At 72.3% G+C, this 57,671-nt stretch carries 42 protein-coding genes and 3 pseudogenes (2 of these 45 only partly in view); 13 read left to right on the top strand and 32 right to left on the bottom strand.

The features are described from left to right. A protein-coding gene (locus ACE1OC_RS10475; protein WP_407836798.1) for an NADP-dependent oxidoreductase crosses the window boundary here: on the top strand, positions 1-548 show its 3' portion. Its footprint begins 379 nt before the window's first position; only the last 548 of its 927 coding nucleotides appear in the window; its start codon lies beyond the left edge, outside the window; its stop codon occupies positions 546-548. A gap of 21 nt (positions 549-569) precedes the next feature. Here the strand turns inward: ACE1OC_RS10475 and ACE1OC_RS10480 are convergent, their stop codons facing one another. The 9 genes and pseudogenes from ACE1OC_RS10480 to ACE1OC_RS10520 form a co-directional block, all read right to left on the bottom strand. Further along, positions 570-767, bottom strand: coding sequence for a hypothetical protein (locus ACE1OC_RS10480; protein WP_407841853.1), 198 nt, complete (start codon positions 765-767; stop codon positions 570-572). 66 nt (positions 768-833) lie between these two features. Then, positions 834-1,085: pseudogene (locus ACE1OC_RS10485) on the bottom strand (4Fe-4S dicluster domain-containing protein); the annotation flags it as partial. A gap of 716 nt (positions 1,086-1,801) precedes the next feature. Continuing rightward, positions 1,802-2,431: pseudogene (locus tag ACE1OC_RS10490) on the bottom strand (FAD-dependent oxidoreductase); the annotation flags it as partial. Next, complete coding sequence (locus ACE1OC_RS10495; RefSeq protein WP_407836799.1) at positions 2,428-3,792, bottom strand: LLM class flavin-dependent oxidoreductase; 1,365 nt, start codon at positions 3,790-3,792, stop codon at positions 2,428-2,430. The gene ACE1OC_RS10495 and the pseudogene ACE1OC_RS10490, both read right to left, overlap by 4 nt. A gap of 148 nt (positions 3,793-3,940) precedes the next feature. Beyond that, positions 3,941-4,834 carry an ABC transporter permease gene (locus tag ACE1OC_RS10500; protein ID WP_407836800.1) on the bottom strand — a complete coding sequence of 298 codons (894 nt, stop codon included), beginning with the start codon at positions 4,832-4,834 and terminating at the stop codon, positions 3,941-3,943. Continuing rightward, a complete protein-coding gene (locus ACE1OC_RS10505; protein ID WP_407836801.1) occupies positions 4,831-5,646 on the bottom strand; it encodes an ABC transporter ATP-binding protein in 816 nt (271 codons plus the stop codon). Before ACE1OC_RS10505 ends, ACE1OC_RS10500 begins: the two co-directional genes overlap by 4 nt. Positions 5,647-5,653: 7 nt before the next feature. Then, the gene (locus ACE1OC_RS10510; RefSeq protein WP_407836802.1) at positions 5,654-6,685 is read right to left on the bottom strand and encodes an ABC transporter substrate-binding protein; all 1,032 of its coding nucleotides are present in this window, start codon (positions 6,683-6,685) and stop codon (positions 5,654-5,656) included. Positions 6,686-6,777: 92 nt separating this feature from the next. Beyond that, entirely contained in the window at positions 6,778-7,335 is a 558-nt protein-coding gene (gene ssuE / locus ACE1OC_RS10515; protein ID WP_407836803.1) for an NADPH-dependent FMN reductase, read from the bottom strand. 60 nt (positions 7,336-7,395) lie between these two features. Continuing rightward, a complete protein-coding gene (locus ACE1OC_RS10520; RefSeq protein ID WP_407836804.1) occupies positions 7,396-8,334 on the bottom strand; it encodes a TauD/TfdA dioxygenase family protein in 939 nt (312 codons plus the stop codon). 786 nt (positions 8,335-9,120) lie between these two features. Here ACE1OC_RS10520 and ACE1OC_RS10525 point away from each other — a divergent pair. The 4 genes from ACE1OC_RS10525 (at position 9,121) to meaB (ending at position 15,462) form a co-directional block, all read left to right on the top strand. After that, entirely contained in the window at positions 9,121-10,350 is a 1,230-nt protein-coding gene (locus ACE1OC_RS10525; protein WP_407836805.1) for an ROK family transcriptional regulator, read from the top strand. 62 nt (positions 10,351-10,412) lie between these two features. Then, entirely contained in the window at positions 10,413-12,272 is a 1,860-nt protein-coding gene (locus ACE1OC_RS10530; RefSeq protein ID WP_407836806.1) for a methylmalonyl-CoA mutase family protein, read from the top strand. Then, a complete protein-coding gene (gene scpA / locus ACE1OC_RS10535) occupies positions 12,269-14,473 on the top strand; it encodes a methylmalonyl-CoA mutase (protein WP_407836807.1) in 2,205 nt (734 codons plus the stop codon). The genes ACE1OC_RS10530 and scpA overlap by 4 nt, the downstream gene beginning before the upstream one ends. 5 nt (positions 14,474-14,478) lie before the next feature. Then, positions 14,479-15,462 carry a methylmalonyl Co-A mutase-associated GTPase MeaB gene (meaB, locus tag ACE1OC_RS10540; RefSeq protein ID WP_407836808.1) on the top strand — a complete coding sequence of 328 codons (984 nt, stop codon included), beginning with the start codon at positions 14,479-14,481 and terminating at the stop codon, positions 15,460-15,462. A 169-nt stretch (positions 15,463-15,631) separates the two neighbouring features. Here the strand turns inward: meaB and ACE1OC_RS10545 are convergent, their stop codons facing one another. Further along, entirely contained in the window at positions 15,632-16,642 is a 1,011-nt protein-coding gene (locus tag ACE1OC_RS10545) for an asparaginase (RefSeq protein WP_407836809.1), read from the bottom strand. A gap of 136 nt (positions 16,643-16,778) precedes the next feature. Here ACE1OC_RS10545 and ACE1OC_RS10550 point away from each other — a divergent pair, with 136 nt between their 5' ends. Then, positions 16,779-17,228: an Lrp/AsnC family transcriptional regulator gene (locus tag ACE1OC_RS10550; protein ID WP_250742902.1), complete on the top strand. Its 450-nt coding sequence runs from the start codon at positions 16,779-16,781 to the stop codon at positions 17,226-17,228. A 9-nt stretch (positions 17,229-17,237) separates the two neighbouring features. On the opposite strand, the gene ACE1OC_RS10555 is transcribed toward ACE1OC_RS10550, so the two are convergent. Next, on the bottom strand, positions 17,238-18,833 hold the full coding sequence (locus ACE1OC_RS10555; RefSeq protein WP_407836810.1) for an NnrS multi-domain protein: 1,596 nt from the start codon (positions 18,831-18,833) through the stop codon (positions 17,238-17,240). 140 nt (positions 18,834-18,973) lie between these two features. Here ACE1OC_RS10555 and ACE1OC_RS10560 point away from each other — a divergent pair, with 140 nt between their 5' ends. From ACE1OC_RS10560 to ACE1OC_RS10575, 4 genes are all read left to right on the top strand, one after another. Continuing rightward, entirely contained in the window at positions 18,974-20,557 is a 1,584-nt protein-coding gene (locus ACE1OC_RS10560; RefSeq protein ID WP_407836811.1) for an amidohydrolase, read from the top strand. Continuing rightward, positions 20,554-20,784 carry a hypothetical protein gene (locus ACE1OC_RS10565; protein ID WP_407836812.1) on the top strand — a complete coding sequence of 77 codons (231 nt, stop codon included), beginning with the start codon at positions 20,554-20,556 and terminating at the stop codon, positions 20,782-20,784. The genes ACE1OC_RS10560 and ACE1OC_RS10565 overlap by 4 nt, the downstream gene beginning before the upstream one ends. Next, a complete protein-coding gene (locus ACE1OC_RS10570; RefSeq protein ID WP_407836813.1) occupies positions 20,781-21,509 on the top strand; it encodes a 4'-phosphopantetheinyl transferase family protein in 729 nt (242 codons plus the stop codon). The genes ACE1OC_RS10565 and ACE1OC_RS10570 overlap by 4 nt, the downstream gene beginning before the upstream one ends. Before the next feature lie 82 nt (positions 21,510-21,591). After that, on the top strand, positions 21,592-22,119 hold the full coding sequence (locus tag ACE1OC_RS10575) for a GNAT family N-acetyltransferase (RefSeq protein ID WP_407836814.1): 528 nt from the start codon (positions 21,592-21,594) through the stop codon (positions 22,117-22,119). 95 nt (positions 22,120-22,214) lie between these two features. On the opposite strand, the gene ACE1OC_RS10580 is transcribed toward ACE1OC_RS10575, so the two are convergent. The 6 genes from ACE1OC_RS10580 to ACE1OC_RS10605 all read right to left on the bottom strand — a co-directional run bounded on the left by ACE1OC_RS10580 (position 22,215) and on the right by ACE1OC_RS10605 (position 27,807). Further along, complete coding sequence (locus ACE1OC_RS10580) at positions 22,215-23,348, bottom strand: acetylornithine transaminase (RefSeq protein ID WP_407841525.1); 1,134 nt, start codon at positions 23,346-23,348, stop codon at positions 22,215-22,217. A 47-nt stretch (positions 23,349-23,395) separates the two neighbouring features. Then, positions 23,396-24,385, bottom strand: a complete 990-nt coding sequence (gene argB / locus ACE1OC_RS10585) for an acetylglutamate kinase (protein ID WP_407836815.1) — start codon at positions 24,383-24,385, stop codon at positions 23,396-23,398. A 35-nt stretch (positions 24,386-24,420) separates the two neighbouring features. Next, a complete protein-coding gene (gene argJ / locus ACE1OC_RS10590; RefSeq protein ID WP_407836816.1) occupies positions 24,421-25,572 on the bottom strand; it encodes a bifunctional glutamate N-acetyltransferase/amino-acid acetyltransferase ArgJ in 1,152 nt (383 codons plus the stop codon). Beyond that, positions 25,569-26,606, bottom strand: a complete 1,038-nt coding sequence (argC, locus tag ACE1OC_RS10595) for an N-acetyl-gamma-glutamyl-phosphate reductase (protein WP_407836817.1) — start codon at positions 26,604-26,606, stop codon at positions 25,569-25,571. The genes argJ and argC overlap by 4 nt, the downstream gene beginning before the upstream one ends. Before the next feature lie 98 nt (positions 26,607-26,704). After that, a complete protein-coding gene (locus tag ACE1OC_RS10600) occupies positions 26,705-27,373 on the bottom strand; it encodes an isochorismatase family protein (protein ID WP_407836818.1) in 669 nt (222 codons plus the stop codon). Between the two features lie 221 nt (positions 27,374-27,594). Beyond that, the gene (locus ACE1OC_RS10605) at positions 27,595-27,807 is read right to left on the bottom strand and encodes an MbtH family protein (protein WP_389689455.1); all 213 of its coding nucleotides are present in this window, start codon (positions 27,805-27,807) and stop codon (positions 27,595-27,597) included. Between the two features lie 186 nt (positions 27,808-27,993). Between ACE1OC_RS10605 and ACE1OC_RS10610 the strand changes: the two genes are divergently transcribed. Beyond that, the gene (locus ACE1OC_RS10610) at positions 27,994-29,109 is read left to right on the top strand and encodes an alpha/beta hydrolase-fold protein (RefSeq protein WP_407836819.1); all 1,116 of its coding nucleotides are present in this window, start codon (positions 27,994-27,996) and stop codon (positions 29,107-29,109) included. 78 nt (positions 29,110-29,187) lie between these two features. Here the strand turns inward: ACE1OC_RS10610 and ACE1OC_RS10615 are convergent, their stop codons facing one another. From ACE1OC_RS10615 to ACE1OC_RS10650, 8 genes are all read right to left on the bottom strand, one after another. Further along, a complete protein-coding gene (locus ACE1OC_RS10615; RefSeq protein WP_407836820.1) occupies positions 29,188-30,891 on the bottom strand; it encodes an ABC transporter ATP-binding protein in 1,704 nt (567 codons plus the stop codon). Further along, positions 30,878-41,824, bottom strand: a complete 10,947-nt coding sequence (locus tag ACE1OC_RS10620; RefSeq protein WP_407836821.1) for a non-ribosomal peptide synthetase — start codon at positions 41,822-41,824, stop codon at positions 30,878-30,880. The genes ACE1OC_RS10615 and ACE1OC_RS10620 overlap by 14 nt, the downstream gene beginning before the upstream one ends. Positions 41,825-41,881: 57 nt before the next feature. Beyond that, on the bottom strand, positions 41,882-43,669 hold the full coding sequence (locus ACE1OC_RS10625; RefSeq protein WP_407836822.1) for an ABC transporter ATP-binding protein: 1,788 nt from the start codon (positions 43,667-43,669) through the stop codon (positions 41,882-41,884). Positions 43,670-43,671: 2 nt separating this feature from the next. Next, on the bottom strand, positions 43,672-44,742 hold the full coding sequence (locus ACE1OC_RS10630) for an iron-siderophore ABC transporter substrate-binding protein (protein ID WP_407836823.1): 1,071 nt from the start codon (positions 44,740-44,742) through the stop codon (positions 43,672-43,674). Positions 44,743-44,844: 102 nt separating this feature from the next. Next, positions 44,845-45,705: an ABC transporter ATP-binding protein gene (locus ACE1OC_RS10635; RefSeq protein ID WP_407836824.1), complete on the bottom strand. Its 861-nt coding sequence runs from the start codon at positions 45,703-45,705 to the stop codon at positions 44,845-44,847. 40 nt (positions 45,706-45,745) lie between these two features. Further along, entirely contained in the window at positions 45,746-46,831 is a 1,086-nt protein-coding gene (locus tag ACE1OC_RS10640; RefSeq protein WP_407836825.1) for a FecCD family ABC transporter permease, read from the bottom strand. Then, the gene (locus ACE1OC_RS10645) at positions 46,828-47,916 is read right to left on the bottom strand and encodes a FecCD family ABC transporter permease (protein ID WP_407836826.1); all 1,089 of its coding nucleotides are present in this window, start codon (positions 47,914-47,916) and stop codon (positions 46,828-46,830) included. Before ACE1OC_RS10645 ends, ACE1OC_RS10640 begins: the two co-directional genes overlap by 4 nt. Before the next feature lie 106 nt (positions 47,917-48,022). After that, positions 48,023-49,390 (bottom strand): lysine N(6)-hydroxylase/L-ornithine N(5)-oxygenase family protein, encoded by a 1,368-nt coding sequence (locus ACE1OC_RS10650; RefSeq protein ID WP_407836827.1) that lies wholly within the window; start codon positions 49,388-49,390, stop codon positions 48,023-48,025. Positions 49,391-49,652: 262 nt separating this feature from the next. Here ACE1OC_RS10650 and ACE1OC_RS10655 point away from each other — a divergent pair, with 262 nt between their 5' ends. After that, positions 49,653-50,600 carry a methionyl-tRNA formyltransferase gene (locus ACE1OC_RS10655; RefSeq protein ID WP_407836828.1) on the top strand — a complete coding sequence of 316 codons (948 nt, stop codon included), beginning with the start codon at positions 49,653-49,655 and terminating at the stop codon, positions 50,598-50,600. A 122-nt stretch (positions 50,601-50,722) separates the two neighbouring features. Here the strand turns inward: ACE1OC_RS10655 and ACE1OC_RS10660 are convergent, their stop codons facing one another. Further along, positions 50,723-52,345 carry a hypothetical protein gene (locus ACE1OC_RS10660; RefSeq protein ID WP_407836829.1) on the bottom strand — a complete coding sequence of 541 codons (1,623 nt, stop codon included), beginning with the start codon at positions 52,343-52,345 and terminating at the stop codon, positions 50,723-50,725. Between the two features lie 249 nt (positions 52,346-52,594). On the opposite strand from ACE1OC_RS10660, the gene ACE1OC_RS10665 reads away from it, so the two are divergent. Further along, entirely contained in the window at positions 52,595-53,134 is a 540-nt protein-coding gene (locus tag ACE1OC_RS10665; protein ID WP_407836830.1) for an RBBP9/YdeN family alpha/beta hydrolase, read from the top strand. A 72-nt stretch (positions 53,135-53,206) separates the two neighbouring features. Here ACE1OC_RS10665 and ACE1OC_RS10670 read toward each other — a convergent pair whose 3' ends face one another. From ACE1OC_RS10670 to ACE1OC_RS10695, 6 genes and pseudogenes are all read right to left on the bottom strand, one after another. Beyond that, positions 53,207-53,950: a hypothetical protein gene (locus tag ACE1OC_RS10670; protein WP_407836831.1), complete on the bottom strand. Its 744-nt coding sequence runs from the start codon at positions 53,948-53,950 to the stop codon at positions 53,207-53,209. Positions 53,951-53,967: 17 nt separating this feature from the next. After that, entirely contained in the window at positions 53,968-54,279 is a 312-nt protein-coding gene (locus ACE1OC_RS10675) for a phosphopantetheine-binding protein (protein WP_407841526.1), read from the bottom strand. Beyond that, positions 54,268-55,116, bottom strand: a pseudogene (gene ddaH, locus ACE1OC_RS10680) (dimethylargininase); the annotation flags it as partial. The pseudogene ddaH and the gene ACE1OC_RS10675, both read right to left, overlap by 12 nt. A 125-nt stretch (positions 55,117-55,241) precedes the next feature. Then, positions 55,242-56,795 carry an AMP-binding protein gene (locus ACE1OC_RS10685; RefSeq protein ID WP_407836832.1) on the bottom strand — a complete coding sequence of 518 codons (1,554 nt, stop codon included), beginning with the start codon at positions 56,793-56,795 and terminating at the stop codon, positions 55,242-55,244. A 16-nt stretch (positions 56,796-56,811) separates the two neighbouring features. Then, positions 56,812-57,468, bottom strand: coding sequence for an FMN-binding negative transcriptional regulator (locus ACE1OC_RS10690; RefSeq protein WP_407836833.1), 657 nt, complete (start codon positions 57,466-57,468; stop codon positions 56,812-56,814). Positions 57,469-57,470: 2 nt separating this feature from the next. Then, on the bottom strand, positions 57,471-57,671 hold the final stretch of the coding sequence (locus ACE1OC_RS10695) for a lysine N(6)-hydroxylase/L-ornithine N(5)-oxygenase family protein (protein WP_407836834.1). The gene runs 1,092 nt beyond the window's last position; only the last 201 of its 1,293 coding nucleotides appear in the window; its start codon lies beyond the right edge, outside the window; the stop codon is at positions 57,471-57,473.

Below are 57,671 nucleotides of genomic sequence, written 5' to 3' on the forward strand. Positions count from 1 at the left end.
TCCCGCTGGCCGGGCTCACCGCCTACCAGTCGCTCACCCGCGTGGGGCTCAAGGCCGGCGAGACCGTGCTCATCCACTCCGCCGCCGGCGGCACCGGCTCCTTCGGCGTGCAGATCGCCGTCGCGCTCGGCCTGCGCGTCATCGGCACGGCCGGCGCGCACAACCACGACTACCTGCGCTCGCTGGGCGCCGAGCCGGTCCTGTACGGCGAGGGCTTCGCCGACCGGGTCCGCGAGCTGGCGCCCGAAGGGGTGGACGCCGCCCTGGACTTCTTCGGCGACGACGTGATCCCGACGCTCCGGTCCCTGGTCAAGCCGGGTCAGGGCCACCGGTTGGTGTCCATCGCCGATCACACCGCGGCCGCCCAGGGCGCGCACCAGCTGTGGGTCCGCCCGGACACCGCCGACCTGACCTTCCTGGGCCGGCTCGCGGACGAGGGCAAGCTGACGGTCAACGTGGAGCACGCCCTGCCGCTCGCCGAGGCGGCGAAGGCCTGGGAGCTGAGCGCCACGGGCCGCACCCGCGGCAAGATCGTCCTCACCGTCTGACCTGGGGCACGGCCCCCTCGCTCAGGAGGTGATCGGCGGCGCCGTCCCGCCGCCGCCCGCCGGGCCGAGCGAGGGGCCGACCGCCCGCAGGGCGCCCGGGGTGCGCCCCTCGCCCCAGCCGATCTCCCGCCGGTAGCTGCCGAGCAGGCCGCGGCCGACGAGCCCGGCCTCGTCCCGTACGGCCGGGTCCTCGGGCACCGGCCGGGTCAGCGGGGACACGAACAGCGCGTCCACCGGGCAGTTGGCCTCGCACAGGAAGCAGGTCTGGCAGTCCTCCTGCCGGGCCAGCAGCGGGATGCCCTCCGGTCCCCGCTCGAAGACGTCGGTCGGGCAGACCTCCACGCACTTGTCGCAGGCGATGCACCGCTCGGCCGAAACCAGTTCGAGTATGCGACCAGCTCCGCCGGCCGCGTCCAGACCCGGTCGAGCCCGCCCGTCACGATGCGGTGGTGCTGCGCCGGGTCCTGCCCCGGGTGGTCGAGCCGGCGGGCCATCCCGCGGCTCTCCGTACGGGCCAGCGCGGACGCGTGCGCCCACACCTCGTCAAGGGAACCGAGGGCGCCTCCGAGGACGGAGCCGCGCCGCAGGTAGTTCTTGTCGTACGGCAGCACTTCCTCCTGGACGAGCCGTACGAGTTCCCGTGCCTCGCCGGCCCCGGCCGCGGACCCGGCGTCCCCGGTCGGCCGCAGGCCCGCACCGCCCGCCCCGGTGACCGGCCGGAAGGCGGCCCGGCCCGAGCCCAGGGAGCGGGCGTACCGGGCCGCGCCGGCCCCCGCCCAACTGCCCGAGGACATCGCCCAGGCGGCGTTGTGGCTGCCGCCTCCGGTGAAGCCCCCGCAGATCTCCTCCCGGGTGGCCGCGTCCCCGGCGGCGTACAGCCCGGGGACCGTGGTGGAGCAGTCCTCCCCGGCGATCCGGATCCCGCCGGTGCCGCGGACGGTGCCCTCGGCCAGCAGCGTGACGGAGAACCGGTCGGTGAAGGGGTCGATGCCGAGCCGGTCGAAGGTGAGGAAGAAGTTCGGCTGCGCGAGCCGCATCGCGGCCTGCGCGGTGGCGTCGGCCCGGTCGAGGCGGGCGTAGACCCGGGCTCCGGTGAGGAGTTCGCGGGCGATGGCGGAGCGGCCGCCGAGGCTGGCGGCGCCCTCCAGGACCTCGCCGTCCTCCCGGTAGAAGGAGGCGAAGGAGTAGAAGGCCGTCTTGGTGACGGAGGTGCCCTCGGGGGCGATCCCGTAGGAGTTGGAGAACTCCATGCCGGACAGCTCGGCCCCCGCCTCGGCGGCGAACAGCGCGCCGTCCCCGGTGTTGGTGTTGGTGCCGAGCGCGCCGCTGAGGAAGGCGCAGCCCCCGGTGGCCAGGACGACGGCGCCCGCCCGGACCCGGTAGGGCTCGCCGGCCTGGCGGCGGTAGCCGGCCGAGCCCGCGGCGGCGCCGTCCGCGTCGGTCAGCAGCTCGGTGACCGGGCTGTGGTCGAGGATCCGGACCCCGGCGCGGCGGATCCGGATGCGCATCCGCCGCATGTACTCGGGCCCCTGGAGGCCGTTGCGCAGCGGCCGGCCGTCGGGGCCGGTCGGGAAGGGATAACGCCCTTCGTCCGCCAGCTCGTTCATCCGGTCGTACGTCTCGTCGAGGACCCGGGACATCCACCGCCGGTCGGCGAGGTACCCGCCGAGCCCCTCGCGGCTCGCCATCGCGGCCTCACGGGCCGCGGGCTCCGGCGGGACGTACCAGACGCCGGTGCCGCCGGCGGCGGTCGCCCCGCTGGTGCCGCAGTAGCCCTTGTCCGCGAGGACCACGCAGGCCCCGGCCCCGGCCGCCTTGAGGGCGGCCCAGGCGGCGGCGGGGCCCCCGCCGACCACGAGCACGTCGGCCACGTGCTCGCTCACGCGTCGGCTCCGTGCCCGGCCGCTGCGGCTTCCGCGGCCGCGGTGTAGCGGTTGGCGGGGCGCGCCAGGCCGTAGTTCTCGCGCAGGGTCCGGCCGGTGTACTCGGTGCGGAAGAGGCCGCGGCGCTGCAGGATCGGCACGACCTGGTCGACGAAGTCGGTCAGCCCGGTGGGGAGCACGGGAGCCATGATGTTGAAGCCGTCGGCGGCCCCCTGGGTGAACCACTCCTCCAGCTGGTCGGCGATCTGCTCGGGCGTCCCCGCGAAGACGCGGTGGCCGCGGCCCGCGCCCAGGCGGGCGATCAGCTCGCGCAGGGTCAGGCCCCCCTCGCGGCGGGCGAGCTCCGCGACGAGCGTGAAGCGGCTCTTGTTGCCGTTGATGTCCCGCTCCTCGGGCAGGTCGGGCAGCCCGCCGTCGAGCGGCAGCCCGCTGAGGTCCACGCCCAGCATGTTGGAGAGCTGCGCGAGGCCGTACTCCGGGATCTGCAGCTCGGTGAGCTCCTGCTCCAGGGCCCTGGCCTCGGCCTCGGTGGAACCGATGACGGGGGCGATGCCGGGCAGGACGAGCAGCTCGTCCTCGGAGCGGCCGTACTTGGCGAGGCGGGACTTGAGGTCCTTGTAGAAGGTCTGCCCGTCGGCCAGGGTCTGCTGGGCGGTGAAGACGGCCTCGGCGTACTGGGCGGCGAACTCCTTGCCGTCCTCGGAGGACCCGGCCTGCACGAGCAGGGGGTGGCCCTGCGGGGTGCGGGGCACGTTGAGCGGTCCGGCGACGCCGAAGTACTCGCCGCGGTGCGCGGCGGGGTGGAGCTTGTCGGTGTCGGCGTAGACGCCGCGCTCCTTGTCGAGGACGATCGCGTCGTCCTCCCAGCTGTCCCAGAGCTTGGTGGCCACGTCGAGGAACTCCCGGGCCCGCTCGTAGCGGAGGTTGTGCTCCAGGTGCTCGTCGCGGTTGAAGTTGCGGGCCTCGTCGACGCTGCCGGAGGTGACGATGTTCCAGCCGGCGCGGCCGCCGCTGATGTGGTCGAGGGAGGCGAACTTCCGGGCCAGGTTGTAGGGCTCGTTGAAGGTGGTGGAGACGGTGGCGATGAGCCCGATGTGCTCGGTGACGGCGGCGATCGCGGAGAGCAGGGTGAGCGGCTCGAAGCCGCCGACGGCGTTGTATCGGGCCTTGCCCCAGAGGGCGACCCCGTCGGCGAAGAAGATCGAGTCGAGCAGGCCGCGCTCGGCGGTGCGGGCCAGTTCCTGGAAGTACCGCAGATCGGTGATCCGCTCGGGGCTGCTGGAGGGGTGGCGCCAGGCGGCGTCGTGATGCCCGGCGTTCATGAGGAAGGCGTTGAGGTGGAGGGTCCGGGGTGCGGTCATTTCTTGTCCTCGGATAAGAGCCGGGTGGGGGCCCCGCGGGGCGGGAGCCGGGAACGGGGGGAGCGGGGACCACGCGTGGCGGGGCCGGAAACGGGGGGACGGGGCCGAAACGGCCCGGGGCCCCGGGTGGTCAGGGGTGGCCCGGGGGTCAGGACGGGACGCGCCAGGTGCTCAGGCGGCGTTCTATCGTGACGAGGAGCTGGTTGAAGGCGAGGCCGATCGCGGAGATCGTGACGATGCCCGCGTACATCTGCGGGATCGCGAAGTTGAACTGCGCGGCGTTGATCAGGTAGCCGAGGCCCGCCTTCGCGCCGATCATCTCGGCCGCGACCAAGACCAGGATGGAGACGGCCCCCGCGAGCCGGATGCCGGTGAAGATGACCGGCACCGACGCCGGCAGGATCACCTTCTGGAACAGCTTGGGCGTGGACAGGTCCATCGAGCGCGCCAGTTTCACCAGGGTCGGATCCGCGTTGCCCACGGCGCTGATGGTGTTGAGCAGGATCGGCCAGACGCAGGCGTAGACGACGATCGAGACCTTCGAGGTCTCGCCGATGCCCAGCAGCAGGACGAACACCGGCAGCAGCGCGAGCGCCGCCGTGTTGCGGAACACCTCCAGCAGCGGCCCGAGCAGCGCCGCCACCGGCCGGTACCAGCCGATCAGCAGCCCGAGCGGGACCGCGACGGCCACCGCGATGCCGAATCCGCCGAAGGAGCGGGCCAGGCTCGCCTTGCTGTGCTCGGCGAGCTGCCCGTTGCCCAGCAGCTCCCACCAGGCCTTGGCGACCTCGCTCACCGGCGGCAGGAACGTCGCGTCGACCAGCCCCAGCCGCGGCGCCGCCTCCCACAGGGCCAGCAGCGCGAGGATCGCCGCCGAGCGCAGCGCCACCGCCCGCAGCCCCCGCAGGGCGCGCAGCGCCAACGCCGTGGCCGGTGCCCGTACGGAGGCCGGCGCGGGGGTCCGTACCGCCTCGGGCGCGAGGGTCCGTACCGCCGTCGCCTCCACCGCCTCCTGCACCGCCGCTTCCACCGTGGTGCTCATACGGCGACCTCCTCCTTCTCCAGTTGCTGGGCTCGGGCCACCTCGTCGTGGAGCAGGGTCCAGATCTCGTGGCGGTAGCGGGCGAACTCCGGGCTGGAGCGCAGGTCTTCACCGGTGGCCCCGGTGGCCCGGTCGCCGAACGACACGGGGACGACCTGCTTGACCCGGCCGGGGCGGGAGGTGATGACGGCCACCCGCTGCCCGAGGTAGACGGCCTCTTCGATGCCGTGCGTGATGAACACGATCGTCTTGCCGGTGCTCTGCCAGATCCGCCGCAGTTCGTCCTGGAGGGACTCGCGGGTCTGCGCGTCGAGCGCCGCGAACGGCTCGTCCATCAGCAGCACGTCCGGGTCGTACGCGAGCGAGCGCGCGATGGCGACCCGCTGGCGCATGCCGCCGGACAGTTCGTGCGGGTGCCGGTCCTCGAACCCGGTGAGGCCGACGAGGTCCAGGAACTCCCTTGCCTTCGCCGCTCGTTGGCGGCGCGGGACGCCGGTGGCCTCCAGACCGAACTCGATGTTGCCCAGCGCCGTGCGCCACGGCAGCAGCGCGTACTGCTGGAAGACGATGCCCCGGTCGAGCCCGGGCCCGGTGACCGGCTTGCCGTCGAGCAGGATCCGGCCGGAGCTGGGCGGGGTCAGGCCGCCGAGCAGGTCCAGGAGGGTGGACTTGCCGCAGCCGCTGGGGCCCACGACGACCACGAACTCCCCCGACCCGATCTCCAGGTCGATGCCGTCGAGGGCGGTGAACTCCTTCTTCTTGTCCTTCGTCGGGAAGGTCTTCGTCACGGAGTCGAACACGATCTTCGCCATGGTGCCGTCAGCCCTTCCCGGACGCGTTGAACTCGTTGGTGTAGAGGTCGGCCGCCTTGAGCTGGCCCTTCTTGATCTCCCCGCGCTCGCCCAGCCAGTCGATCCACAGCTGGAACTCCTTGTCGGCGATCCGGCCGCCGGGCTCGGCGACCCCGTAGGAGCGCCAGTACTGCAGGGTCGAGGTGTCCTCGTTGCGGCCGCGCTTCTTTACGATCTCCGTCATCCGCGCGATGACCTCCTCGCGCGGGGTGGCGCGGGACCAGTCGATGGCCTTGCCCACGCCCGTGGTGAAGGTGCGGACGGTGTCCGGGTTCTCCTTGACGAACTTCTTCGTCATCACGTACGAGCCCGCGCTGAACGCGCCGAGCAGTTCGAAGTCCTTGAACAGCGGCCGGATGCCGCCCGCGCCCAAGGCCTTGTCGCGCAGCACGCCGCTGAGGACGCCGACCTCGATCTGCTTCTGTCTCAGGGCCTGTTCGGTGTTGACGGGGGGTACGACGAGCGATTCGACCTTGGCCGCGTCGGCCTTGGGGACTCCGTTGCGCTCCAGGTAGATGTCGAGCAGGGCCTGGGCGTGTGCGCCCAGGGTGTTCATGCCGACCTTCTTGCCGATCAGATCGCGGGCGGACCGGATCGGGCTGTCCTCCAGGACGTAGTAGCCGAGGTACGTGTCCTTGTCGGAGCCGTAGTAGGAGGTGACGGCCTGGATCTGGGCCTTGCTGGACGCCAGTTTGACGATCGCGCCGTTGAAGGCGCCGCCGAAGTGGGTCTGGCCGGTGGCCGCGGACTGGATGTCCTGGGGGCCGCTGATGGTGTTGCCGACCCATTCCAGGGCCAGGTCGCCGAGGTAGCCGAGGTCGGCGGCGAGCTCGGGGAGCGTGACCGCGCCGACGGCGCCCTGGTACTTCAGGGTGGTGACCTGCTCGCCCCGGGAGCCGGAGGCGGTCGCCGTCCCGCAGCTCACCGCGGCCGCCGAGATGCCGAGCAGGGTGAGGAACTGGCGTCGGGAGGTACGGGTGGTGGTGAAGGCTGCGGACATGGCGATTCCTTGTCGATCCGGGTCGGGCGAGTCAGGCGGGGCGAGCAGGTCGGGCGGGGCGAGCAGGTCGGGCGGGTGATTCCGTACGGAGATCAGCGCGCGGTGGCGAGCGCGGCGGCCTGGGCGGCGCGCAGGGCCTCGGCGAACTCGTCGACGGCCTGGTACAGGTCCAGCTCCGCCTCGGGCCGCAGCCGGTCCGGGCCGGCCCCGCGCTCGACGGAGGAGTCGAGGACGAAGCGGCCGGCGGTGACGTGCCGGGCGCCGAGCGCGGCGAGGACCGGGCGCAGGGCGTAGTCGATGGTCAGGACATGGGCGAGGCTGCCGCCCGTGGCCAGCGGGAAGACCGTCTTCCCGGCCAGTCCGTCCTGCGGGAGCAGGTCGAGGAAGGCCTTGAGGAGACCGGTGTACGAGGCCTTGTAGACGGGCGTCGCGATGACGATCCCGTCGGCTTCGGCGACGGCTTCCAGGGCCCGGCGGATCTCCGGCTCGCCGCGGCGGGCGGCGAGCAGGTCGGCGGCGGGGAGCTCCCGGACGGCGAGCTGTGCGGTCTCGAACCCGGCGTGGTTCAGGCGGCGCAGCACGTGGTCGGCGACCACCTCGGTACGGGAGTGGAGGGACGGACTGCCGGTGAGGGCGAGCAGCTTGGGCACGGAGCGCTCCTTGGCTGACGGGGAGGGTGGGGCGGGACGGGTCATGCGGGAGCGGTCGGCTCAGGCTCCGGAGGTGGAGGCTCCGGAGGCGATGCCGAAGGCCGGGTCCGGCACGGACTCCGGGCTGATCAGACGGGACGGGACCCCGTCGGGCCCGACCGGGACGTCGCCGTCGACGGTCACGCGGCGCAGGGTGCGCTCGTTGTCGTCGGAGTCGTCGACGCCGTAGTGCTGGGTGGCTCGGTTGTCCCAGATCGCGACGTCACCGGTCTGCCACTGCCAGCGGACGGTGTTCTCGGGGAGCTCGATGTGGGCCTGGAAGAGGTCCTGGAGGAGGCGCGAGTCGCGGCCGGTGAGCCCGTTGATCCGCTGGACGAAGTTGCCGAGCAGCAGGGTGCGTTCGCCGGTCTCGGGGTGGACCCGGACCACCGGGTGCTCGGTGAGGAACTTGGTCGAGGTGAACACCTCGCGGTACTGGGCGAGCGCCTCGGGCAGGGCGTCGGGCCTCAGGGCCGCGTAGTCGTACTCGTTGGAGTGCACGGCGCGCAGGCTGTCGGCGAGGACGCGGAGCGGCTCGGGCAGGCCGGCGTAGGCGGTGGCGGTGTTGGCCCACAGGGTGTTGCCGCCGTACGGCGGGATGGTGACGGCCCGCAGGATGGAGAAGGCGGGGTAGGCGGGGACGAAGGTGACGTCCGTGTGCCACTGGTTGGCGCGGGCTCCGTGGTGGGAGTCGATGCCGAGCGCGTAACGCCCGTCGGCGGAGGGCACGGTGGGGTGCGCGACGGGCGCGCCGAGCAGCTCGGCGAAGGCCTCGTGGCCGTCCTCGTCGAGGTGGTCCTGCCCCCGGAAGAAGACGACCTTGTGGGCGAGCAGTGCGGACCTGATCCCGGCGACGGCGTCGGCGTCGAGGTCGCCGCCGAGGCGGACTCCGCCGATCTCGGCGCCTATGCGGCCGCCGATCTTGGTGACGGTGAGGTCGGTGCGGGTGGCAGTGGACATGGGAGGCTCCTTATTTATTTCCGCAGAGGAAGAAATGAGGGAAAGCGAGGGCGGAGGGGTCCGGCGGGGGAAACGGAGGCGTCGGGGCGGGGAAGAGGACCGGCTGCGGACGGGGCGGTCTGCGACGTTCGGCGGACGGAGGGCGGCCGGTGACGGGATGCGGCGGGTAGCCGACAGCCGGCGACGGAGATCAACGGGCGAGCGGACGGACCGCGCTCGGTGAGACCTGTCCGAACCGCGGGGCCCCGTGCACGCCCCGGACGACGGGGCACGAACGCCCGCGCCCCCGGAACGCGGCGACGCAAGGATTCAGGGGCACTGACGCTCGGGGCCGCTCACGCCCGGGCCGCTCACGCCCGGGGACGCTCACGCCCAGGAGCAGCGACGCCCAGGGACAGGCACACCCGGAAGCAGTGAGGCTCAGGGCCGGCGGCGCTCAGGAACAGCGCGGGGCCGTACAGCGACGGCCCTGACACTCGCCCGGCGCGGTACAGAGGCCGGGGGTGTGGAGCCGCGGGGCGAGGAACTCGGTCGCGGTCATGTCCCGGAGACTGCCAGCGCCCCCACCCCCGGTCAACCCCACCGAGCACCCCGCGCCATCACCCCCGACCCCCGACACACACCCCCAGTGACCTGCGCTTTAACCGTTTCCCGCCACTCCGGGAGCGGCCGAAACCCATGGCCTGATTTCACGCCCCCGCAACGCACCCGCCACGCACCACCACATCCCGCCCCACCTCGGCCCACCTCGGCCCGCCCCGTCCCCGCCGAGCGCGGCGACACGGCATGATCGGGACCACGCCCCACCCCCCGAGGAGCCCGCCCGTGCCCCCCACCCCCGGTGACAGCCGGGCCGCCGCCAACGCCGCCTCCGTGCTCCGCGCCGTCCTGACCCACGGCCCCCTCGCGCGGAGCGACATCCCGAAGCTCTGCGGTCTCAGCCCTGCCGCCGTGTCCCGGCAGACCACGGCCCTGCTCCGCGCCGGCCTGCTGCACGAGCGCCCCGAGACGGAGCCGCACGCCGCAGCGACCGGCCCCGGCCGCCCCCGCATCCCCCTCGACCTGCACACCGGCCCCCTCGGCGGCCCCCTCGCCGCCGGCCTGCACATCGGCGTGCCCGCCTCCACCTTCAGCCTCGTGGACCTGCGCGGCCGCGTCCTGGCCCGCCGGGCCTTCCCGCACGCGGGCCGCTCCCCCGGCAGCCTCCCCGCCGACATCGCCGCCGAACTCGGCCGGTTCCTCGACGCCTCCAACCCCGCCGGCCGCCCCCTGCTCGGCGTCGGCGCGGCCCTCGGGGGCTGGGTCCGCCCCGCCGACGGCACCGTGGTCCGCCACGACGCCCTCGGCTGGCGCGACCTCCCCCTCGCCGCCGAGCTCTCCGACCGCCTCGGCCTGCCCGTCTCCGTGGACAACCACGCCCGCGCCGTCGCCCACGCCGAGATCCTCTTCGGCCGCCCGGAGGCCCGCTCCAGCCTCCTCCACCTCTTCATCGGCAACGTCGTCGACGCCGCCTTCGGCATCGAGGGCACCGTGCACCAGGGCCCGGAAGCCGCCGCCGGGGACGTCGCGCACCTCCCGGTGCCCGGGTCGCGGACCCCCTGCGCGTGCGGTCGTACGGGCTGCCTCCAGGCGACCGCCTCCGACGGGGTCCTCGGCGCCGAGGCCGTGCGCCGGGGCATCGTCCCGGAACCTGCCGACAACGCCGTAAACCTCCTGGTCGACGCCGCCGCCACCGGCGACCCCCGTGCCGACCGGCTGCTGCGCGAACGCGCCCGTACCGTGGGCCGGGCCGCCGCACTGCTCCTCGACGTGTTCAACCCGGCCGTCATGGTGGTCGCCGAGCTGGCCAGCATCCTCCACGACGGCTACCTCGACGAGATCCGCGCCGCGGCCGGCGACCAGGACCGTTACGGGCGGCGGATCGTCGCCCCGCAGGCGGGTCCCGCCGTACTCCCGGTAGCCTCCGCGACCGTCCTCCTCGCCCCGCTCTTTCGTGACCCCTCCCGACTCACATGAGAGGGCGAGATCACATCCGGTGGTTATAGGTCGTTCACAAGGACCCCCCTAACATTCGAGCCATGACGGTCCTGCCTGATGACGGGCTCTCCTTGGCCGCCGAATTCCCTGACGCGACGCATGAGCAGTGGCAGCGCCTGGTAGAGGGCGTGCTGCGCAAGTCGGGCAAGGAAGTTTCCGGCGAGGCAGCGGAAGACGCGTTGTCCACGAAACTCGAGGACGGGCTCACCACCCGCCCGCTGTACACCGCGCCCGAAACCGCGCCCGACACCGGCTTCCCGGGGTTTGCGCCCTTCGTACGGGGCGGCCGCCCCGAGGGCGGCGCCGCCTCGGGCTGGGACGTGCGCCAGCGGATCGCGGGCACCGACCCCGTACGGGTGAACGACGCGGCCCTGGCCGACCTGGAGAACGGCACCACCTCGCTGTGGCTGGCCGTCGGCGACGCCGGCCTCCCCGCGGAGGGCCTGGGCCGTGCGCTGGAGGGGGTCTACCTCGACCTGGCGCCCGTCTCCCTGGACCCCGGAGCCCAATTCACCGAGGCTGCACAGGCGTTCCTCACCCTGTGTGCCGAGCGCAAGATGCACCCGGAAGCCATCCACGCGAGTCTCGGCGCCGACCCTCTGGGCCACGAGGCCCGTACAGGCGAGGCGCTCAGCCTCGCAGAAGCCGTCGAGCTGGCCCAGGTGACGGCCGCCGGCTATCCCCACGTACGCGCCCTGACCGTCGACGCCCTGCCCTACCACGAGGCCGGCGGCAGCGCCGCCGAGGAGCTGGGGCTCTCCCTGGCCACCGGGGTCGCCTACCTGCGCGCCCTCACCGAAGCGGGCCTGACGGCCGAAGCGGCCTTCGGCGAGTTGGAGTTCCGCTACGCCGCCACCGCCGACCAGTTCCTCACCATCGCCAAGCTGCGGGCCGCCCGCCGGCTGTGGGCGCGGATCGCCGAGGCCTGCGGGGCTCCGGAGGCCGGCGCCCAGCGCCAGCACGCCGTGACCTCGCCGGTGATGATGACCCGCCGCGACCCGTGGGTGAACATGCTGCGCACCACCGTCGCCTGCATGGCGGCGGGCGTGGGCGGCGCCGACGCGGTCACCGTGCTCCCGTTCGACCAGGAGCTCGGTCTGCCCGACGCGTTCGCCCGCCGCATCTCCCGCAACACCTCCACCATCCTGCTGGAGGAGTCCCACCTGGCCCGCGTGATCGACCCGGCCGGCGGCTCGTACTACGTCGAGCAGCTCACCGACGAACTCGCACACGCCGCCTGGGAGTTCTTCCGAGGCGTCGAGAAGGCGGGCGGCCAGGCCGCCGCCCTGCGTTCCGGGCTGGTCGCCGACCGCCTCGCCGAAACCTGGGCCGCACGCTCGAAGAAGCTGGCCACCCGGCGCGAACCCGTCACCGGAGTCAGCGAGTTCCCGCACCTCTCCGAGAAGCCGGTCGTACGGGAACCCGCGCCGGCCCCGCTCACCGGCGGACTGCCGCGCGTGCGGCGCGACGAGGCGTACGAGGCCCTGCGCGCGCGCAGCGACGTACACCTGGCGGCGACGGGAGCCCGGCCCACCGTCTTCCTGGCGGCCCTGGGCCCGGCGGCCGCGCACACCGCCCGCGCCACCTTCGCCTCGAACCTGTTCCAGGCGGGCGGCATCACCCCGGTCCACGACCCGGTGCCGGTGACCCCGGAGACGGCGGCGGCGGCCTACGCGGCGAGCGGCGCCGACGGCATGGCCGTGCTGTGCTCCAGCGACGCGCTGTACGAGGAGCAGGCCGAGGCGGTGGCCGCGGCCCTGCGCTCGGCCGGCGCGACGACCCTGTTCCTCGCGGGCAAGCCCGGTACCGCCGCGACGGCCGTGGACGAGTACGTCTTCGCCGGCTGCGACGCGGTCGCCGTGCTGTCCTCCGTACTCGACCGGATGGGAGTCGCGCAGTGAGCACCCCCCGCATCCCCGATTTCTCCGAACTCCCGCTGGACGGTGCGGCCCCGGCGGCCGGTTCCGAGGACCAGTGGCGCACGGCGGTCAAGGAGTCCACCGGGACCACCCCCGCCGACCTGCTGTGGGAGACCCCCGAGGGGATCGGCGTACAGCCCCTGTACACGGGCCGCGACCTGGAGGGCCTGGACTTCCTCCACACCTACCCGGGTGTGGCCCCGTACCTGCGCGGCCCGTACCCGACGATGTACGTCAACCAGCCCTGGACGATCCGGCAGTACGCGGGCTTCTCCACGGCCGAGGAGTCCAACGCCTTCTACCGGCGCAACCTCGCGGCCGGCCAGAAGGGGCTGTCGATCGCCTTCGACCTGCCCACGCACCGCGGCTACGACAGCGACCACCCGCGGGTGACGGGCGACGTCGGCATGGCGGGCGTGGCGATCGACTCGATCTACGACATGCGCCAGCTCTTCGACGGCATCCCGCTGGACAAGATGACGGTGTCGATGACGATGAACGGCGCCGTGCTGCCGGTCCTCGCCCTCTACATCGTGGCGGCGGAGGAGCAGGGCGTCTCGCCCGACAAGCTCGCCGGGACCATCCAGAACGACATCCTCAAAGAGTTCATGGTCCGCAACACCTACATCTATCCGCCGAAGCCCTCGATGCGGATCATCTCCGACATCTTCGCCTTCACCTCGCAGAAGATGCCCCGCTACAACTCCATCTCGATCTCCGGTTACCACATCCAGGAGGCCGGAGCCACGGCCGACCTGGAGCTGGCGTACACCCTCGCGGACGGCGTGGAGTACCTGCGGGCGGGCCAGGCCGTCGGCCTGGACGTGGACGCCTTCGCACCGCGCCTGTCCTTCTTCTGGGCGATCGGCATGAACTTCTTCATGGAGGTGGCGAAGCTGCGCGCGGCCCGCCTCCTGTGGGCGCGCCTGGTCAAGCAGTTCGACCCGAAGAACGCCAAGTCCCTTTCCCTGCGCACCCATTCGCAGACCTCGGGCTGGTCCCTCACGGCGCAGGACGTCTTCAACAACGTCACGCGCACCTGCATCGAGGCGATGGCGGCGACCCAGGGCCACACCCAGTCGCTGCACACCAACGCCCTGGACGAGGCCCTCGCCCTCCCCACCGACTTCTCTGCGCGCATCGCCCGCAACACCCAGCTCCTCCTCCAGCAGGAGTCGGGCACCTGCCGGTCCATCGACCCGTGGGGCGGCAGCGCGTACGTCGAGAAGCTGACGTACGACCTGGCGCGCCGGGCCTGGCAGCACATCCAGGAGGTCGAGGCGGCCGGCGGCATGGCGCAGGCCATCGACGCGGGCATCCCCAAGCTCCGCGTGGAGGAGGCGGCGGCCCGCACGCAGGCCCGCATCGACTCGGGCCGGCAGCCGGTGATCGGCGTCAACAAGTACCGGGTCGAGACCGACGAGCAGATCGACGTACTCAAGGTCGACAACTCCTCCGTGCGCACCCAGCAGATCGAGAAGCTGCGGCGACTGAGGGCGGAGCGCGACGAGGCGGTCACCCAGGACACCCTGCGGGCGCTGACCAACGCGGCCGAGCGCGGGGACGGCAACCTCCTCGCCCTGGCGGTGGACGCGGCGCACGCGAAGGCCACGGTGGGCGAGATCTCGGACGCCCTGGAGAAGGTGTACGGGCGGCACGCGAGCCAGATCCGTACGATCTCGGGTGTGTACCGAACCGAAGCAGGCGAGTCCCCGTCCCTGGAGCGCACCCGCGCGCTCGTCGACCGGTTCGAGGAGGCGGAGGGCCGCCGGCCGCGCATCCTGGTCTGCAAGATGGGCCAGGACGGGCACGACCGCGGCCAGAAGGTGATCGCGACCGCCTTCGCCGACCTGGGCTTCGACGTGGACGTCGGCCCGCTGTTCCAGACCCCGGAGGAAGTGGCCCGCCAGGCCGTGGAGGCCGACGTGCACGTGGTCGGCGTCTCCTCGTTGGCCGCCGGTCACCTGACCCTCGTACCGGCGCTGCGCGAGGCCCTCGCGGCGGAGGGCCGTGAGGACATCATGATCGTCGTGGGCGGGGTCATCCCTCCCGCGGACGTCCCGACCCTCCTGGAGATGGGGGCGACGGCGGTGTTCCCGCCCGGCACGGTCATCCCGGACGCGGCGCACGACCTGGTGACGCGGCTCGCCGCGGACCTGGGCCACGAGCCGCACGAGCTGTAGGCGCCGTGCCCCGGATCGACATCACCGCCTACACGAAGGGCGTACTCGACGGGAAGCGCGCGTTCGTCGCGCGCGCGATCACCCTCGTCGAGTCCACCCTGCCCGCGCACCGGGCCCTGGCCCAGAGCCTGTTGACGGAACTCCTGCCCCACTCGGGGCGGGCTCGCCGCATCGGCATCAGCGGGGTTCCGGGTGTCGGGAAGTCCACCTTCATCGACGCGTTCGGCACCCTGCTGACGGGGCTGGGCCACCGGGTGGCGGTCCTGGCCGTCGACCCGTCCTCCACCCGTACGGGCGGCTCCATCCTGGGCGACAAGACCCGCATGGAACGCCTCTCCGTGGACCCCGCGGCCTTCGTCCGCCCGTCCCCCTCGGCGGGGACGCTGGGCGGGGTGGCGAAGGCCACCCGGGAATCGATCATCGTGATGGAGGCGGCGGGCTACGACGTGGTCCTCGTCGAGACGGTGGGCGTGGGCCAGTCGGAGACGACGGTCGCCGGGATGGTCGACTCCTTCCTGCTCCTCTCCCTCGCCCGCACGGGCGACGGGCTCCAGGGCATCAAGAAGGGCGTCCTGGAGCTGGCCGACGTCCTCGCCGTCAACAAGGCGGACGGCCCGCACGAGCGCGACGCGAAGTCCGCGGCGCGCGAACTGTCGAGCGCGCTGCGCCTGATGCACCCGGCCGACGCCGCGTGGACCCCGCCGGTCCTGACCTGCAGCGCCCGGGAATCCACGGGCCTGGAGGAGGTCTGGAACCGCCTGGAACAGCACCGCGTGCTCCTGGAAGCGGGCGGCCGCCTGGCGTCGAAGCGGGCGGCCCAGCAGGTGGAGTGGACCTGGTCGATGGTCCACGACGAACTCCTGGAACGCCTCCGCTCGAACACGGCGGTACGGGACCTGGCCCCCACCCTGGAATCAGAGGTCCGGGCGGGCACCCTGACCCCGACCCTGGCAGCGGACCGCCTCCTGGCGGCGTTCACCGACTCCTGAGATCCAGCCTCACCGGCGCTTACTTCCAGCCCCGCCGGCGCTTACTTCCAGCCCCGCCGGCGTTTGAGGCGCGGGGTCCGGGGCGGAGCCCCGGGAAACGGCGAAAGGGCGGGGCGGGGAGCAAGCCCGCGCAACGGCGCTCCCGGCCCCGCCGGGCTCAGGCTCGGGGTCAGGCGGGAACCAGCACGGACCCGCCACTGGCCAGCACCCGCCGCAGCACCCGCCCCCGCTCCTCCGCATCCCCCTCGGAGAGCAACGCCGCCAGCACGGCAACCCGCGCCTGCGGCGCCCGCAGCGTCCCCGTCGGCACGGCCCCGGCCGCGACCAGGTCCACCGCACCCCCGTGGGTGTAGATCTCCGTCACCGGCCCGGCCGCGACCCGCGTGGTCAACGCCACCATCACGCCGTCCGCGACGGCCGCCTTCACCGCGTCGACGACCTCCGGCGTCGCGTTGCCCGCGCCCGTCCCGACCAGCACGATCCCGCGCGCCCCCGCCGCCACCGCGGCGTTCAGCAGCACCGCGTCACCGCTCACGTGGTGCACGACGACGTCCACCCGCGGCGGCCCTTCCGGCGCCTCCGGCATCGCGGGCAACGGCAGCGGCTCCGGCCGCACCGGCGTCCGCAGCACGGTGACCTTGCCGAAACCGACCTTCCCCAGCAGTTCCTTCGACGGGTCGGCGAAGGCGTCGAGCGCCACCGCCTGCGCCTTCACGGTCCCGCGGGCCGCGTGCACCCGGCCCGCGAACGTGATCAGGACGCCGAGCCCGCGCGTCTTCGACGCGGTCAGCAGGGCATCGTAGAGATTGCCGGGACCGTCCCCGTCCGCCGCCCCCATGGGCCGCTGCGAACCGGTGAACACCACGGAACGCGCGTCATGGTGGTGCAGGTCCAGCAGGAACGCCGACTCCTCCAGCGTGTCGGTGCCGTGCGTGACGACGACCCCGTCCACACCCGGGTCGGCGAGCACCTCGTGCACGGTCCGCAGCAGGGTCAGCTGGTGCGCGGTGGTCAGCCGCGGGCTGTTGACGCTGAACAGGTCAACGACCTCGACGCTCACGCCCTCCGGCAGCGGCGCGGTGGCCATGACCTCGGCCCCGTCCGCATCGGCCGCGAAACCGGAACCCTGCCAGCGGCTGGCTATCGTCCCGCCCGTACTGATCACGACGATGCGTCCCATGACCCCGACCCTTCCCTCACACAGCCCGAAACGGCCCGCACAGATTTTCTACAAACGGCAATGGTAGGCCGATCTACGCGCAATACGATTGCGATTTCACCCAGCCCCGCAACAAAACCTGAGCGATAATTGCGCCATGGACGCGATCGACAAAGAAATCTTGCGCGAGCTCCAGGCCGACGGCCGGCTCAGCAACCAGGAGCTCGCCCAGCGCGTGGGCCTCACCCCCTCCCCCTGCATGCGCCGGGTCCGCCAGCTCGAAGAGGAAGGGATCATCCAGGGCTACCGCGCGGTGATCTCCCCCGAAGCCGTGGGCCGCGGCTTCGAGGTCCTGGTCTCCGTGGAGGTCCGCCGCGACCGCGAGGCCGTCGAAGCCTTCGAAGCGGCCCTCCAGGACATCCCCGACGTCATCGAGGCCTACCGCCTCTTCGGCAGCCCCGGCTGCCTCCTGCGCATCGCGGTGGCGGACCTCCGCGCGTACGAACGCCTCTGGATCGAACAGCTGACGGCCCTCTCGGGCGTCACGGAGGTCAACTCCCAGATCATCATGAAACGCATCAAGGAACCGACGGGCCTGCCGGTCTGACGATCGGGATCAGTCGCCCTTCGGCAGGCTCTCGTACGAGAAGGCGCACCGGACGGTCCCGTCGGCCACCGGTACGAGGCGCACCTGCTCGGCCGGCATCTGCAGCGACTTCCCTGTGGGCTCGTCCCACAGGGAGACCGCCCCGCCCGCCTCACCGAAGGAGACGTACGGGCGCTCCGGACGGAGGACGCCGCCCCGGGTGCCGAGCTTCGTCGCGGGGACGGTGGGCTCGACGCAGGTCCACTCCGGCTCCACCCCGAAGTAGGAGGGCAGCCCTGCCTTCCGGACCGCCGCCGCGCGGAAGTCCCCCACTGCGGCGCCCACCGAGTCCAGCACCCCCGCGACGCACAGCACCACCACGGTCGCCTGAGCGCCGACGTACAAGGGGACCCTGAACCGGTCGACGGGGCTGACGCCCGGAACGTGCACATGCTTCGCGATGCCCCACAGGGCCGGTACGAACAGGACGGAGCTCAGCAGGATCGTGAGCTTCACCGCCGATACGGCCTGCCAGATCGCCGGCACGTCGAGGTCTGCGGGCATCAGGTCGAGGCTGTCCGCGTACATCGCGTGGAGCACCGATCCGGAGGACACCACGAGGGACGCCACGGCCGCGAAGACCAGAGGCACCGCCCAGGTGAGCCACTCGCCCCAGGTCCACTGCCGGACCAGGAGCCAGATGCCTCCGGCCGTCGCCAGTACGGCGAAGACCAACAACATCCCCCGCGGGGTCCAGTCCCTGCTGCCCCCGCTGTCCGTGCCGAGGAAGACGACAAGGCTGGACGCCGCCGCCAGACTCCACACGACGAGGCCCCCCGCGCGGGCTTCGGACACGAAGAAGCCTCGCGCCAGTCGGGCGCCCGCGAGGAAGCACAGCACCGCCGCCCCGGCCCACACCCACGTCCACACTCCGCTCTGCTCCCGGGCGACCACCGCACAGAAGCCCATCCCAAGGAGCCGGGCACCGAGACGGTACGCCCTGCGGCGGGCATCGTCCTCGCGGTGGGGCACGATGTGGCCGGCCGTCCCGCGGGAGGCCACCCGTACGTCGGTGGCGGACGCGGGAGCGGACGCGCCGGGCAGGCCCATGCGCGAGAGCCGACGGGCCTCCGACGCCGTACCCGTCACCACCGTGCCGGTGTCGTGGTACCCGCGCCGCTCCGTGAAGCGTGCGCGTGCCACCGCCGCCGCGCGCCGCAGCTTCGCCATCGGCGTCAGAGGCCTCGGAGCAGGCACCCGAGGCGGCCGGTGGGCCGTGGTGTGCGCCCACCAGGTGGTCAGGCTCTCCCTGTCACGGTCCATCGGCTCGCAGTGCCGGGCGTACAGCTCCAGCCGCTTCACCCGCGCCAGGCGCTCCACCTGCCAGACCGCGGCCCGGCCCGTGCGCCGGTTGCGGGCTCCGAAGAACCGCACTTCGACGGAGTACATCCTGGCCGAGGGATCGGCCCGCAGCACGCCCCCGGACAACCCCTCGCCCCGCGCGAACGAGGTGACGACCGGCCAGTCCCGTTCACCGAAGGCCCGTTCCGCCTCGTCCCAGTCGCGCTGCCCGCCCCGCACCTCGACCAGTACCAGTACCCGCTGGTCGTATCGCTTCCCCTGCACCGGCCCCCCTCTCGCCCACCACACATTGACCGACCGTCGAATTTACGGTTAGGGTCACCTAAGTCGAATAGGGCGCGACCCTGGCCCCCCGCCCCGTCCCGTCTCCATGCGCGCCGCCTCCAGGGGGAGTTGTACTACCCATGCTGAGTTCGAGGCTGACGAACGCGAACATCATCACCATGGACCCGGACCGTCCCTTCGCCCGTGAGCTGGGGATCTGGCGGGGTCGGATCGTGGGGCTCGATGAGGACGTGGCCTCGTTGCCCGCCCGGGAGGTCGTCGATCTGCAGGGCGCCACCGTGCTGCCCGGGTTCATCGACAGTCATGTGCACCTGGCCTGGACCGGGCTGAAGCAGAGCACCCCGAGCGTCGCCCCGTGCGAGCGGGTCGAGGACGTGCTGGCGGTGGTGGCGGAGGCGGTCTCCCGCTCGGCGGGCGGGGAGGGTGCCTGGGTCGACGTGATGGGTTACGACCAGCGGGCCTTGGGGCGACATCTGACCGCCGCCGAGCTGGATACGGTCAGTCGTGGGCGCAAGGTGTTCCTCATGCACGACTCCGGCCACGGGTGCGTCGTCAACAGTGCGGTGCTGGGGCTGCTGCCCGCCGAAGTCCCGCACCAGGACGGCTTCCTCGCCGAGGCCGCCATGACCGCCGCGCGGCGGCTGCGGCTGCCGTACGGGCAGGCCGAGATCGCCGACGCCGTCGAGCGCGCGGCCCGGACCTGCCTCGCCGAGGGCGTGACCGCCGTCGCCGAGGCGGGCATCGGGGGCGGGCTGCTCGGTCACAGCCCGGTGGAACTCGGCGCCTACCAGCTGCTGCGGGACCAGGGAAGGCTGCCGCTGCGGGTCCAGCTCATGCCGGCCGGCGATACGTTGCGGCCGCGCGAGGCACACCGGGAGGACGGCTTCCCCCGCGCCCTGGACCTGGGCATGCGCACCGGATTCGGTGACGACTGGCTGTCGCTGGGCGCGCTCAAGATCTATACCGACGGCGGCATGATGGCCCGTACCGCCGCGCTCACGGCCCCGTACGCGGGCACCGACCACACCGGCCAGCTCCAGGACGACCCCGAGCGCCTCACCCGGCTGATCGTGGACGGTCACCTCGCCGGCTGGCAGCTCGCCGTCCACGCCATCGGGGACCGCGCCGCCGACCTCGCGCTCGACGCGCTGGAGCAGGCACAGCGGCTGCTGCCCCGCCCGGACGCGCGGCACCGGATCGAGCACGCCGGACTGATCCGCCCCGACCAGCTCCCGCGCTTCGCGCGCCTGGGCGTCAGCGCGGTCGTCCAGCCGACCTTCCTCCACTCCTTCGGGGACGACTACGCGGACGTGATGGGTGAGGAGCGGGCCCCCTGGATGTACCGGGGGCGCGGGTTCCTGGACCACGGGGTGACCCTCGTGGGGAGTTCGGACCGGCCCGTCACCGACGGGGCCCCGCTCCGGGCGATCCAGTTCATGGTCGAGCGCGCCTCCGCCTCCGGGCGGCCGATCGGGCCGGACGAGGCGATCACCGTCGAGGAGGCGCTGCGCGCCTACACGGTCGCCGGTGCGTACGCCTGCCGGTGGGACGACAGCGCCGGCAGCCTCGCCCCGGGGAAGCGCGCCGACCTGGTCGTCCTGGGTGACGACCCGCGGTACGTCGATCCCTCCCGGATCGGCGCCATCGAGGTCGTGGCGACATGTGTCGACGGATACGAAGCTACGGACGAAGGAAAGCTGTGAGCAGTCAGGTGAACGTCCTGGAACGGTTCTCCCCCCTGTGGGAGGCGCCCGAGATGCCGCCGCGCTGGGTGATCTGGCACGCGGGCGCGGGCGACTCCTTCGTCTTCGACCGGGAGTTCAACATGCCCGTGGACGTGGACGACGCGCTCCTCGGGGAAGTCCTGTGCCGGATGCGCGAGGCCGGGGTCCCCGAGGGCGTCGACTACCCCGGCCGCCCGTGCGGATGACGGCCGCACCCGCTCCGGCCCCGGCCACCCGTACGGACGACCCTGCGCAGCCCTGGCTCAGCTCGCCCGCGCCGGGGCTGTGGGCGGTGCGCGTGAGCCTGTACGCGGAGCGGGCGCGGGAGTTGGAGGGGACGCTCGACGATGCCGAGCGGGCCCGGCTCCAGGGGTTCAGGCGTGCCGCCGACCGTGACCAGTACCGGGTCGCGCACGTCGCGCTGCGACAGTTGCTGGGCGACCGGCTCGGCCGGGACCCGGCGCAGGTGCGCTTCTTCCGCGAGCCCTGCCCCGGCTGCGGCGCACCGCACGGCCGGCCGGCCGTGACCGACGCACCGCTGCACTTCTCGCTGTCCCACGCGGGGGACGCCGTACTGGTGGCCTTCGCGGACGGTCCGGTCGGCGTCGACGTCGAGCGGCGGCCTGCCCCCGAGCTGGCGGCCCAGGTCTCCTCCGAACTGGCGGAGGTCCTCCATCCCGCCGAGCGCGCCGAGCTGTCGGCGCTGCCGGCCGGCGAGCGCCCCGCCGCGGTGGCCCGCTGCTGGTCCCGGAAGGAGGCCTACCTCAAGGGAGTCGGCATCGGCCTCGGCGGAAACCCGACCCTGACCTACGTGGGCACCGGCGCCACCGCCTCGGCTCCGCCGGGTTGGACCGTCACCGACGTGCCCGTCTTTCCCGGCTACGTGGCCGCACGCGCCGTCCGTACGCGCCGACTTGGCTCCTCTAACTAGGTAAGGCTAACCTTACCTCGACCGTTCCGCCGGGAGGCCCTGCCCCCGCACCCGCACGCGGCGGAACCGAGGAAGGAACACCTTGACCACGGCCACGCTGCCCCCTGCCGCCGCGCACGCCACCCTGTCGCCCCGCACCCCCGCACCCCGGTGGCGCGAGGTCCCCGGGTTCTCGGTGCGCCCGGCCCGCCGGGACGACGGCCCCGCGCTCGCCGCCCTCTCCCGGCCGTTCGTCCACGCGGGGGCGCTGCGCGAACGCCCGCTCTCCCTCTACCTGGCCCGGGCGTCCGACTTCCTCGTCGCCCAGGCGCCCGACGGGACCCTCGAAGGCTGCCTCGGTCTGCGCGAACACCCCGCCGCCGGCGTGCTGTACAACTTCTGCGTCGCCGCCCACCGGCAGGGCACGGGCATGGGCGCCCGCCTGCTGCACGCGGCGTTCGCCCGGGCCCGTACGCGCTCCCTGCCCGAGCTGTTCACGGCGACCACCGGCAGCGGCCGCCTCTTCCTCCGCCACGGGTTCCTCCCGGCCTGCCCGAGCCTGGCGCCGGCCGACTGGGCGCAGTCCCTGGACCCCGGCCGGGGTGCGCGCGTCCTGTCCCGCGCCCTGTAGGCGGCGAGAACCGCCAAGACGAAGGGGCGGGCCCCCTGAAGGACCCGCCCCGAGCCGTGCCGCCGTCGCCCGTCGCCCGTCGCCGGCCGCCGGTCCTACGCGGCGTCGAGGATGGCGGGCAGCGCCGCCACCAGGGCATCGGCCCGCTCCTGCGGCAGCGTCAGGGCGGGAGCCAGCCGTACGACGCCCGCGCCCGCGGCGTTCACGAGGAACCCGGCGTCCTGCGCGGCCCGCTGGACCCGTGCGGCGACCGGCTCGGCGAGGGCGATGCCCAGGAGCAGGCCGGCGCCCCGCACTTCGCGGACCAAGGGGTGTTCCAGTGCCTCGATGCCGCGCCTCAGCCGCTCCCCCACCCGCGTGGCATGCTCGAGCAGCCCTTCCTTCTCGATGGTCTCCAGGACGGCGAGCCCGGCCGCGCACGCGACCGGGTTGCCCCCGAAGGTGGATCCGTGCTGACCGGGGGTCAGCAGCCCGGCGGCGGCGCCGAAGGCGACCGTGGCGCCGATCGGCAGGCCGCCGCCCAGCCCCTTGGCCAGGGTGATCACGTCGGGCTCCGCTCCCGGCTCCGCCTGGTGCGCGAACCAGTGGCCGGTGCGGCCGATCCCGGTCTGCACCTCGTCCAGGACGAGCAGGGTACCCGTGGCGCGGGTGATCTCGCGGGCCTCCCGCAGGTAGCCCCGGGGTGCCGGGACGACTCCGGCCTCGCCCTGCAGGGGTTCGAGCAGCACCGCGGCCGTGTGCTCCGTGACGGCCGCGCGGAGCGCCTCCGCGTCCCCGTAGGGAACGTGCGTGACCTCTCCGGGCAGCGGCAGGAAGGGGGCCCGCTTGGGCGGCTGGCCGGTGAGGGCCAGCGCCCCCATGGTGCGCCCGTGGAACCCGCCCTCCGTGGCGACCAGGTGCGGGCGCCCGGTCCGGCGGGCGATCTTGAAGGCGGCCTCGACCGCCTCCGCGCCCGAGTTGGCGAAGAACACCCGGCCCGGCCTGTCCAGCAGGGCCAGCAGCCGTTCCGCCAGCGCGACGGCCGGCTCCGAGACGAACAGGTTCGACACGTGGCCGAGCCGGGCCACCTGGTCCTGGACGGCCGACACCAGGGCCGGGTGGGCGTGCCCGAGCGCGTTGACGGCGATCCCGCCGGTGAAGTCCGTGTACGCGCGGCCGTCCTCGTCCCAGACCGTGCTGCCCTCGCCCCTGACCAGGGCCAGCTCGGGGGTGCCGTAGGTGTCCATCATCACCGCGCGCCAGCGGTCGGCGAGCGGTGTCGTCGTGCCGTCGGCGGTCACGCGCCGTCCCCCTCGTCGCCGCCGGGCCCCTGCGGGCCGGGCTCCTCGTCCGGCACCACCGTGGTGCCGGGTCCGTCCTCGGTGAAGACTCCGCGCAGCAGCGCGTGCGGCACCCGGCCGTCGATGACCTGCGCCCGGGCGACGCCGGCGCGTACGGCGCGCAGGCAGCCCTCCATCTTGGGGAGCATGCCGCTGGCGAGCTCCGGGAGCAGGGCGTCCAGCTCACCGGCCGTCAGGCGGTCGATCACCTCGGTGCTGTGCGGCCAGTCCGCGTACAGCCCCTCGACGTCGGTCATCACCACGAGCCGGTCGGCCCCGAGGGCCACGGCCAGGGCCGAGGCCGCGAGGTCGGCGTTGACGTTGTAGATCTGGCCGTCCTCGCCGCGCGCGACGGGTGAGACCACGGGGATGCGGCCCTGCTCGAGCAGTGCGGCGATGGCGCTGCCGTCCACGTCCACGATGTCGCCGACCTGGCCGATGTCCACCGGCAGCCCGTCCACCCAGGCCGGGCGCCGGACGGCGGTCATCGTGTGGGCGTCCTCGCCCGACAGGCCCACGGCGAACGGCCCGTGGACGTTGATGGCGCCGACCAGTTCGCGCTGGACCTGGCCGGTGAGCACCATGCGCACCACGTCCATGGTCTCCGGCGTGGTCACCCGCAGCCCGGCCTCGAAGCGCACCTCCAGGCCGAGCCGGTCGAGCAGTGCGCTGATCTGGGGCCCGCCGCCGTGGACGACGACGGGACGCAGGCCCGCGTGCCAGAGCTCCACGACGTCCTGGGCGAACGTCCGGTGCGCGGACGGGTCCGCCATGGCGTTGCCGCCGAACTTGACGACGACCGTCCGGCCTTGGAGCTGCTCCAGCCAGGGCAGGTCCCGGGGGGCCGGCACGGCGGCCGGCACCCGGGCCTGCGCCTTGGCCTGCTCAGGCCTCTGCGTCTGCCTCTGCGTCTGCGTCTGCGTCTGCGTCTGCGTCTGCGTCTGCATGTGCGTCGTCGTCTCCGCCGTCATCCCGACCCCGTTCACGAGCTGTAGGCGCTGTTCTCGTGCACGTACTCGGCCGTCAGGTCGTTGGTCCAGATGACGGCCGAGGAGTCACCGGAGCGCAGGTCCACGGTGAGGGCGATCCGGCGGCCGGACAGGTCGACCTTGTCCCGCGGCTCTCCTGCGGCGCCGTCCCTGCACACCCAGACGCCGTTGATCGCCACGTCCAGCCGGTCCGCGTCGAAGACGGCCGACGTGGTGCCGATCGCGGACAGCACCCGGCCCCAGTTGGGGTCCTCGCCGTGCAGCGCGCACTTGAGGAGGTTGTTGCGGGCCACCGAGCGGCCCACCTCCACGGCGTCCGCTTCCGAGGCCGCACCGACGACGGCCACCTCGATCTCCTTGGACGCGCCCTCGGCGTCCGCCACCAGCTGGAGCGCCAGGTCCCGGCACACGGTGTGCACGGCCGCGGTGAGCTCGGCGGGTCCGGGCGCGATGCCCGAGCTGCCCGAGGCGAGCAGCAGCACGGTGTCGTTGGTGGACATGCAGCCGTCCGAGTCCACCCGGTCGAACGTGGTGCGCACCGCCTCGCGCAGCGCCGCGTCGAGCACCTCGGCGCTCGCGTCGGCGTCCGTGGTCAGGACGACCAGCATGGTGGCGAGGCCGGGGGCGAGCATCCCGGCGCCCTTCGCCATGCCCCCCACCGTCCAGCCGGGTCCGGAGGCCACCGCCGTCTTGTGGACGGAGTCCGTCGTCTTGATCGCGACGGCCGCCTCCTCGCCGCCCTCGGGCGACAGCCGGTCGGCGGCGGCGGTGATGCCGGCCGTCACCCGGCCCATCGGCAGCCGGACGCCGATGAGGCCGGTGGAGCACACCGCGACCTCGTCGGGGGTGACCTCCACGGCCAGCGCGGTGCGCTCCGCCATCACCCGGGCGTCCTCCGCGCCACCGGGGCCCGTACAGGCGTTCGCGCCACCGGAGTTGAGGACGACGGCGGAGATCCGCCCGTCGGCGAGCGCGCGGCGGGACCAGCGGACGGGCGCGGCCTGTACGCGGTTCGAGGTGAAGACACCGGCGGCGGCGCGGGACGGGCCCCGGTTCACCACCAGGGCCAGATCCGGGTCACCGGACTCCTTGATGCCGGCGCGCACGGCGCCGGCAAGGAATCCCCGGGCGGCGGTCACACTCACGGAGCCACTCCATTCATGGGCAGGCCCAGCCGTTCCGGCAGGCCGAGGGCTATGTTCATGCTCTGCACCGCGCCACCGGCGGTGCCCTTCGTCAGGTTGTCGATGGCGCTCACGCAGATCAACCTGCGGGCGTGCGGATCCACGGCGATCTGCACCTGGGCGGTGTTCGAGCCGAGGACGGCGGCGGTGGTGGGCCATTGGCCGGGCGGCAGCAGCCGCACGAACGGCCTGTCGGCGTACGCGGCTTCGAACACGGCGCGCACGTCGTCCTCCGCGAGCGCCTCCGCGGCCGGGCTCAGCCGGGCCGAGCAGGTGGCGAGGATGCCCCGGGGCATGGGCGCCAGGGTGGGCGTGAAGGAGACCGTCACGTCCGCGCCCGCCGTGCGGGACAGGTTCTGGGCGATCTCCGGAGTGTGCCGGTGGCCGCCGCCGACTCCGTACGGGCTCATGGAGCCCATCACTTCGGTGCCGAGGAGGTGCGTCTTGAGCGCGCGTCCGGCGCCGGAGGTTCCGCTGGCGGCGACGATGACGGCTTCGGGCTCGACCAGGTGCGCCGCGTAGGCGGGGAACAGGGCCAGGGTGACCGCGGTGGGGTAGCAGCCGGGAACGGCGATCCGGGTGGCACCCTTCAACTCCGCGCGAGCTCCCGGCAGTTCCGGCAGACCGTAGGGCCAGGTGCCGGCGTGGGCGCTGCCGTAGAACCGCTCCCAGGCCGCCGCATCCCGCAGCCGGAAGTCGGCTCCGCAGTCCACGACCAGGGTACCGGGCTCCAACTCGGCGGCCAGGGCGCCCGATTGCCCGTGGGGCAGGGCGAGGAAGACCACGTCGTGGCCGCGCAGGGAGGCGGCGGAGGTGTCCAGGAGGATCCGGTCGGCGAACTCCGGAAGCTGTGGCTGTACGGTCCCCAGCGGGCGCCCCGCGCTGCTGTGCGCGGTCAACGCACCGATCCCCACGGCGGGATGCGAGCTCAGCAGGCGGAGCAGCTCCCCGCCCGCGTAGCCGCTGGCACCGGCCACCGCGACCCGTACGGTCATGTTCTTCCGCTCTCTCTCGGTTCGTTGGGTGCCCCATCAGCGACCGGACGACCGACCGCAGGCGGGCGCGCCGCGGTCCGGGCGCCGGGCGGGTGCGCTCAGGCGTCCTTGCGCACGTCCCGGGACCCGCCGCCGAGCAGCAGCTCGCGGAGCAGGGTCTCGGTCGTGCACACCACCGCGCTGCGGGCCGCCCAGCGCAGGGCCATCGCGTGCTCCTCGGCGGAGAGGTCGGCGACGGCGTCGGCGACCACGAAGGGCTGGATGTCGTTCATGAAGGCGTCCGCGGCGGTGAGCAGGACGCCGAGGTGGGCGTGGACCCCGCAGACGATCAGCTGGTCGCGTCCCTCCGAACGCAGCAGCCTGCCCAAGTGGCTGCGGAGGAAGGCGTTCTGGCGCACGTTGGCCAGCACGCGCTCGCCCGGCCGCGGGGTGAGCGGCGGGATGATCGCGGCGGCGTCGGCGCTGTCGCCGATGCCCGGCCCCCAGACGTCCGCGGCGAGTCCCCGCTGGCCCGGCGGCTGGGCGGCCGGCTCGGCGGTGAAGACGACGGGAATGCCGAGTGCCGTGGCGAGGGCGCGGAGGGCCGTGATGTTCTCCACGAGTTCCACGACCGGGGACCTGTCCGTCGGGAGCTCCCCGACGAAGTGGTTCTGCATGTCGTGGACCAGCAGGGCGGCGCGGCCGGGGTCGATGGCCCAGGACGCGCAGGAGCGGGGCAGGGCGGCGCGGTCGGGCATGGGGTAGGAGCCGATGGCAGGCAGGCCCATGACGATCCCCTTCCCCTGATGCCGTGCGTGCGGCTCCACACGGAGCCCCTACGGAGTTAGCTTAGCCTAACCTAACCGACCCTTGCCCCGCTCACGCGATCCGTCGACAACCGGCCACACGCGCGGGCCCGTTGCACCGAGAGCCGCCGGGCCGGCCCGCCCGGCGGACACGGGGCGGCCCCGGACGCGGCGCGGGCGCGGCACGTCCGGGGCCGTCCCGGTCAGGCCTCGACGGCCGTCGCCAGGGACCGGGGGCGGAGGTCGGTCCAGCTCGACTCGATGAACTCGAGGCACGCCTCACGGGTGGTCTCGGCGAGGGCGACCGTCCATCCGCCGGGAGCGTCGGCGAAGGAGGGCCAGAGGGAGTGCTGACCCTCGTCGTTCACCAGGACCAGGAAGCGGCCGTCGGCATCGTCGAACGGGTTGGTGCTCATACTGGGGTTCCTCCAGGAGCCCGATGGGACCGGCGGATGGCGTCGGCGTGCGGCGCGCGCAGTCCGACAGCGGGCGCCGTGCCCGTGGGGAAGGTCGATCGGGAATGAAGAGAGTCAACCACTTAGGTTAGGCTCGCCTAATTATAGAGCTTAACGTTTCCCCTTCCCCCTCACAAGGAGGCACCGATGCGTGCACTCGAACGGATCCTGGCCGAGGACGGCTCGGAGAGCCCCTTCGCCGCGTTCGACCTGCCCGGCACGCCCGGCACCGATGAGTTCTGGGCGGCCGCGGCTCCCGCGTCCGCGCCTTCGGGCGACGGCGGTTGGGTCACCCTGTTCCTCTGGCGCGGCAGCCCGACGGTCATCGATTTCGAGAGCTGGTCGGATCCGGTGGCGCTGCTCCGGTGGCGCGACACGGACTGCTGGTACGCCGAAGTGCGCATGCCCGCACGGCTCCGAGTGACCTACCGGTTCCTCGCCGATGACGGATCGTCGTACGCCGATCCCCTCAACCCGGTCCGGGCGGGCGGCGAACGCTCCGTCGTGGCCACCCCGGACGCTCCGCCCCAGCCGTACTGGCCGGCCGTGGGCGCCGACGACGTACTGCCCCTGCCGCGCACCCGGATCCGCTGGGCGAGCGAGCGGCTCGGCGGGAAGCGCACCGTACGGGTCCACCCGGTGGGCGGCGGCGGACCGGTGGTCCTGCTGCTCGACGGGGACGACTGGCTGTACCTCCACCCGGCCATGACGGCCTTCGACGCGGCCTTCGACGCCGGCGACATGCCCCCGGCCACGCTGGTGTTCCTGCCCACCAAGGACCGGCAGGCGGAGTTCGGCTGCCGGCCCGAGCTGTGGGAGGCGGTACGGGACGAACTGCTGCCGCTGGTCGCCGGCAGCGGGGTGCCCGCGGACCTCGGCCGGCTGGTGGTCGCCGGGCAGAGCCTCGCCGGCCTGAGCGCGATGTACGCGGCCCTGGAGTTCCCGGAGCTGGTGTCCCGGGTCGCCTGCCAGTCGGGGTCGTTCTGGTGGACCCCGGAGGCCTCGGACCTGCCGGACCCGCTGGGCGGTCCGCGCGGCGGCACCATCGCCGCGCGGCTGCGCGAACGCCCCGCCCCGGCCGGGCTGCGGATCGCGTTCGACCTGGGCGAGCACGAGGCGCGCATGCAGCCCCACTGCGAACTGGTCGAAGCCCTGACGGAGCAGGCCGGTGCGACCGTACGGGTGTCCCGGTCGGCTTCGGGCCACGACCGGGCGGGCTGGCGCCAGGCCCTGCTCAGGGACGTCGCCTGGGCGCTGGCCTGACCGCCCGACGGCAAAGGGGCCCGGGTGCCCGGCGATCCGCCGGGCACCCGGGCCCCTTCTGTTCACCGGCTCACGAGGTCAGCGCGTGACCGCCGCGCAGTACGCCGGGTCGTTGGCCAGCAGGTGACGGTGCGTCCCTTCGGCCGTGACCACCCCGTCGTCCAGGACGAGGACCCGGTCGGCCGCGTCCAGCAGGGCCGGGCTGCTGGTGATGACCACGGTGGTGCGGCCCCGGCGCAGCTCCGCGATCTTGCGTGCGACGAGCTGCTCGGTGACCGCGTCCACGGCAGTGGTCGGGTCCCGCAGCACCAGCACGTCGGAGTCCGCGGCCAGCGCCCGGGCCAGCGAGAGCCGCTGGCGCTGCCCGCCGGAGAGGTTCGAACCGCGGTCGCGGACCTCGTAGTCGAGTCCCTGGCGGTGCAGGGCGACGACATCGGTCAGCATGGACGCCTCGACGGCCTCGGGCACCGTCCGGCTGGTGCCCGACGGGTCGATGTTCGTACGGAGGGTTCCCGCGAAGATCTCCCCGTCGTACGGGTTCACCAGCATCAGTTCGCGGACCGCCTCGACCGACAGGTCCGCGAGGTCCTGCCCGCCGAGCCGCACCGTGCCGCCGTACGCGGCCGGCGGCACGTTCACCGCCAGGATCGAGGCGAGTTCGGCCGCCGCCCGCGGCTGGTAGACCGCGATCGCCGTGAACCGGCCCGCCGGGACGTGGAACTTCAGGCCCTGGAGGGACTCGTACCGGACGCAGTCGATCTCCAGGTCCCCGCCGGGTGCCGGGCGGGCCGTCCCCGGGGCCGCCACCGGCGGGGCGGACAGCACCAGGGCCATCCGCTCCGCCGAAGCGCGCGCCATCATCACGTACTTGGGCATGTCCGAGAACAGCCGGAGCGGCTCCATGATGAACTGCGCCAGGCCCACGGCCATGACGAGCTCACCGATGCTGATCTGCCCGTCGAAGGCCAGCCAGCCGGCGGTCAGGGTCACCGCGGCGGCGAGGGTCGAGTTCAGGGCCAGCGCGGTGCCCGTGTAGGCGCCGTTCACCTTGGCGACCGTGATCGCCTGCTCCTTGGCCTCCGTGCTGACCTTGCGGTAGGACCGGAAGGCCGCGTGGTTGCCGCCGAAGCCGTGCAGCGGGCGCAGGCCGGTGATCAGGTCGGCGACCTTGGCACCCGCCCGCGCCACCCGGGCCTGCTGCTCCTGGGTGCTGCTGCCGATCCGCTTCGACATCACGCTGAGGGTCGACAGGATCGCGACCGTCCCGATCATGACGAGCAGGCCGAGCCGCAGGTCCGCCAGGCTCAGCGCGACCGCCGCGACCAGCACCGCGACCGAGGAGCTGATCAGCATCGGCACGACCTCGACGATGTCGGAGGTCTGGTCGGCGTCCTCGGTGGCGATGGTGAGCACCTCGCCGGACTTGAGGTCCACGTCCCGGGCCACCGGCTGGAGGCCGCAGGACGCGACCCGCACCCTCCAGTGGTGGGCCTCGGTCGTGTTGGCCTTCTGCAGGATGCGCATGCCGAACCGCCACGACAGCGACACCGTCGTGATGATCACGGCCAGCGCGGCGATCGAGAGGGCGAGCGCCCCCAGGCTCCGTTCGCGCATCGTGTGGTCGACGATCATGCCGAGCGCGATCGGGAAGGCCGTCTCGCCCGCCTGGTACAGGCCCATGAGGACGGTGCCCCAGACCATGGCGCCGACGTTGCGCCGTATGGCGGTCCGCAGGATGTCGGATCCCGCGCGGCGGGATCTCTGGACGTCAGGAGTTGTCATCAAGGTGCCGGGCAATCGCTTCGGGGGTTCGCAGGGTGAGCAGGTCGCGGATGGTGATCGTGGGGCCGAATTCCCGGCGCAGGAGTCCGACCAGGCGTACGGCCAGCATGGAGTGTCCGCCGAGGGACACGAAATCGCTCACGGCGCTCACCTCGTCGTCGTCCAGGTCCAGGGCTTCGGCGAAGAACTCGCAGACCAGGACCTCGGTCTCGGTCTCCGGGCCGCGCTCGCCCGAAGTGGTCAGCGCGCCCAGCGGCTTGGGCTCCGGCAGGGCCTTGGTGTCGGCCTTCCCGTTCACCGTGAGCGGGATGGCCTCGACCTGAGCGTAGTGCGTCGGGCGCAGGTAGTCGGGCAGTCCGGCGCCCACCTCGGCGGCGACCGCCGCCAGGTCGGAGCCGGCTCCCAGCACGAGGTACGCCGCCAGCCGGTAGGCGCCGTCGACCTGCGGGTCGGGCTGGGCGACCGCGGCGGTGAACCGGACCGCCGGGTGCGCGGCGAACGCCGCCTCCACCTCGCCCAGTTCCACGCGGTGGCCCCGGATCTTGACCTGCTGGTCGGTGCGGCCGAGGTACATCAGGTTCCCGTCCGGCCGACGGACCACCAGGTCGCCGGTGCGGTACATGCGCTCGCCGGGGGCGCCGAACGGCGAGGCGACGAACCGGTGCGCGGTCTGGGCCGGCTGGCCGAGGTACCCGCGGGCGATGCCGATGCCGGAGACGTAGAGCTCACCGGGAACCCCGTCCGGCAGCGGCCGCAGCCACGGGTCCAGGACGAACACCTCGGTGTTGTCGATGGCCACGCCCACCACCGGGTCCTGGCACTCGAAGGTGCCGACGCCCAGGGTGTTGATGGTGTATTCGGTCGGGCCGTACAGGTTGTACCCGACCGTCCCCTCGGTCTCGGCGAGCCGCTGCCACAGGGTCGGGGTGACCGCTTCTCCGCCCAGGAGCACCAGCGCGGGGCGCCGCTCCGGGTTGTCGAGCAGGCCTTCGGCCGCCAGCTGCTGCGCGTAGGTCGGGGTCACGTTGATGACGTCGATCCCGTGCTCACGGCAGTAGTCGACCAGTCCGGGTGCGTCGCGGCGCAGTTCCTCGTCGCAGATGTGCACCTCGTGGCCGTCGGCGAGCCACAGGAGCTCCTCCCACGACATGTCGAAGGCGAAGGAGACGGTGTGCGCGATCTTGAAGATCCGGTTGCCGTGCTCCGCCAGCACCGGTTCGAAGATGCGGCGCTGGTGGTTGATCAGCATGTTGGTGAGGCCGGCGTACTCGGTCACGACGCCCTTGGGCTTGCCCGTCGAACCGGAGGTGTAGATCGTGTACGCCGGGTACCGCAGCCGGTTCGGGTGGTCCGGTGCGAACGTCACGAGCGGCTCGGCCTCCGGAAGGGGCCGGTCCAGTTCGATCAGGTCGCCGGTCAGCCTGGGGGCGACGGCGCTGACAGTGAGGATCACCTCGGGCCGGGCGTCCGCGACGATCGTGGCGATCCGCTCGTCCGGGTGGTCCAGCTCCAGCGGTACGTACGCGGCTCCGGTGCGCAGTACGGCGAACAGCGCGACGATCCACTCCAGCGTGCGCGGGATCGCCAGGCCCACCGTCTTCTCCGGGCCGATGCCGCGTCCGGCGAGCACACCCGCCAGCAGGCGGCTGCGGCCCTGGAGTTCGGCGAAGGTCATGCTCCGGCCCTGGGCGACGAGCGCGACCCGCTCGGGTGCGCGGTCCGCCGCCCGGTCGAAGCGGTCGACCACCGTGTCGGTTCCGATGTCCGTACGGTCGGCCGGCCCGGGCACCGGCCCGAGGCCGGGCAGCGCGCCCACCGGTCCGGTGGAGCGGGCCAGGTCCTGGAGCAGGCCGACGTAGTCCTCGAGGAGGCGGCGGGCGCTGTCGGAGTCGCCGTGGCGGTGCTCCAGCTTGACCGTGAGCCGGTCGCCGGGGGTGACGACCCAGGTGAAGGGGTAGTGCGTGGAGTCGTCCGACTTCACCTCGGTGATGCCGTGGCGGGCGTTCATCTCGGCGAGCCCGTCCAGGTCCAGGAAGTTCTGGAGCACGAACAGGTTGTCGAAGAGGGTGTCGTGGCCGCTGGCCCGCTGGATCTCGCCGAGCCCCAGGTGCTCGTGCTCCATCGCGTCGACCCGGGCCGCCTGTACGGCGGCCAGGTACTCCCCGACCGAGTCCTCGGGCCGGGCCCGCGTCCACATGGGCACGGTGTTGAGCAGCACGCCGACGATGTCGGACAGGCCCTCTCCCTCGCGGCCGGAGACGGTCACGCCGAACACGGCGTCGCTGCGGCCGGTGTGGGCGCCCAGGAGCAGGCCGAAGGCGCCGGTGAGGACCGAGTTGAGGGTGACTCCGTGCGCCCTGGCCGTCTCCCGCAGCAGCTGCGACTGTTCGGCGGTCAGGGTGTGCAGGAGCGCGGGCGGCAGGTCGTCCGAGAGGGACGGCGCCGGTCCGGCGAGCAGCGTCGGGCCGGAGAGCCCGGTCAGGTGCTCGGCCCAGAACCGCTCCGAGACGGCCGGGTCCTTGGCGGCGAGCGAGCGGGCGTGGTCCTCGAAGCCCGGTACGGCCGGGGTCGTGGAGGGCAGCTCACCGGCGAGTACGGCCCGGTAGGCCTCGAACAGGTCCCGGAGCACTATCGCGCGGGACCATCCGTCCCACAGCAGCAGGTGGTAGCTGAGGAGCAGGCCGTCGCGGCCTTCGGGCAGCCGGATCACGGTCAGCCGGATCAGCGGCGGCTCGGCCGGGTCGAAGCCGGTGTTGCGGTCCCGGACGCGCAGGGCTTCGACCTCCTCCTCGGTCGACAGCTCGACCGTGTGGACGCCGACGCGGCGGCCCGCCTTGAGGATCTGGACCGGGTTGCCGTCGTCGTCGGTGGTGAAACCTGCGCCGACGACCGGGTGCCGGGCCATGACCACGGCCATGGCCTCGGTCAGTGCGTCGGTGTCGAGGCGGTGGTCGAGGGCGAAGTAGCTCTGTGCGACGTAGTGTCCGGCCGTGCCCGCCAACTGGGCCTGGAAGAACAGGCCCCGCTGCAGGGCGGTGACGGGCGCCGTGCGCTCGGCCGTCACGGAGGCTTCCGCGAGGGTTTCCAGGGCGTGCAGCCAGTGCGCGGTGATCTCGTCCGGGATCTCCTCGGCGAGGGTGAAGGTCGCGTGCAGGCTGCCGGTGGCCGCGTCGGTCCAGGCGTTGACCTCGACGGCGTACGGGCTGCCCTGGTCGCCGCCGGTGATGTGCAGCGCCTGGGACTCGCTGCCCCGGCCGAGGTAGTTGAAGAGCACCTGCGGTCGGGCCGTCAGCAGCGGGGCCGTCTGCGGGTTGAGGTAGCGCAGCCGGCCGTAGGCGAGGTGCCCGGACTCGTCCGGCTGGCGTGCCGCGAGCTCGCGGGCCGCCGCGACCGGGTCGGTGTGCGCGGTGAGCCGGACCGGCGCGATGGCGGTGAACCAGCCGACCGTACGGGTGTAGTCGTGGTGCTCCAGTACGGACACCCGGCCGTGCCGCTCCAGCTCGATCGCGAGATCGGTGGGCGCCGGCTGGATCCGCGTCAGGGCGGTGCGCAGGGCGCCGCACAGCAGCTCGGTGAGCGCGACGCCGAGCGCCGCGGGGGCGGTGCGCGTCACCAGGTCGCTGGCCTCGGGGCCGAGGACCACGGTGGTGTCGCGCAGCGCGCCGGACGCGGGCAGCAGCGCGGGGGCCCGGAGGGTGTCGACCCAGTGCCCGAGGTCGTCGGCGCCGGCGGCGGACCGCAGGGTCAGCGCGTCGGCGTACTCGGCGTACGAGGTGGTCGCCGGTGCGAGGGTCTCCCCGCGCAGGGCGGCGGCGAGGTCGTCCAGCAGGATCAGCCAGGACACCGAGTCGACGGCGATGTGGTGCACGGTGACCACGAGGGTGCCGGTCTCCGCGAGCCAGGTGAAGGCGGTGACCTCCCCGGTCTCGGGGTCGAGCCGTCCGGCGGCCTCGTTGGCGGCGGCCGTGGCGTCGGCCGCGTCCGTGCGGACGACGGTGGCCTTGCGGGCGGGTTCGGTGCGCAGGGTCCACACCCCGTGCTCGGTGTTCAGCCGCATCCGCAGGGCCGGGTGGGCGGCCAGTACGGCGTCGGCGGCGCGCTCGATGTCGGCGAACGCGGTGCCTTCGGCCACCTCGACGGTCCGGGCCTGGGCGAACCGGGCGAGGGTACCGCCCAGTTCGCGCTGGCGCAGGATGATCGGGGTGGGCGCCAGCGGGCCGTCCTCGCGGCGCGCGGGGGCCGGAGCCGGGGCCCGGGTCTGCGGTGCGCGCGTGCCGAGGAGCTCGGCGAGGGCGCGCGGCGTCTTCAGGAGGAACACGTCGCGGGGTGCGATCGGCAGGCCGAGCGCCCGGGCGCGGTTGACCACGGTGATGGCGACGATGCTGTCGCCGCCCGCGCCGAAGAAGTCGGTGTCCGCGTCGGCGGCCGGGTGGGACAGGGTGTCGGCGAAGACGCCGACCAGCGAGGCGAGGAGGGAGTCGGTCGCTGCCTCCGTCACGGAACCGCCGGCCACCGGGGTGTCGTCCTGTGCGGCCGCCGCGATCAGGGCCTTGCGGTCCAGCTTGCCGTTGACGGTCAGCGGCAGGGAGTCCACCGGCAGGACCCGGCCCGGCACCATGTGCACGGGCAGCTTCTCCGCGAGGAGGGCGGAGAGGTCGCCGGGCACCCGGCCGACGACGTGCGCGACCAGGTGGTCGCCGCTGTCGGCCACGGTGACGGCCACGTCGACGACGCCGTCGAGGTCGCGCAGCGCGGACTCGACCTCGCCGAGCTCGATGCGGAAGCCCTTGAGCTGGACCTGGTCATCGGCGCGGCCGGTGAACTCCAGCTCGCCGTCGAGGGTACGGACGGCCAGGTCGCCCGTGTGGTACATCCGGGAGCCGTCGTTCGCGAACGGGTTCGCCACGAACCGGCCCGCGGTGAGGCCCGGCCGCCCGAGGTAGCCGAGGGAGACCTGGTCGCCGGCCACGTAGATGGCGCCCACCTGCCCCGGCGGCACCGGCCGGAGCCGGTCGTCGAGCAGGTGGGTGACCAGGCCCGGGATGGGTCCGCCGATGGGGCTCACGTCGTCGCCGAAGGCGAAGTCCCCGTCGGTCAGCACCCGGTGCGTCACGTGGACCGTGGTCTCGGTGATCCCGTACATGTTGACGAGTTCGGGCGAGGCGGCGCCGTGCCGCTCGACCCAGCCGCGGAGCCGTCCGAGGTCCAGTGCCTCGCCGCCGAAGATGACGCGGCGCAGGGCGGGGAGCGGTGCGCCCGCGTGCCGGTCGGCCTCGACGAACTGGTAGAAGGCCGAGGGCGTCTGGTTGAGCACGGTCACTCCGCGCTCGCGGACCAGCCGGTGGAAGTCGACCGGGGAGCGGGTCAGGCCGTAGTCGGGGACGAGCAGCTCGCCGCCGTGCGCCAGGGCGCCCCACAGCTCCCAGACGGCGAAGTCGAAGGAGTAGGAGTGGAACTGGACCCAGACGTCGTCGGGGCCGAAGTCCATGTCCGGCTGGGTGTTGGCGAGCAGCGACACCACGCTGGAGTGCGGGACCACGACGCCCTTGGGCTTGCCGGTCGACCCGGACGTGTAGATCACGTACGCGGGGTCGTGCCAGCTGACCTCGTCCGTCGCGGCGTCCGCCGTCCCGGCGGGCTCCCGCGGCAGTTCGTCGCCCTGTACGAGGACCCGGGCATCGACTCCCGCCCGCTCCAGCAGGGCGGTGAAGCGTGCGCGCTGGCCGGGGTCCACGAGGACGGCCTGCGGGGCGGCGTCGCCGAGGACGTACTCCAGCCGGTCGTCGGGGTAGGCCATGTCGAGCGGGACGTAGGCGCCGCCCGCGCTGACGATCGCGACCAGGGCGACGACCTGCTCGATGGTGCGCGGGACGGCCACGGCCACGCGCCGGCCCGGCCGGACCCCGGCCGCGCGCAGGGCGGCGGCCAGTTCGTTCTTCGCGTCGGCGAGTTCGCCGTAGGTCAGGGAGCGGGTGGTGCCGTCGAGCGCGCACTGGGTGACGGCGGTGGCCGCCGGGTTCCGGTCCGCCGCTGCGTCGAAGAGTGCGCCGAGCGTGGTCGGGGTGATCCGTGCGGGGCTCCGGCCGCCCTCGGGCGCCAGGTCGCCGACCGGGGCGTCCGGCCGGGTGAGCAGGCCGGTGAGGGTGTGCGTGAACCGGGTCAGGATGTCCCGGGCGCTGCTCTCGCGGAGCAGTTCGCCGTCGTAGATCAGGTTGAAGCGCGGGCGCCCGTCGAGGGCCCGCTCCACGACCAGGGTCAGCGGGTAGTGCGGGGCTCCCTCGTTGACGAGGCCGGTGACGGCGAGGGTGTCGCCGGTGCGGCGCAGGGCGGCCACGTCGGTGGCCACGTCGAACACCACGAGGGTGTCGAAGAGGGAGCCGACGCCGGCCAGCCGGCCGATCCGTGCCAGCGAGACGTGCTGGTGCGGCAGGACCGCGCCCTGGTGCTCGCGCACCGAGGCGAGCAGTTCGCGCGCCGTGGTGCCGGCGGCCCACCGTGCGCGCAGCGGGACGGTGTTGATGAACAGGCCGACCATGTCCTCGATGCCGGGGACGTCCGCGTCGCGGCCGGAGACCGTGGAGCCGAAGACCACGTCGGCGGAGTGCAGGATCCCGCCCAGGGTCACCGCCCAGGCGCTGTGCACGGCCACGCTCAGCGGTACGCCGGCGGCACGGGCGGCGGCGTCGACGTCGAGGGACTGCGCCGGCTCGACGGAGGTGTCGGCGAACCGGTCGGACGGGGTGTGGTCCCGGGCCACCAGCGAGGGGCCGGGCAGCTCGGCGAGTTCGGCGCCCCACACGCGGTCGCTCTCGTCGGCGTCGCGCTCCGCGAGCCAGCCGACGTAGTCGGGGAAGCCGCTCAGCGGGTAGGTGCTTCCCGGCGCGTGGTACTCGGCGAGCAGCGCGCGCAGCATCGGGGGCACCGACCAGCCGTCGGCGATGATGTGGTGGACGGTCTGGACGAGGACGTTGCGGCCGGATTCCGGGTCGCGGACCAGGGTGAACCGCATCAGCGGGCCGGTGGCCAGGTCGAATCCGGCGCGGCGGTCCCGCTCGGCGAGTTCGTGGAGCTCCGCCTCGGTGATGCCGGGCCGGTCGAGGGTGGTGAAGGGCGCCTCGGCGCCGCTTTCCAGTACGGAGACCACGCGGCCGTCGGCGAGGGCCGTGAACCGTGCGGCCAGGTTCGGGTACAGGGTGAGCAGACGGGTGGCCGCGGCCCGGAGGCGGTCGGGGTCGAGCTCGCCCTCCAGCGTCAGCAGCTGCTGCTCGACGTAGCTGCCAGCGGAGTCGTCGTCGAAGACGGAGTGGAAGTACAGGCCTTCCTGGAGCGGGGTCAGGGGCAGGACGGCGCGCAGCTCGGGTCCGTCCAGGGCGTCGACGTCGGCCTGGGTCAGCCGCACCAGCGGGAAGTCGCTGGGCGAGTGGCCGCCCTCGTCGAGCGCGGCCAGGGCGGTGAGGGCGGCTTGGAAGTACCCGCCGATCGCCTCGATGTCCTCGTCGGTGAACATCCCGTCGGGCCAGGAGAGGGTGGTGACGAGCTCGTACGCGCCGGTGGCGGAGGGTTCGGCGATCGCGTTGAACTCCAGGGCGCGCGGCAGGCGCATCTTCGGGTCGCGCTTCTCGCCGAGCTGGCCGGTGGTGCCGGAGAGCTGCCAGTCCCCCGACGCGCCCGCGTCGAAGCGGCCCAGGTAGTTGAAGAGGACCTGGGGTGCGGGGGCCGTGAAGGGGGTGTCGGCCAGGTAGCGCAGGGCGCCGTAGGAGACGCCGTTGCTCGGGACGCGGGCGAGGTCTTCCTTGACCGCCTTGAGGGCGGCGGCGAGGTACCGGGGGTCGGTGAAGTCACCGGTCGTGCCGGGGTCCACGGTCACGGGGAACAGCGTCGTGAACCAGCCGACGGTGCGGGACAGTTCCGGCTCGATGCCGGCGGCGCCCGCCACGTGGCGGCCTTCGCGGCCGTGGCCCTCCAGCTCGATGTGCGCGAAGGTCTGCTCCTGGCCGCGGCCGCGGCGCCACCGGGCGAGGGTGACGGCGAGCGCGGTCAGCAGGACGTCGTTGACGCCCGCGTGGAACTTCGCGGGGATCTCGCCCAGCAGCGCGGCGGTGGCCTCGGAGCCGACGGTGAAGATCCGGTGCCGTTCCCGCTCGACGGTGTCGGCCTCGGAGGGGGCACGCCGGCCCAGCGGGGCGTCGGGGCCCGGCAGGGGACGCTCGAAGTGGGCGCGGTCCGCGTCGAAGTCGGCGCTGCCCAGGAGCTGGGTCCAGCGCCGGAACGAGGTGCCCACGGGGGGCAGTTCGATCTCCCGTCCCGCGGAGAACAGGCGCCAGGCCGTGGCCAGGTCCTCCATCAGCACCCGCCAGGACACGCCGTCGACCACCACGTGGTGGGCGACCAGGACCAGCTGGCGGGCCTCGCGGCGCCAGACGGCCCGCAGCATCACGCCGGCGTCCGGGTCCAGTCCTTCGGTGGCGAGGGCCACGCACGCGTCGAGCGAGCCGTCGCTCTCCTGCCAGTCGGCCGCGGCTCCGTCGGCCTGCGGGATGTCGAAGCTCCAGCGGTCCCCGCGTACGAGCCGGGCGCGCAGCATGTCGTGCCGGGCGACGACGGAGTCGAGGATCGGGCCCAGGGCGTCGGTCGTGAGGTCCGCCGGGGTGTTCAGTACGACCGCCTGGACGAATCCGTCGATCGCGTCCGTGGTCCGGCCCAGCCACTGGACGATGGGCGATCCCTCCACGGGACCGGTCGCGACGTCGGCGTGGTCCGCCCGGGCCACGTCCTCGCGGCCGGCCACCGCCGCCAGGGCGCCCAGGACGCTGTTGGCGAAGATCTGCCCCGCGGTGACGTAGAGGCCCGCTTCGCGCAGGGCGCTCAGCAGCGAGATGGCGAGGATGCTGTCTCCGCCGAGCTGGAAGAAGTCCTGGTCGACGCCGACTTCCTCCAGCCGCAGCACGGAGGCGACGGCCGCGCACACGGCGCGCTCCTCGTCGGTGGAGGGCCGTACGAACGCCCCGGTCGCGATCTCGGGTTCGGGCAGGGCGCGCCGGTCGAGCTTGCCGTTCGCGGTGAGCGGGAACTCGGTCATCACGACGACGTGGGCGGGCACCATGTACTCGACCATGTGCTCGGTGGCCCAGGCCTTGACCTCGTCGGCCCGCAGTTCCTGGTGGCCGGCGGCCGGGATCACGTAGCCGACCAGGTACGTGCCGCCCGCGCTGTTCTTCTTCGCGATGACGCAGGTGTGCCGTACCGCGGGGTGCTCCGCGAGGCCGACCTCCACGTCCTCCAGTTCGAGGCGCATGCCGCGGATCTTGATCTGGTTGTCGGCGCGGCCGAGGAAGTCCAGCGAGCCGTCGGGGGCGAAGCGGGCGAGGTCGCCGGTGCGGTAGAGGCGGGAGCCGTCGGTGGCGAAGGGGTTGGCCACGAACCGGGAGGCGGTCAGTCCGGGTGCGTTCACGTAGCCGCGGCCCAGGAGGAAGCCGCCGACGTAGAGCTCGCCGCCGACGCCGACCGGGACGGGGCGCAGCTCGTCGTCGAGGACGTACAGCTGGGTGTTGGGGTTGGCCTTGCCGATCGAGGTGGACAGGCGCTCGGCCTCGCCGCGGTAGATGACGTGGGAGACGCCGATGGTCGTCTCGGCCGGGCCGTAGCCGTGGTACATGGGGATGTCGAGCCGGGTGCGGAACCGCTCGTACAGCTCGGGGGTGAGCACCTCGCCGCCGCACCACACGTGGCGCATGCTGTCGAGGCGGTCGGAGTCTCCGGCGATCTCCAGCAGGACGTCCAGCATGGAGGAGACGAGGTAGGTGAAGGTGACGCGGTGCTCGGCGATCACGGCGAGCAGGTGGTGCGGGTCGCGTTCGCCGCCGGGCCGCAGGACGACGAGGCGGCCACCGCACACCAGCGGGAGGAAGATCTCGTTGATGGATATGTCGAAGGACAGCGGCGCCTTGAACAGCGACGCGTCGTCGTGGCCGAAGCCCAGGATCTCGTTGACCTGCCACAGCAGGCGTTCGCTGATCGCCTCGTGGCGGATCATCGCGCCCTTGGGGCGGCCGGTCGAACCGGACGTGAAGATCACGTAGGCCAGGGCGTTGCCGTGCGCGGTGATTCCGGTGTCCCCGGCGGGCTGGTCGGCGTACCGCCAGTCGTCGAGGTCGACGGCGGCGGCGGCCGGTTCCGCGGGGTCGTGCGCGCCGGAGTCGTTGAGCTGCAGCACGACCTGCGCGTCCTCGATGACGACGGCGCGGCGGGCGGCGGGCCACTGCGGGTCGAGCGGGACGAACGCGCAGCCGGCCTGGAGCACGCCGAGGAGGCCGATCACCATGTCGGCGGAGCGGCCCAGCGAGATGCCCACGACCTGCTCGGAGCCGAGTCCGCGTCCGATCAGGTGGTGGGCCAGCTGCGCGGACAGCTCCGCCGCCTGGCGGTAGGTCAGCGAGCGGTGTTCGTCGATGACCGCGACCGCGTCCGGCCGCAGGCGCGCCTGCTCGCGGAACATGTCCACGATGGTCGGCCGGACCCGGTCCGCCGCGTTGTCGTTCCACTCGGCCAGGGTGGTGAGCCGCTCCGCCACGGTGGACGGGCTGATGGTGCCGAGGGGCCGGTCGGGGAAGTCCGCCAGGTCGTCCAGCGCGAGCTGGGCGTCGGACTGCGGGACGCTCGCGGGGACCGCGATGGCCCAGCCGTCCGGGGCAGCTTCCCCGGTCTCCCAACCGCCGGGCGCCGTACCGCCGTTGTCGACCCATCCGAGGACGTCCGCGAAGAGCGTGCCGGGGGTCAGGTCGATTCCGTCGGGGCTGACGCCCGTCGCCCAGTACGACAGCCCGATGGCACAGGCCTCGGCGATGGTCCGGTCGGAGTATCCGCCGGTACGCCGGCGCACGTCTGCCAGGCGCGTAGGAGAGATCAGCACGAGACGAGCGCTCGGTTCCATCATTGAAGACTCAACACCCTTCCAAGGTACGAAGGCTAGCCTAACCTAAATTAGGGTGACCTAACTAGCGTCTCTCCAGGCCCGCCAGAGTCGCGCGTAACGGCCGCCCAAGGCCACCAGCTCCTCGTGCGTGCCCTGCTCCACGACGCGTCCCGCATCCAGCACGGCGATCCGGTCGGCGGCCACCGCCTGGGTCAGCCGGTGGGCCACGAACAGCGTGGTCCGCCCGGCGCAAGCGGCCAGTACGGCCCGCTCCAGCTCGGCGGCGCCCTCGCTGCCCGCCTCCGCGGTCGACTCGTCGAGGACCACCACGGGCGCCCGGCCCAACACCAGCCGGGCCAGGGCGACCTGCGCCACCTTCGTACCGTCCAGCCGGGCACCGCCCTCGCCGACCGCGGTGTTCAGACCCTCGGGCAGCGCATCGACCCATTCGGCCGCCCCTACGGTGCCCAGCGCGGCCAGCAGTTCGGCGTCGGTCGCCTCCGGCGCGGCCAGTCGCAGGTCGTCGGCGAGCGGCCCGGAGAACACGTGCGTCTCCTGGGTCAGGATGCTCACCAGCGCCCGCGCCGCGGCCTCGTCCAGATCGGCGAGGTCGGTCGAGCCGATCCGCACCGACCCGGCCTCCGGGGTCCCGATGCCGGCGATGAGCGCGGCCAGGGTCGTCTTTCCGGCGCCCGTCGCGCCCACCAGGGCCAGCGAGCCGCCCGCCGGGATCGTCAGGCTGACATCGCTCAGGACCGGCTCCTCGGCGCCGGGGTAACGGAACGTCAGCCCCTTCACCGTCACCGGGTACGGCTCCTCGCCCGCCGGCGCGGCGGTCGCATCGCCCACCAGCCGGTCCTCCGTGGACTCCGCCAGCACCCCGACGAGCCGGGTCAGGCTCGCGCCCGACTTCTGGGCCTCGTCGAAGGTGAACATGATCGCGCCCAGCGGGGTGAACAGGCGGTGGAACACCAGCGGCGCCGCCGCCACTTCGCCGAGGCTGGCCGAGCCGGTCTCCAGCAGGGCGTAGCCCACCACGAGGATCAGGACCAGGCCGATGAACTCCGCGCGGTTCTCCCGGCCGACGAACCGGCCGAAGAAGTGGAACACCTCGATGCCGAGGTCGCGCACCCGCCGCGAATCCTGGGAGACCTTCTCGCGGAAGGCCTCCTCCAGGCGGTGCGCCCGTACCGTCTCGATGCCGTTCAGGCCGCTGATCAGCGCCTGCGCGCGCTCGGCCTGGGCCACCGCGCGCTTGCGGTAGAGCGGGGCGGACCGGGGCAAGTACCAGCGCAGGGCCAGCGCGTAGGCCGGCAGCGCGCACGCGCCGGCCAGGCCGAGCCGCCAGTCGAGGCCGAACATGCCGATCGTGGCGATGGCCACCAGGACCCCCGCCGAGAACACCGTGGGGATGGCCGAGCGGATGCCCTTGGACAGGACGGCGACGTCGTCGCCGACCCGGGAGAGCACGTCTCCGCGGCCCACCTGCTCGACCCGGGCGCTGGGCATGCCCAGGACGGCCCGTACGGCGCCTTCGCGCAGGTGCGCGAGCAGGTCGGCGCCGAGCCGCCCGATCAGGTAGGCGGACAGGGCGGTGGCCGCCGCGCCGAGCAGCGCGGCGGCCACCATCCAAGCCCCGATCGTGACCAGGACCGAACGCGGTTCGCCCCCGGTCACTCCGTCGACCACCTCGCCGAGCAGCAGGACGGGGAGCATCTGGAGAGCCGCCCCGGCGACCGTACTGAGTACGGCGCCGGACGTCAGCCAGGGCATCGTGCGGCAGTTCGCCGCGACCCATCGGGCTGCTTCACGTCCGGACGTCGTGCGCAGGGTTGCCGGGGCGACCCGAATGTCCGTGGTGCTCACACCTAGCCGACCGACTTGACGAGCTCGTCGATGGCGAACGGCAGGGCGGGCAGGGTGGCCTGGGACATGGCCGCGCCGGCCGCCGGGCCCTCGCTGTCCAGCAGGTAGGACACCTTGTTGGCCTTGGTGACCTTCAGGTTGGCGAAGAGCTCGGACTTCTTCAGCGCGTCCGTGTCGGCCTTGTCGTTGATGACGAAGACGCGGTCGACGTCGATGAGGTTCATGCGCTCCGGGGAGAGCGCGAAGGAGAACTTGCCCTCCGAGATCTTGTCGAGCTCGGTCTGGGGCTTGAAGCCCATGCCGGTCAGGAGCTGGCCGCGCACGTCGGTGGAGGTGAAGGGGTTGACCGCGTCCTTGTACCAGGACACCGCGACGGCCGTCTGGGTGGCGAACTCGGGGTGCGCCTTCTTGACCGTGGCGAGCTTGTCCTGGATGCCCTGGATCATCGCCTTGCCCTCGGTCTCCTTGCCGACCGCCTTGGCGATCTGGAGGGCGTTGTCCGACCACGGAGCGCTGAAGGGCTCCTTCTCGGCCTTGGTGCGGCCGACCGTCGGGGCGATCTTCGACAGCTTGTCGTAGGCGGCCTGGTCGACCTCGGAGTAGACCGCGATGATCAGGTCGGGGCGCAGGGCCGCGATCTTCTCGAAGTTGGGGCCGGCGTCACCGTTGCTCATGATGACCTCGGGCTTGGTCTCGCCCCACTTGTCCTTCACCCAGGGCCACTGGGTGTTGATGTCGGGGCTCTGACCCGCCGGGTTCGGGTACTGGTCGGTCATGCCGACCGGCTTGATGCCGAACGCGAGGACGGTCTGGTCGTCGGTGTAGCCGACGGTGACGACGCGCTGGGGGGCCTTCTTGACCTCGGTGGAGCCGAAGAAGTGCTCGACGGTCACCGGGAACGCACCGGTCGCGGCCGGGGCGTTTGCGGCGTCGTCCTTCTTCTTGTCCTTGCCGTCGGTGGCAGCCGTCTCGGAACCGCACCCGGCGAGGAGGCCTACACCGAGGGCCGCGGCGGACACGGTTGCCGCCAGCTGCCGCCAGGGCTTCATTCGTGTCGTTCGGTCGAGGAGCATGCGGGATCCCTTGCTTTCGTGCTGTCCACTGCGGCCCCACTTAGGGCAGGCAAACCGTACCCCGGGGAAGTGAGGTAAGCTTAGCCTAAGTTATGGCTCGTTCTAGCCGTCCGCAGCCGGACTTCCCACACTCTGGACGTGAGTCCGCCCGATCGGCACGACGAGGGGCCGGTCACCCACCGGATCGTCAATCACCATGGCACGCAGGCCGAATGCCTCGTGCAACAGCTCGGCGGTCAGCACCTCGCGCGGATGGCCCTGCGCCAGCACCGAACCGTCCTTCATCACGATCAGGTTGTCGCTGTAGCGCGCGGCCAGGTTGAGGTCGTGCAGCACCATGACCACGGTGCATCCCGACTCGTGCAGGTCGTCGACCAGGTCGAGCACGTCGACGGCGTGCGCCAGGTCCAGATAGGTCGTGGGCTCGTCGAGCAGCAGCAGGTCGGTCCCCTGAGCGAGGGTCATCGATATCCATACGCGTTGACGCTGCCCCCCGGAGAGGGCGTCGACGGGACGGTCGGCCAGGTCGGCCACCCCCGTCATGGCCAGCGCGCGCTCCACCACGGAGGCGTCGTCCGAGGACCACTGGCGCAGCCAGCTCTGGTGCGGATGCCGGCCCCTGGCGACCAGGTCGGCCACGGTCAGGCCTTCCGGCGCGACCGGCGCCTGGGGCAGCAGGCCGAGCTTCTTCGCCACGTCCCTGGTCCGCAGCCGGGCGATGTCCTCGCCGTCCAGGACGACGGATCCGCTGGTCGGCTTGAGCAGTCGCGACAGGGTCCGCAACAGGGTGGACTTGCCGCATCCGTTGGGGCCGATGATCGTGGTCACGACCCCTTGCGGGATCGTCACGTCGAGCGAGTCGATGACGGTCCGGTCGCCGTACCCGACCGTGACGCCCTTGGCCGCCAACCGCGGGACGCCCTCGGTCCCGGACTGGGCCTCGGTGATGTACTGAGCGACCACGGCTCCCCCTCTATTTAGGCTTGCCTAACCTTTCTATCACCTAGCGGCGGTTCGCCCGCACCAGGAGGTAGATGAGGAAGGGGCCGCCGATCGCGGCGGTGACCACGCCGACCGGCAGGGTGACCGGCAGCGCCGTACGGGCGACCAGGTCCGAGCCGATCAGCAGCAGCGACCCCACCACGGCGGACGCCACCAACGGCGGCGTCGGGGACTTCGTCAGACGGATCGCCACCTGCGGCGCCACCATGGCGACGAACGGGACCGGCCCCGCCGCGCTCACCGCGAAGCCGGCAAGGAGCACCGCGCACAGCAGCAGGACGGCCCGTACCAGCGCGTACCGCACGCCGAGGCCCGCGGCCACGTCGTCGCCGAAGTGCAGCGGCTTGAACTGGAAGGACACGCACGCCACGACCACCGCGAGGGCGAGGGTGCCCCAGAGGGCCACCGACACCTCGTCCCACGACCGGTTGTCCAGGGAGCCGACCAGCCACGCCTGTGCCCGCGCCACGTCCCTGATGTCGGCGGTGACCAGCAGCCAGGTCGTGAGCGCCTCCATCACGGCGCTCACGGAGAGGCCGATGAGGATGAGCCGGAAGCCGTCGACCCCGCGCCGCCACGCCATGAAGTACACCAGCAGGCCCGTGCCGAGGCCGCCCGCGAGCGCCGCCCCGGACAGCCCCACGGAGCTGACGACGGCGGCCGTGGCCCCGCCCGACACGGTCACCAGGCACACCGCGACCGCGCTGGCGCCTCCGGTGATACCCAGGATGTCCGGACTGGCCAGCGGATTGCGGGCGATGGACTGGGTGATCGCCCCGGACATGCCGAGCGCGATGCCCACGACGAGCCCGGCCAGGGCCCGCGGCATGCGCAGATCCATGATCACGAACTGGTCGACCTGCTCGCCCCCGCCGAAGAGGGTGGCGACCACCTGCGACAGGCCGAGGGGGAAGTCCCCCACGGCGATGGACAGGCAGAACACCAGGAAGACCGCCGCCATCAGCAGCAGCGTGACCAGCACGATCCTGGGCCGCCAGACGAACGACATGCCGCCGAGCCGCACACCCGGCGCCACCGAGGGCTTCCGATCGGGCTCCCGGGCGGGCTTCACCACTGTCACGTTCATGCGCTCTTGAACTTTCCCCGCCACACCAGGACCGCGAAGAACGGGGCGCCGAGGAGAGCGACGAGGATGCCCGCGTCCAGCTCTCCCGGCCGCACCACGACGCGTCCCACGATGTCGCAGACCAGAAGGACGACCGCGCCGAGCAGGCCCGCGTACGGCACCAGCCAGCGGTAGTCGGGCCCGGCCAGATAGCGGGCCACGTGCGCCACCATGAGGCCGAGGAAGGCGATCGGGCCGCACGCGGCCGTCGCCGCGCCCGCCAGCAGCGTGATGGCGATGATGCCGACGGTCCGGATGAGCGTGATGTTCACGCCCAGTCCGCGCGCCACGTCGTCGCCCAGGTTCAGCAGGTTGACGGAGGGCAGGGTGGCCAGAGCCAGTACCAGCCCCACGACGATGAAGGCGGTCACCGGCCAGATGACGTCGAAGCCGACGCCGGCCACCGACCCGGCGTTCCAGAACCGCAGGGCGTTCAGCGCCGCCTTGTCCGTCAGCGCGACCGCCGTGGTCATCGCCATCAGGAACACCGTGACCCCCTGCCCGGCCAGGGCGAGCGTCAGCGGATTGCCCGCGCCCCGGCCGATGCTCGACAGCCCGAACACGACGACACCGGCGAGCGCGGCGCCCAGGAAGGCGAACCAGACGTACTCGAAGGGGTCCGTGAGCCCGAGCAGGGCGATCGCCGACACCACGGCGAACGAGGCGCCGGTGTTCACCCCGAGCAGGCCGGTGTCCGCGATGGGGTTGCGCGTGTACCCCTGGATCAGCGCTCCGCCCACGCCCAGGGCGATCCCCGCCACGATCGCGAGGACCGTACGGGGCACCCGTACGGTCCTCATGATGAGCCGGGCTTCGGAGAGCTTCTGGTCGGGGTCCGGATCCGCGAAGAGCCCGTGCCACGCCTCGGCGGGGCTGAGTGCCCGCGCGCCGACGGCGAGGGAGACCAGCGCCGCGGCCACGAGGAGCGCGAGGAGGGCGCCCAGACCCACGATCCGCCGCCGCCGGGCCTGCGCGACGACCCGGGAAGGCGCCGGGCGCCCGACCGCGGGCGGGCCTCCGGCGGGGAGGCGAGTACCAGTGGGCACGGACGTTCCTTCGGTATGGGACAGGGGGTGATTGCACACTACTGCCGCACCTCGGGGGCGAGTACGCCCGGGAGGCACGGCAGTGGGTGTGCGTGGGTGGGGCCGGTCAGACGGCGGGCTGGCGGGCTCCGGCGCCCGCTCCCCCGGCGACCGGACGGGCCTGGTCGGGCACGGCCTTGAGGTTCCGGTCGAGGATCGAGTCGAGTATCTCGCCGACACGTACGGCGGTGTTCGACAGCAGGGAAGAGGTGATGCCGTGCGTGTGCTCGGTTCCGCCCTGGAGGTAGATGCCGCAGCTCAGTTCGAGGTCGGTCGCCACCCGGTAGTCGCGCTCGACGCGGACCCGGCCCTGCTCGTCGCGGTGGCAGCGGTCCGCGACCTCGCCGAGCAGGCCCAGGCCGTCGGCCTGCTGGTACCCGGTGGCGCACACCACGACGTCGGCGTCGAGCACGCTCTCCTCGCCGGTGACGAGGGACTTGATGCTGGCGCGGACCCCGTCGGCCGTCTCCTCCACGCCCGTCAGGCGCGAGACGTTCAGGAAGCGGAGCCGCTCGGTGCCGAGGACCTTCTCCTGGTACGCCTGGCGGTACAGGTCGTCGATGAGGTCGATGTCGACCACGGAGTAGTTGGTGTTGCCGTGGTAGCCCATCAGCCGCTGCTTCACGTCCTCCGGGGCGGTGAAGTACTCGTCCACCGCCTGGGGGTCGAAGATGCGGTTGGCGAAGCTGCTGTCGTCCGCGGGGCTGTAGCCGTAGCGGGAGAAGACCGCGCAGACCTCGGCCTGCGGGAAGCGGCGGTGCAGGTAGGCCACGTTCTCGGCGGCGCTCTGGCCGGCGCCGACCACGATGAAGCGGGTGGGCTCGCCGCCTTCGAGCGCGTCGACCTTCGTCAGCAGGTCGGTGTTGTGCCAGACGTGCTCGGTGCGCTCGACGCCCTCCGGCATGACCGGGCGCAGACCGGTGGAGATGACGAGGTTGCGGGCGCGGTGGACGACGACCTCGTCGCCGGAACGCGCCGTCACGTCGAGGTACTCCACGACGCCGTCGCGCACCACGGGTTCGACAGAGACGACCTGGTGGCCGTACGAGACCATGTCGTCGACCTTGGCGGCGGCCCACTCGAGGTAGTCGTGGAACTCGACGCGGAGCGGGAACAGGTTCTTGTGGTTGACGAAGTCGATCAGCCGCCCCTTCTCCTGCAGGTAGCAGAGGAAGCTGTACTCGCTGGTCGGGTTCCGGAGCGTCACCAGGTCCTTCATGAAGGACACTTGCATCGTCGCGTCGTCGATGAGCATGCCGCGGTGCCACCCGAAGCGGGGCTGCTGCTCGAAGAAGTGAGCGGTGACCGCCTCTTGCCTTCCGACGCGCACGTTGTGCTCGCTGAGCGCGATCGCCATGGCGACGTTCGACGGCCCGAAGCCGATACCGATCAGGTCGTGGATCAGTGGTGCGTCGCCAGGAAGAGCCTGTGACATGTCACTCCCATTTGGTGCGGGACAGCCGCCTGCCAGGCGTCGTGTCAGGGGTGGGGGAAAGGGGGAGTCCAGGCGCACCGGTGACCGGCAGCCGAGTGGAACTTAGGTAAAGCTAACCTGATCCAGGCAGGCTGTCGACCAGGCAAAACGGACAACGAGCTCACAGTCGGGCCAATCGAGCCCAGAATCGGGGCTGTTGCACTGTTAGGTAAGCCTTGCTTTACTTACCTTTGCTCATTCGCTCTTCTGAGGAGGAACCCCGATGCGGGTCGTTATGTTCGGTTATCAGACCTGGGGCCACCGCACCCTCAAGGCGCTCCTGGACTCCGAGCACGACGTCGTGATGGTTGTGACCCACCCCAAGAGCGAGCACGCCTACGAGAAGATCTGGAGCGACTCGGTCGCCGACCTCGCCGAGGAGCACGGCGTCCCGGTCGTCATCCGCAACCGCCCCGACGACGAGGAACTCTTCCAGCAGCTCAAGGAAGCCGACCCGGACATCCTCGTCGCGAACAACTGGCGCACCTGGATCCCCCCGCGCATCTACACCCTGCCCCGGTACGGCACGCTCAACATCCACGACTCCCTGCTTCCGAAGTACGCGGGCTTCTCCCCCCTCATCTGGGCCCTCATCAACGGCGAGCCCGAAGTCGGCGTGACGGCGCACATGATGGACGAGGTGCTCGACGCCGGCGACATCGTCGTGCAGCGCTCGATCCCCGTCGGCCCGACGGACACGACCACGGACCTGTTCCACAAGACGGTCGACCTGATCGCCCCGGTGACGATCGGCGCGCTCGACCTCATCGCGTCCGGCCGGACCGAGTTCACCAAGCAGGACCGCTCCCAGGCGACCTTCTTCCACAAGAGGGCCGAGGAGGACATCCGCATCGACTGGACCTGGCCCGCCGAGGACCTGGAGCGCCTGGTCCGCGCCCAGTCGGCCCCGTACCCGGCCGCCTTCACCTTCCACAAGGGCAAGCGCCTGGAGATCCTCACGGCCGTCGTCTCCGAGGGCCGCTACGGCGGCACCCCCGGCCGCATCTTCTACCGCGAGGGCGAAGGCGTGGTCATCGTCGCCGGCGCGGACGCCCGCACGGGCCGCAACCACGGGCTGGCCATCACCTCGGTCCGCACCGAGACCGGCGAGGAACTCCCCGCCACGGCCTACTTCAAGTCCATGGGCGGCTACCTCACGACCCGCCCCTAACCCCTCAAGACCCCGGCCCGCCCCGGACGGTCCCCGGGCGGGCCGGACCTCATCGCAGACACCCCGTTGCCCTGGGCGCAAGCCCAGGGCAACGGGGTGTCTCGGGGTGCATGGCGGCAGGGTCAGCGGACGTCCACGTAGTCCTCGCGGCCCTTGGAGGCGTAGTGGGTGGCGGGGGCGTCGTCGTAGCGCATCTGCCAGGTGCCGTCCTGGTCCGCGGTGAACTTCCTGCTGAAGGTGCCGTTGGCGAGGGTCTTGGCGGTGCCCAGCTGCTTCCACGCGCTACCCGGCGTCGCCGGCTTGAAGTAGATCCGGACGGTCTGACCGGCGAACGGCTTCCAGGTGGTGCTGTACCTGTGCGTCAGCAGGCCCTTGGCGGTGATCGTCGTGCCGCGGGTCACGCCCTCGGGGGTGACGTCGTCAGCCGTGAGCTGCGTAGGCCGGCGGATGAACTGGAAGGTCTGGCTGGTGGTCGGGCCCACGTTCGCCGTGCCGTGGCGCAGGCGCCACAGACCGGGCTTGGCGGAGGAATACGGGCTCTTCAGGGTGAAGGGCGTGTTGTAGGTCGTGGTGGTGGAGCCGACGTAGGTCCAGGTCTTGCCGTTGTCGCCCGAGAAGTCGAAGTGGACCCGGGCGGTAGCGCCGGCCGGGACAGTGCCGTCCTTGACGATCAGCTTCCCGGTGTAGGTGATGTTCCGGTACTGGTCCACGTGTCCCACGAGCCCCTCGAAGGCACTCATGTGGGTGGCGTGCACGGCGAAGGAAGAGGACGAGGGCTCGAACCAGGCACTGGAGAACCCGACCGTCATCTTCGCGTCACCCGTGACGCGAAAGCCACCCACTCCGTTGCCGCAGTCCTCCCGGTACGCAACGACGCAACCGTCCTTGGTCACCGCGAGGCCCTCGTCCAGGGGCTTCTGAGTGCCGTCGTCGGCCGTGCGCGTCAGAGTGCCGCGAACGGGGATCTTGGTGCCGAAGCGCGCGGTCACCGTGGCACCGGGCGAACTCACGTTCAGCTTCGTGGCCTGCTTGCGGATCGGCAGGGGCAACTTGCTCCACACGGACTCGCTGCCCACGAGGGAAGCCAGCAGATGGGCCTCCCGCTCGTCGCCGCGGAAGGCGAAGGGGCCGGCGAACCGTCCCGCCCCGTCGGTGGTCAGCTGCGCGGCCTCTCCCGAGTAGGCCTGGACCTTGACCTCGGCGCCCGCCAACGGCCTGACTTGACGCGTCTTCGGATCCTCCGCGACCACCCTGCCCGAGGACTGCCCCGAACGGCTGTCATAAGACAGCGAGGGCACCGAGGAAGCGAAGCCCTCGATCTTCGGGTTGATGGCGTAGTTCAGCACCCCCGTCTCGGCGGCGACCTCCTCGTTGCTCTGGCCCTCGTTACGGACCACCTCGAGGTCGTAGGCGGCCATCTTGTCCAGCGTGGCGGGCGCGGACGTGTAATTGCTGTAGCTGCAGTCCTCGTCCCCACACACACCGCTGTCGAAGCCGCCGACCCGCGCGACGACCGCACCTGTGCCCTTCTCCCGTACCCGGACGGCGAGGCCGTTGCCGACCGACCAGCCTTCGTAAGACTGGAATTTGACGCGAAACGCCCCGTCGGACCCGACCGAGGAGCTCACAACGTACACGTGCTCCAAACTTCCGTCCGCGGCCTGCGCTGCCGGGGCGGCGAAGAACGTGGACGCGGCGATGCCGAGGGTGGCGCCAAGCGCCGTGATGGATCGTTTAGCTGACACGGATGATGCCTTCCGAAGCGTGCAGGAGCGGGAAGCGTCGGCAGCACCCGTCCTACGAGTGAGCCACTGCCACCCGTTGGACTCACGACCCCGGAGGATGGTTGCCCCGGCATGTGTCATCTTTGAGGAGAACGGTCGAGACCCGACCCGACCGCCGTGTCGCCATCGCCGCCGACGCCGGCTTGTAGCCGCTGTCTCCGACAGCGCCGAAGGACGACGACGCGTCGGCGTCGAATACGAGGTCTGCTCATGGAATCCGCTACGCACGTCTTCATCGCCGGTATCGGCAACTCCGGGCCGGAGCACTGGCAGGCCCTGTGGCACGGCCGGGTGGCCGGCAGCGTCTGGGTGGAGCACGCCTCCTGGGACGCGCCCCTCCGGGACGTGTGGGTGAAGGAGCTCGACGACACTCTCCGGGCCATCGAGGGCCCCAAGGTCCTCATCGCCCACAGCCTCGGCTGCACGCTGGTCGCCGAATGGGCCTCGGAGTACGAGGACCACGCCGTCACCGGCGCCTTCCTGGTCGCCATGCCGGACGTGCACGGCAGCAACTTCCCCACCGCGGCGGTGGGTTTCGACGCCCCGCCGCAGACCCCTCTGCCCTTCCCGGCGCTCGTGGTCGCCAGCGAGGACGACCCCTACGGCTCCCTGGAATCCGCCTCGGCGGGCGCCGAGCGGCTCGGCGCCCAGCTGGTCGGCGTCGGCGCCAAGGGCCACATCAACGCGGCCTCGGGACTCGCCGACTGGCCCGAGGGCTGGTCCCTGTTCAGCGAGAAGTTCACCGGGTGACCACCGGCCGTGGGTGCCTCCCCTCCCCAAAGGGGAGGCACCCGCGGCCCCGCGACGGTGCCCGGCGCCGGCTCACGCCAGCAGGGAGAGCACCGTGTCTCGGGTGGCCGGGTCCGCCAGCAGGCTCGCGCGCTCGTGCGCCGTGCGCACGACCCGCGTGGCCCGGGCCCCCGGCCAGTCCCCCTGGAACGAGCTGCCGACGGACACGATGTTCACCACGTCCCCGCCCCAGGCCGGGGCCGCCCCGTGGTAGGCGGCGATCTGATGCGTCAGCAGGTCCAGGTACACCCGTACGATCTGCTCACTGGCCAGGGCGACCTCGTCGTCGTCGAAGAGGTCTTCCGCGAGGGAGTTCCGCGCGTACCGGGTCATCTCCTCCCGCATGGCCCGCACGAGCTCTTCGGGAGTGTCGATGAGGGAGGCGACGTCCGTCCGGGAACCGCTCTCCTCGAACCCCGAGGCGTCGATCTGCCGGAGAACGGTCGCGTAGTCGTCGGTGATGTCCTGCGCGGTCAGCGGCGCCGCGTCGAAGAAGAAGAGCGGGGGCGCTTCACTCCCGGCCTCCACCATGTGCCGGGCGAGTTCCTGCGCCAGCGGAGCCGAGGCGCAGTAGGCCAGTATTCCGGCGATCTCCCGCTCGGCGACACCGTGCGTGGAGAAGAGCTTCTCCGCGTAGTCGCGTCCGGTCAGTTCGTCGGGGAGGGGCGCGGTCAGCAGATGTGCCACTTCGTATCCGTGTGCTTCGAGACCGAGGTCGGCGATCTTCGCCTCGGCGCGGCGCCCCGGGTAGTCCAGGGCCAGCAGCGTGCGTACCACTTCGGTGTCCTTCCGGGTCAGGGCTTCGCGGGGGCCTGGGCGGACCGCACGAGGAGGTCGATCTGTTCGGCGAGGTCCTTCAGCACGGGGTGGTCGAGCACGACCTGAACGTTCAGGCTGATGCCCCACGTCTTGCGGGCGCGCAGGACGACCCGGGTCACGAGCAGCGAATCCCCGCCGGCGTCGAAGAAGTTCTGTTCCCGCTCCTCCTGGCGGGAGTTGAGGACCTCCTCCCAGATGGCGGACAGTGCGCGCTCCGTCTCGGTCCGCGGTGCGCGGGAGCGCGCGTCCGGGGAACCACCCGGTGCACGGTGGGAACGGAGTTCCAGCGTGCAGCACTTCGCGCTGCCGCCGGCCTTGAGCAGCTCGGAGAGGTCGACTCCGATCGGGTTGAACCCCCGCTGCCTGAGCTGCTCGGCGAGGCCGGTGGCGGCCTCGGGCATGATCACGTTGAAGCCGTCGCTGAAGGCGTTGAGGCCGAAGACCGCCGCGTCCTCGGGAGAGGCCAGGATCGCGTCGGGGAAGAGCTCTTCCAGGACGGCCCGGCTGCCGGGCGAGAAGGCCTCCGGGTAGTACATGATCTCGGTGTCCGAGAGCACCGAGAGGGCGGTGTCCAGGTGGTAGTGGTTGGGGTTGACCAGGGTCAGGCCCGTGACGGGAACACCGAAGAACTCCTGGGCCTCCGCGTGTGAACGCGGGTCGGTGCGGAAGCCGGTTCCCGCCAGGAGGCGACGGCCGACCAGGAGGTAGTCGCCCTCGCCCTCGTTGATGAACTCCGGCCACAGCACCTGGTCGAAGCCCTGGCCATGGAGCCAGGAAAGGTAGGCGGGACCCTCGGCGGTCCGCTCGGCGTGACGGAAGCGGGCACCGAGGACCTTGCCGTCCACCACGGTCGCGCCGTTGGCGGCGAAGACCATGTCGGGCAGGCCGGGAATGGGGTCGATGACGTCCACGGTGTGGCCGAGCGAACGGTAGAGCTCGTACAGCCTTTCCCACTGGGCGAGCGCCAGGCCCGCGTCGCACGGCTTGTCCGGGTGCATCCACGGGTTGATGGAGTACACGACGTCGAAGTGCTCGGGCCGGCACATCAGCAGTCGGCGGGGGGTGGCCGCGCGACGGCCGGCGTGCTGCTCGGCAGCAGGGAGGATCGCATCGGTGATGGGCACGGACTTGCTCCTACGGGGAATGAGGGGATGGCGCTCGATGCGCAAGGGAGGGACGCTCCGGCCTGTTTCGCGGCGCGGCGTCGAGGATGCGAAGAGGGCGGAGCGGATGAAGAAGACGGAGAGGACTACAGACTGCTCGCGAGGAGGTCTTTTCCGATCCGCTGGCGGTCGATCTTCCCGCTCGCGGTACGCGGCAACGCCTCGACCACGGTGATCGACACCGGCACGGCCGGGGCGGGCAGTACCTCGCCGAGCCGTCGCAGGAGCTCGCCGGTGTCGGCGGGCGGTGCGTCCTCTTCGACGGTGATCACGGCTCGGAGCGTGCGGGAGCCTTCGGCCGTTTCGACGGCGACACAGGCGGCTTCGACCACGCCGGACTGTTCCAGCAGCCAGACGTCGACCTCCAGCAGGTTGACGCGGAAGCCGCGGATCTTGACGTCGTGGTCGCGCCTGCTCAGGAACTGCAGCACGCCGTCGTCGAGCCGGACCAGGTCGCCGGTGCGGAACGCCCGGGTGTGGCCCTGAGGGGACGGGTCGATGGTGACGAAGCGTTCCGCGTTGAGCTGCTCCTGGTTCAGGTAGCCGAGCGACAACGGCAGGCCCGCCACGAGTAGTTCGCCCACTTCGGGCTCGGCCGGGTCCACGGGGTCGATCAGCAGCTCGCACCCCGGCAGGGGGGTGCCGATCGGAGGCAGGGCCGGCCAGGTCGAGGGGGAACCGGTGAGGGTGTGGGCCGTGACCATCGCCGACTCGCTCTGGCCGTAGTGGTTGTTGAGCCGGCAGGCCGGCAGCCGCTCGAAGAACTCACGGATCGGGCCGGTGCAGACGAACTGCTCGCCGGCCGTGTTGATCTCCGCGAGGGCCATGTGGTCCAGGGAGTCCTCCGCCGAGGCCGCGACGGCGAGCATGTTGAGTGCGAGGTAGGGCAGGAAGAGCCGCTCGATCCGGTTCTCGCCCAGCCAGTCGAGCAGCGAGAAGGCGTCCCGTCGCAGCTTCTCGGGCACGATGACGAGGGTGCCTCCGCCGCAGAGCGTGCCGAGAACCTCCTGGAAGCAGACGTCGAAGTTGAGGGGTGCGAACTGAGCGGTGCGCAGGTCGCGCCGGACCGAGTGCGCCGTCTGCCACGCGGCCATGCCGTCCAGGCAACTGTGCGGAATGCTCACGCCCTTCGGCCACCCCGTGGTGCCGGAGGTGTAGATGACGTAGACGGGGAGGTCGGGGCGGCACGCGACCGGTCGCCACTGGAGGTCCGCCGCCACCGATCCCGGCTCCGGGATCCGGACCAGGGTCGCCGAGGTCTCGAACCCGGGCTCGTCCCCGGTGTACAGCAGCACCTTGGCGGCGCTGTCGTTCAGCATGTGGGCGAGGCGCTGCACCGGGTACTCGGGGTCGAGCGGGACGTACGTGGCACCGATCGCGACCGTGCCGAGGAAGGCGGCGACCACCGCGGCACCCCGCGGCCCGGTCACGGCCACGCGGTCCTCCGGGCCGATCCCCTGGGCGACGAGGAGCTCGGCCACCGCTCCCGCCCAGTCCCGGAGCCGGGCGTAGGTGAACTCGGTGTCCCCTTCGACGACCGCCACCGCGTCGGGCCGTTCGGAAACGACCTCCAGGAACGATTCGACCAGGCAGTTCGGGGTGGCAGGTCCACCCCACAGGTTCATGGGCACGGAGGTCACGGCGCCTTTCGGGGTATCAAGCGGCATGGTCGTCGTCGAGGTAGAACTCGCGCATCAGCTGTCCGAGGTCGCGGCTGGGTCCGGCATCGGCCGTGCTGAACCGCTCGGAGACCCGGCTGCGGACCTCCGGCTCCTTCTCCTGGCTGAGTTTGAACATGCCGTCGGCGGACTCCACCTCGAAGCGGAAGCCACCGACGGCCGTTCCGATCCGGGCGAAGTAGTCGAGCGAGCCGTCCATCTGCCAGCCGTCACCGTGGGCCGACTCGTAGGCGGCGACCGTCAACTGCACGACATCGAGGGTCTCCTCCATGCTCTGGAGGAGCCGCAGCTTGCCCTGCACGTGTACCGAGACGAAGTTCCAGGTCGGCGCCGCCGGCGTGGTCCGGTAGAGGGTGGGGGTGATGTATCCGTGCGGCCCGGTGAAGATGAGCTGGGCGCTGGCGCCGTCGCTCAGGGAGTCCCAGTGGGAGTTGGCCCTGTTCATGTGCCCCAGCAGCGTGGCGCCCTCGGGGCCGCCGGTTCCCGAGGCGTCCTCGGGCGAGAAGATCACCGGCAGGTGCGTGGCGTACGGCACCTGGTCCCCGTTGGTGATCAGGGTGGCCAGGGGGTAGCGCCGGATGATGCGGCGGAGCCAGCCGCGGTCTTCGGGCTGATAGATGGACGGTACGTACATGACTATCCCTTGAGGATGGAAGCGGCGATCTCTCCGGACCGGACCGCGGTGTTGGACAGAAGGCCCGCGGCGAGACCGTGGGAGTGCTCCGTGCTCGCGCCCTGGAGGTAGATCCCGCAGCGGACCGCGTCCGACGTCGTGACGCGGTAGTCCCGCCCCACCACGAGCCGGCCCTCACCGTCCCGCTTGCAATCGGCGAGCAG

It is taken from the genome of Streptomyces stoeckheimensis (assembly GCF_045822005.1).
Taxonomy (GTDB): domain Bacteria; phylum Actinomycetota; class Actinomycetes; order Streptomycetales; family Streptomycetaceae; genus Streptomyces; species Streptomyces stoeckheimensis.

Bases quoted from the DNA above. Each gene is read 5' to 3' on its own strand.
- ACE1OC_RS10495 (WP_407836799.1), bottom strand. From the start codon at position 3,792: ATGACCGCACCCCGGACCCTCCACCTCAACGCCTTCCTCATGAACGCC.
- ACE1OC_RS10500 (WP_407836800.1), bottom strand. From the start codon at position 4,834: ATGAGCACCACGGTGGAAGCGGCGGTGCAGGAGGCGGTGGAGGCGACG.
- ACE1OC_RS10505 (WP_407836801.1), bottom strand. From the start codon at position 5,646: ATGGCGAAGATCGTGTTCGACTCCGTGACGAAGACCTTCCCGACGAAG.
- ACE1OC_RS10510 (WP_407836802.1), bottom strand. From the start codon at position 6,685: ATGTCCGCAGCCTTCACCACCACCCGTACCTCCCGACGCCAGTTCCTC.
- ACE1OC_RS10520 (WP_407836804.1), bottom strand. From the start codon at position 8,334: ATGTCCACTGCCACCCGCACCGACCTCACCGTCACCAAGATCGGCGGC.
- ACE1OC_RS10525 (WP_407836805.1), top strand. From the start codon at position 9,121: ATGATCGGGACCACGCCCCACCCCCCGAGGAGCCCGCCCGTGCCCCCC.
- ACE1OC_RS10530 (WP_407836806.1), top strand. From the start codon at position 10,413: ATGACGGTCCTGCCTGATGACGGGCTCTCCTTGGCCGCCGAATTCCCT.
- ACE1OC_RS10545 (WP_407836809.1), bottom strand. From the start codon at position 16,642: ATGGGACGCATCGTCGTGATCAGTACGGGCGGGACGATAGCCAGCCGC.
- ACE1OC_RS10550 (WP_250742902.1), top strand. From the start codon at position 16,779: ATGGACGCGATCGACAAAGAAATCTTGCGCGAGCTCCAGGCCGACGGC.
- ACE1OC_RS10560 (WP_407836811.1), top strand. From the start codon at position 18,974: ATGCTGAGTTCGAGGCTGACGAACGCGAACATCATCACCATGGACCCG.
- ACE1OC_RS10570 (WP_407836813.1), top strand. From the start codon at position 20,781: ATGACGGCCGCACCCGCTCCGGCCCCGGCCACCCGTACGGACGACCCT.
- ACE1OC_RS10580 (WP_407841525.1), bottom strand. From the start codon at position 23,348: ATGATGGACACCTACGGCACCCCCGAGCTGGCCCTGGTCAGGGGCGAG.
- argB (WP_407836815.1), bottom strand. From the start codon at position 24,385: ATGCAGACGCAGACGCAGACGCAGACGCAGACGCAGACGCAGAGGCAG.
- argC (WP_407836817.1), bottom strand. From the start codon at position 26,606: ATGACCGTACGGGTCGCGGTGGCCGGTGCCAGCGGCTACGCGGGCGGG.
- ACE1OC_RS10600 (WP_407836818.1), bottom strand. From the start codon at position 27,373: ATGGGCCTGCCTGCCATCGGCTCCTACCCCATGCCCGACCGCGCCGCC.
- ACE1OC_RS10605 (WP_389689455.1), bottom strand. From the start codon at position 27,807: ATGAGCACCAACCCGTTCGACGATGCCGACGGCCGCTTCCTGGTCCTG.
- ACE1OC_RS10610 (WP_407836819.1), top strand. From the start codon at position 27,994: ATGCGTGCACTCGAACGGATCCTGGCCGAGGACGGCTCGGAGAGCCCC.
- ACE1OC_RS10615 (WP_407836820.1), bottom strand. From the start codon at position 30,891: ATGACAACTCCTGACGTCCAGAGATCCCGCCGCGCGGGATCCGACATC.
- ACE1OC_RS10620 (WP_407836821.1), bottom strand. From the start codon at position 41,824: ATGATGGAACCGAGCGCTCGTCTCGTGCTGATCTCTCCTACGCGCCTG.
- ACE1OC_RS10630 (WP_407836823.1), bottom strand. From the start codon at position 44,742: ATGCTCCTCGACCGAACGACACGAATGAAGCCCTGGCGGCAGCTGGCG.
- ACE1OC_RS10640 (WP_407836825.1), bottom strand. From the start codon at position 46,831: ATGAACGTGACAGTGGTGAAGCCCGCCCGGGAGCCCGATCGGAAGCCC.
- ACE1OC_RS10650 (WP_407836827.1), bottom strand. From the start codon at position 49,390: ATGTCACAGGCTCTTCCTGGCGACGCACCACTGATCCACGACCTGATC.
- ACE1OC_RS10655 (WP_407836828.1), top strand. From the start codon at position 49,653: ATGCGGGTCGTTATGTTCGGTTATCAGACCTGGGGCCACCGCACCCTC.
- ACE1OC_RS10665 (WP_407836830.1), top strand. From the start codon at position 52,595: ATGGAATCCGCTACGCACGTCTTCATCGCCGGTATCGGCAACTCCGGG.
- ACE1OC_RS10690 (WP_407836833.1), bottom strand. From the start codon at position 57,468: ATGTACGTACCGTCCATCTATCAGCCCGAAGACCGCGGCTGGCTCCGC.